At 69.0% G+C, this 57,671-nt stretch carries 46 protein-coding genes and 3 pseudogenes (1 of these 49 running past the window's edge); 27 read left to right on the top strand and 22 right to left on the bottom strand.

Going from position 1 to position 57,671, the window contains the following annotated elements; all coding sequences use genetic code 11:
* The 3 genes and pseudogenes from ACTWQR_RS37355 to ACTWQR_RS37345 all read right to left on the bottom strand — a co-directional run.
* Nucleotides 1-333, bottom strand: the 5' portion of a protein-coding gene (locus ACTWQR_RS37355; protein ID WP_443231677.1) for a hypothetical protein. 255 nt of this gene lie to the left of the window's left edge; the window shows 333 of its 588 coding nt (coding positions 1-333); its start codon is at nt 331-333; its stop codon lies beyond the left edge, outside the window.
* 109 nt (nt 334-442) lie between these two features.
* Nucleotides 443-911 (bottom strand): annotated as a pseudogene (locus ACTWQR_RS37350) (DNA polymerase III subunit alpha); the annotation flags it as partial.
* A gap of 34 nt (nt 912-945) precedes the next feature.
* A complete protein-coding gene (locus ACTWQR_RS37345) occupies nt 946-1,368 on the bottom strand; it encodes a winged helix-turn-helix transcriptional regulator (RefSeq protein ID WP_443231676.1) in 423 nt (140 codons plus the stop codon).
* Between the two features lie 87 nt (nt 1,369-1,455).
* Between ACTWQR_RS37345 and ACTWQR_RS37340 the strand changes: the two genes are divergently transcribed.
* Both ACTWQR_RS37340 and ACTWQR_RS37335 read left to right on the top strand, forming a co-directional pair.
* A complete protein-coding gene (locus tag ACTWQR_RS37340) occupies nt 1,456-2,271 on the top strand; it encodes an NAD(P)H-binding protein (protein WP_443231675.1) in 816 nt (271 codons plus the stop codon).
* A gap of 70 nt (nt 2,272-2,341) precedes the next feature.
* On the top strand, nt 2,342-2,641 hold the full coding sequence (locus tag ACTWQR_RS37335) for a zinc-binding dehydrogenase (RefSeq protein ID WP_443231674.1): 300 nt from the start codon (nt 2,342-2,344) through the stop codon (nt 2,639-2,641).
* A 921-nt stretch (nt 2,642-3,562) separates the two neighbouring features.
* On the opposite strand, the gene ACTWQR_RS37330 is transcribed toward ACTWQR_RS37335, so the two are convergent.
* Entirely contained in the window at nt 3,563-3,889 is a 327-nt protein-coding gene (locus tag ACTWQR_RS37330) for a hypothetical protein (RefSeq protein WP_443231673.1), read from the bottom strand.
* 176 nt (nt 3,890-4,065) lie between these two features.
* Here ACTWQR_RS37330 and ACTWQR_RS37325 point away from each other — a divergent pair, with 176 nt between their 5' ends.
* Entirely contained in the window at nt 4,066-4,767 is a 702-nt protein-coding gene (locus tag ACTWQR_RS37325) for a helix-turn-helix domain-containing protein (protein ID WP_443231672.1), read from the top strand.
* 106 nt (nt 4,768-4,873) lie between these two features.
* Here the strand turns inward: ACTWQR_RS37325 and ACTWQR_RS37320 are convergent, their stop codons facing one another.
* A complete protein-coding gene (locus ACTWQR_RS37320) occupies nt 4,874-5,179 on the bottom strand; it encodes a hypothetical protein (RefSeq protein ID WP_443231671.1) in 306 nt (101 codons plus the stop codon).
* Between the two features lie 400 nt (nt 5,180-5,579).
* Here ACTWQR_RS37320 and ACTWQR_RS37315 point away from each other — a divergent pair, with 400 nt between their 5' ends.
* Nucleotides 5,580-6,218 (top strand): hypothetical protein, encoded by a 639-nt coding sequence (locus tag ACTWQR_RS37315; protein ID WP_443231670.1) that lies wholly within the window; start codon nt 5,580-5,582, stop codon nt 6,216-6,218.
* A gap of 130 nt (nt 6,219-6,348) precedes the next feature.
* On the opposite strand, the pseudogene ACTWQR_RS37310 reads toward ACTWQR_RS37315, so the two are convergent.
* Nucleotides 6,349-6,778 (bottom strand): annotated as a pseudogene (locus tag ACTWQR_RS37310) (RNA-guided endonuclease TnpB family protein); the annotation flags it as partial.
* 107 nt (nt 6,779-6,885) lie between these two features.
* On the opposite strand from ACTWQR_RS37310, the gene ACTWQR_RS37305 reads away from it, so the two are divergent.
* A complete protein-coding gene (locus ACTWQR_RS37305; protein WP_443231669.1) occupies nt 6,886-8,271 on the top strand; it encodes a VanZ family protein in 1,386 nt (461 codons plus the stop codon).
* A 306-nt stretch (nt 8,272-8,577) separates the two neighbouring features.
* Here ACTWQR_RS37305 and ACTWQR_RS37300 read toward each other — a convergent pair whose 3' ends face one another.
* A complete protein-coding gene (locus ACTWQR_RS37300) occupies nt 8,578-9,210 on the bottom strand; it encodes a DUF2461 family protein (RefSeq protein WP_443231668.1) in 633 nt (210 codons plus the stop codon).
* Nucleotides 9,211-9,464: 254 nt separating this feature from the next.
* Here ACTWQR_RS37300 and ACTWQR_RS37295 point away from each other — a divergent pair, with 254 nt between their 5' ends.
* From ACTWQR_RS37295 to ACTWQR_RS37285, 3 genes are all read left to right on the top strand, one after another.
* The gene (locus ACTWQR_RS37295; protein ID WP_443231667.1) at nt 9,465-9,695 is read left to right on the top strand and encodes a hypothetical protein; all 231 of its coding nucleotides are present in this window, start codon (nt 9,465-9,467) and stop codon (nt 9,693-9,695) included.
* 115 nt (nt 9,696-9,810) lie between these two features.
* The gene (locus tag ACTWQR_RS37290; protein WP_443231693.1) at nt 9,811-10,668 is read left to right on the top strand and encodes an AAA family ATPase; all 858 of its coding nucleotides are present in this window, start codon (nt 9,811-9,813) and stop codon (nt 10,666-10,668) included.
* Nucleotides 10,665-12,026, top strand: coding sequence for a vWA domain-containing protein (locus ACTWQR_RS37285; RefSeq protein ID WP_443231666.1), 1,362 nt, complete (start codon nt 10,665-10,667; stop codon nt 12,024-12,026). Before ACTWQR_RS37290 ends, ACTWQR_RS37285 begins: the two co-directional genes overlap by 4 nt.
* Nucleotides 12,027-12,517: 491 nt before the next feature.
* On the opposite strand, the gene ACTWQR_RS37280 is transcribed toward ACTWQR_RS37285, so the two are convergent.
* From ACTWQR_RS37280 to ACTWQR_RS37255, 6 genes are all read right to left on the bottom strand, one after another.
* On the bottom strand, nt 12,518-13,207 hold the full coding sequence (locus ACTWQR_RS37280; protein WP_443231665.1) for a TetR/AcrR family transcriptional regulator: 690 nt from the start codon (nt 13,205-13,207) through the stop codon (nt 12,518-12,520).
* A 286-nt stretch (nt 13,208-13,493) separates the two neighbouring features.
* A complete protein-coding gene (locus ACTWQR_RS37275) occupies nt 13,494-14,462 on the bottom strand; it encodes an NADPH:quinone oxidoreductase family protein (RefSeq protein WP_443231664.1) in 969 nt (322 codons plus the stop codon).
* Nucleotides 14,463-14,623: 161 nt separating this feature from the next.
* Complete coding sequence (locus ACTWQR_RS37270; protein WP_443231663.1) at nt 14,624-15,382, bottom strand: SDR family oxidoreductase; 759 nt, start codon at nt 15,380-15,382, stop codon at nt 14,624-14,626.
* Nucleotides 15,379-16,167: an enoyl-CoA hydratase/isomerase family protein gene (locus ACTWQR_RS37265; RefSeq protein ID WP_443231662.1), complete on the bottom strand. Its 789-nt coding sequence runs from the start codon at nt 16,165-16,167 to the stop codon at nt 15,379-15,381. The genes ACTWQR_RS37270 and ACTWQR_RS37265 overlap by 4 nt, the downstream gene beginning before the upstream one ends.
* A complete protein-coding gene (locus ACTWQR_RS37260) occupies nt 16,164-17,807 on the bottom strand; it encodes an AMP-binding protein (RefSeq protein ID WP_443231661.1) in 1,644 nt (547 codons plus the stop codon). Before ACTWQR_RS37260 ends, ACTWQR_RS37265 begins: the two co-directional genes overlap by 4 nt.
* Complete coding sequence (locus ACTWQR_RS37255) at nt 17,804-19,549, bottom strand: CocE/NonD family hydrolase (protein WP_443231660.1); 1,746 nt, start codon at nt 19,547-19,549, stop codon at nt 17,804-17,806. The genes ACTWQR_RS37260 and ACTWQR_RS37255 overlap by 4 nt, the downstream gene beginning before the upstream one ends.
* A 786-nt stretch (nt 19,550-20,335) precedes the next feature.
* Between ACTWQR_RS37255 and ACTWQR_RS37250 the strand changes: the two genes are divergently transcribed.
* Nucleotides 20,336-21,613 (top strand): prolyl oligopeptidase family serine peptidase, encoded by a 1,278-nt coding sequence (locus ACTWQR_RS37250; protein ID WP_443231659.1) that lies wholly within the window; start codon nt 20,336-20,338, stop codon nt 21,611-21,613.
* Between the two features lie 387 nt (nt 21,614-22,000).
* Here ACTWQR_RS37250 and ACTWQR_RS37245 read toward each other — a convergent pair whose 3' ends face one another.
* The 3 genes from ACTWQR_RS37245 to ACTWQR_RS37235 all read right to left on the bottom strand — a co-directional run bounded on the left by ACTWQR_RS37245 (nt 22,001) and on the right by ACTWQR_RS37235 (nt 24,300).
* Entirely contained in the window at nt 22,001-22,723 is a 723-nt protein-coding gene (locus tag ACTWQR_RS37245) for an SDR family NAD(P)-dependent oxidoreductase (RefSeq protein WP_443231658.1), read from the bottom strand.
* A gap of 445 nt (nt 22,724-23,168) precedes the next feature.
* On the bottom strand, nt 23,169-23,435 hold the full coding sequence (locus tag ACTWQR_RS37240; RefSeq protein ID WP_443231657.1) for a hypothetical protein: 267 nt from the start codon (nt 23,433-23,435) through the stop codon (nt 23,169-23,171).
* Nucleotides 23,436-23,715: 280 nt separating this feature from the next.
* Nucleotides 23,716-24,300: a TetR/AcrR family transcriptional regulator gene (locus ACTWQR_RS37235; protein WP_443231656.1), complete on the bottom strand. Its 585-nt coding sequence runs from the start codon at nt 24,298-24,300 to the stop codon at nt 23,716-23,718.
* Nucleotides 24,301-24,379: 79 nt separating this feature from the next.
* Between ACTWQR_RS37235 and ACTWQR_RS37230 the strand changes: the two genes are divergently transcribed.
* Entirely contained in the window at nt 24,380-25,354 is a 975-nt protein-coding gene (locus tag ACTWQR_RS37230; RefSeq protein ID WP_443231655.1) for an SDR family NAD(P)-dependent oxidoreductase, read from the top strand.
* A gap of 147 nt (nt 25,355-25,501) precedes the next feature.
* Here the strand turns inward: ACTWQR_RS37230 and ACTWQR_RS37225 are convergent, their stop codons facing one another.
* The gene (locus tag ACTWQR_RS37225; RefSeq protein WP_443231654.1) at nt 25,502-25,936 is read right to left on the bottom strand and encodes a hypothetical protein; all 435 of its coding nucleotides are present in this window, start codon (nt 25,934-25,936) and stop codon (nt 25,502-25,504) included.
* 23 nt (nt 25,937-25,959) lie between these two features.
* On the bottom strand, nt 25,960-26,511 hold the full coding sequence (locus tag ACTWQR_RS37220; RefSeq protein WP_443231653.1) for a DUF2231 domain-containing protein: 552 nt from the start codon (nt 26,509-26,511) through the stop codon (nt 25,960-25,962).
* A gap of 116 nt (nt 26,512-26,627) precedes the next feature.
* Between ACTWQR_RS37220 and ACTWQR_RS37215 the strand changes: the two genes are divergently transcribed.
* Nucleotides 26,628-27,377, top strand: coding sequence for a helix-turn-helix transcriptional regulator (locus ACTWQR_RS37215; RefSeq protein ID WP_443231652.1), 750 nt, complete (start codon nt 26,628-26,630; stop codon nt 27,375-27,377).
* Nucleotides 27,378-27,830: 453 nt separating this feature from the next.
* Here ACTWQR_RS37215 and ACTWQR_RS37210 read toward each other — a convergent pair whose 3' ends face one another.
* Nucleotides 27,831-29,096 carry a PucR family transcriptional regulator gene (locus ACTWQR_RS37210; protein WP_443231651.1) on the bottom strand — a complete coding sequence of 422 codons (1,266 nt, stop codon included), beginning with the start codon at nt 29,094-29,096 and terminating at the stop codon, nt 27,831-27,833.
* Between the two features lie 111 nt (nt 29,097-29,207).
* Entirely contained in the window at nt 29,208-29,405 is a 198-nt protein-coding gene (locus ACTWQR_RS37205; RefSeq protein ID WP_443231694.1) for a hypothetical protein, read from the bottom strand.
* On the opposite strand from ACTWQR_RS37205, the gene ACTWQR_RS37200 reads away from it, so the two are divergent.
* The 4 genes and pseudogenes from ACTWQR_RS37200 to ACTWQR_RS37185 all read left to right on the top strand — a co-directional run.
* Nucleotides 29,325-30,710 carry a class I adenylate-forming enzyme family protein gene (locus tag ACTWQR_RS37200; RefSeq protein ID WP_443231692.1) on the top strand — a complete coding sequence of 462 codons (1,386 nt, stop codon included), beginning with the start codon at nt 29,325-29,327 and terminating at the stop codon, nt 30,708-30,710. The genes ACTWQR_RS37205 and ACTWQR_RS37200 overlap by 81 nt on opposite strands.
* Before the next feature lie 127 nt (nt 30,711-30,837).
* Nucleotides 30,838-32,604: a DUF3556 domain-containing protein gene (locus tag ACTWQR_RS37195; RefSeq protein ID WP_443231650.1), complete on the top strand. Its 1,767-nt coding sequence runs from the start codon at nt 30,838-30,840 to the stop codon at nt 32,602-32,604.
* Nucleotides 32,601-34,022, top strand: a complete 1,422-nt coding sequence (locus ACTWQR_RS37190) for a phytoene desaturase family protein (RefSeq protein ID WP_443231649.1) — start codon at nt 32,601-32,603, stop codon at nt 34,020-34,022. The genes ACTWQR_RS37195 and ACTWQR_RS37190 overlap by 4 nt, the downstream gene beginning before the upstream one ends.
* A gap of 18 nt (nt 34,023-34,040) precedes the next feature.
* Nucleotides 34,041-34,251, top strand: a pseudogene (locus ACTWQR_RS37185) (transposase); the annotation flags it as partial.
* 8 nt (nt 34,252-34,259) lie between these two features.
* Here the strand turns inward: ACTWQR_RS37185 and ACTWQR_RS37180 are convergent.
* Nucleotides 34,260-35,972, bottom strand: a complete 1,713-nt coding sequence (locus ACTWQR_RS37180) for a sigma-54-dependent Fis family transcriptional regulator (protein WP_443231648.1) — start codon at nt 35,970-35,972, stop codon at nt 34,260-34,262.
* 341 nt (nt 35,973-36,313) lie between these two features.
* Here ACTWQR_RS37180 and ACTWQR_RS37175 point away from each other — a divergent pair, with 341 nt between their 5' ends.
* The 12 genes from ACTWQR_RS37175 (at nt 36,314) to ACTWQR_RS37120 (ending at nt 53,504) form a co-directional block, all read left to right on the top strand.
* A complete protein-coding gene (locus ACTWQR_RS37175) occupies nt 36,314-38,242 on the top strand; it encodes a hydantoinase/oxoprolinase family protein (RefSeq protein ID WP_443231647.1) in 1,929 nt (642 codons plus the stop codon).
* 45 nt (nt 38,243-38,287) lie between these two features.
* Nucleotides 38,288-38,704: an acetone carboxylase subunit gamma gene (locus ACTWQR_RS37170; protein ID WP_443231646.1), complete on the top strand. Its 417-nt coding sequence runs from the start codon at nt 38,288-38,290 to the stop codon at nt 38,702-38,704.
* Nucleotides 38,705-38,731: 27 nt separating this feature from the next.
* Nucleotides 38,732-40,858 (top strand): hydantoinase/oxoprolinase family protein, encoded by a 2,127-nt coding sequence (locus ACTWQR_RS37165; RefSeq protein WP_443231645.1) that lies wholly within the window; start codon nt 38,732-38,734, stop codon nt 40,856-40,858.
* A 28-nt stretch (nt 40,859-40,886) separates the two neighbouring features.
* Complete coding sequence (locus ACTWQR_RS37160; protein ID WP_443231644.1) at nt 40,887-43,190, top strand: hydantoinase B/oxoprolinase family protein; 2,304 nt, start codon at nt 40,887-40,889, stop codon at nt 43,188-43,190.
* A gap of 161 nt (nt 43,191-43,351) precedes the next feature.
* A complete protein-coding gene (locus ACTWQR_RS37155) occupies nt 43,352-44,158 on the top strand; it encodes a hypothetical protein (RefSeq protein WP_443231643.1) in 807 nt (268 codons plus the stop codon).
* Nucleotides 44,159-44,196: 38 nt separating this feature from the next.
* Nucleotides 44,197-44,976 (top strand): CoA transferase subunit A, encoded by a 780-nt coding sequence (locus tag ACTWQR_RS37150; protein WP_443231642.1) that lies wholly within the window; start codon nt 44,197-44,199, stop codon nt 44,974-44,976.
* Nucleotides 44,977-44,978: 2 nt separating this feature from the next.
* Nucleotides 44,979-45,617, top strand: a complete 639-nt coding sequence (locus ACTWQR_RS37145) for a 3-oxoacid CoA-transferase subunit B (RefSeq protein WP_443231641.1) — start codon at nt 44,979-44,981, stop codon at nt 45,615-45,617.
* A 1,267-nt stretch (nt 45,618-46,884) separates the two neighbouring features.
* Nucleotides 46,885-47,601, top strand: coding sequence for a hypothetical protein (locus ACTWQR_RS37140; protein ID WP_443231640.1), 717 nt, complete (start codon nt 46,885-46,887; stop codon nt 47,599-47,601).
* Complete coding sequence (locus tag ACTWQR_RS37135; protein WP_443231639.1) at nt 47,598-48,995, top strand: hypothetical protein; 1,398 nt, start codon at nt 47,598-47,600, stop codon at nt 48,993-48,995. Before ACTWQR_RS37140 ends, ACTWQR_RS37135 begins: the two co-directional genes overlap by 4 nt.
* Nucleotides 48,992-50,446 carry a radical SAM protein gene (locus ACTWQR_RS37130; RefSeq protein ID WP_443231638.1) on the top strand — a complete coding sequence of 485 codons (1,455 nt, stop codon included), beginning with the start codon at nt 48,992-48,994 and terminating at the stop codon, nt 50,444-50,446. The genes ACTWQR_RS37135 and ACTWQR_RS37130 overlap by 4 nt, the downstream gene beginning before the upstream one ends.
* Before the next feature lie 110 nt (nt 50,447-50,556).
* Nucleotides 50,557-52,491: a ferritin-like domain-containing protein gene (locus ACTWQR_RS37125; protein WP_443231637.1), complete on the top strand. Its 1,935-nt coding sequence runs from the start codon at nt 50,557-50,559 to the stop codon at nt 52,489-52,491.
* On the top strand, nt 52,488-53,504 hold the full coding sequence (locus ACTWQR_RS37120; protein WP_443231636.1) for a hypothetical protein: 1,017 nt from the start codon (nt 52,488-52,490) through the stop codon (nt 53,502-53,504). Before ACTWQR_RS37125 ends, ACTWQR_RS37120 begins: the two co-directional genes overlap by 4 nt.
* 629 nt (nt 53,505-54,133) lie before the next feature.
* Here the strand turns inward: ACTWQR_RS37120 and ACTWQR_RS37115 are convergent.
* Entirely contained in the window at nt 54,134-56,407 is a 2,274-nt protein-coding gene (locus ACTWQR_RS37115; RefSeq protein ID WP_443231635.1) for an N-acetylmuramoyl-L-alanine amidase, read from the bottom strand.
* Nucleotides 56,408-57,671: the final 1,264 nt, after the last annotated feature.

The following is a 57,671-nucleotide window of genomic DNA, read 5'->3' as shown; positions in this document are numbered from 1 at the left end:
CGCGGACGGGGCGGAGGCGAAGCGGGCCGGGGCGCTGGGCGGCACCGAAGTGCTGTGGACCGGCGCGGCCGATGCCGTCGAGCTGCGGGTCACGGCCGCGGACGGCACCACGGCCACCGCCCTGCCCGAGGGCATCGCCCTCAAGCTGATCGACCCGGGTACGACGGCGACGGAGGCACCTGCCGCCGAGCCGGCCGCGTACGCCGTGGAGGACACCACGCCCGCGGCCACCTCGACGGACACGGCCGCTCCGGCGGACAGCACCTCGCCGGACGAGAGCGCGGCGCCCGCCGGGTCGGACCCTGCCCCCGAGACCGCCTCGCCGACCCCCACAGACCCGTCCGGACAGGACAGGACAGGCGGGCGGCAGCCAACGGTGCCGCCTGTCCCGAGTCGAGGACACACCCGCGCGCGGGTGTTGGCGTGTCTCGTGAGACACATATCAGCCTGGAGAACCCTGGCTGGTGTAGCCGAGCGCGCGGAGGTCGGCCGATCGAGTCCCGGCGGGTTCGATCTGCGTACGGGTGAAGCCGGGCTCCTGCCGTCCCGTTCGCGAGGGGCGCTGGGGCGTTTGGGCGGGAGTCGGCTGAGGTGCTCTGGCCCAGGGTGCGCAGGGCGGCTTCCGGCCCGTGGTCGCGGCGAGCGGCTCCGCGTTCGTCGAGATCCCAGACCATCGAGCCGACTACCGTGCGGCGCGGACCGCGGCGTTGCACGATGCCGCGGACCAGGAGCGGGCCGGCGTGAAAGACGGTGTGGGCGCACTGGCCGTGGGAATCCCCGAAAAAGGCGACGTCGACCAGGCCGGAGCCGTCTTCGAGGCTGAGGAAGATCACGCGTCGGCCCGATGGCAGGGGCGGGGTCTGGGTGGAGGCCCGAACGCCGGTGACGAGAACCTGTTGCCCCGCGTGCATTGTTGCCGGTCAGAGGTTGTTGACGTCCGCTGGTTCACCGGATCTCGTTGTCGGGGTGGTCGCCGTCGTAGGCCTGGCGGGCGTGAGCGATGGCGTCTCGATGCTCCAGCGACCAGTCGGCGAGTGCCTTGACGAGATGGGTGAGGCTCGCGCCGGTCTCGGTGAGGCGGTAGTCGACCTGAGCGGGCACGGTCGGATACACGGTCCGAAGCACCAAGCCGTCACGCTCCAGCCGACGCACCGTGAGAGTCAGCATTCGCTGCGAGATCCCATCGATAGCGCGCTGGAGTTGGCGGAAACGCCGCGGCCCGTTGGCGAGCTCGACGATGACCAGAACGGACCACTTGTCTCCAACCCGGTCGAGAACGTCCCGGATCCCGCAGTCGGGGTGCTCCGGCTGCCCGCACGGCTCGAGCTCGGCGGTTCCAGCGGTTACATCGGTGTGCGTCACTGACACGAAACTGCCTCCTTGTGTGCCGGTCGCGGCCGGTTCAGGATCTCACCGTAGTTACTGAAGAGAACCACGGTAGGAGACAGAAACACAATGATCATGGTGACCGGCGCCAACGGACAGCTGGCTTCCCTCACGCTTCAGGCGTTGACTGAGCGCAAGGTGCCCGCCTTGGGTGGCAGCCGAACGCCAGCCGATGGGCAGCGCCACCTCGACTTCGACGACCTCACGAGCCTGGACCTCACCGGTGTTTCGACCTTGGTCCTCGTCTCTGCGGGGTATGCCGAGGACGACCGGGTCTTCACTCGTCACCGGGCTGTTCTCGACGCTGCGCTCCGCGACGGCGTCGCACACGTGGTCTACACCAGCCTGACCGGCGCTGGGGATCACCTCGGGTTCGCGCTCGCGCACAGGGCCACCGAGCAGATGATCGGGGCCAGCGGTCTCGGGTGGACGATCCTGCGTAACGGGCTGTATGCCGAGCTGTTCGGCGCACTGCTGACCTGGACGTCGGACGGCCTGGAGTCAGCGTTCGGCGACGGCGCCCTCGCCGCGGTGGCGCGGGCGGACCTAGCCGCTGCCGCAGCCGTCGTTGCCAGCAACCCGGCCGCACACGCCGGCAAGACCTACGACCTGGTCGGCGAGCCGATCACCGCCACCGACATCGCCGAACGTCTCGCCGTCACTCACCGGGCGTTCGGGCTCGGCGAGTACCGCGCCCGGCTACTCGCCGATGACACCTTGCTGCCGTTCCAGCCGCCGATGCTCGCCTCGATCGCCACGAGCGTCCGACACGGGTTCCTCAGCAACACCGGCCCCGACCTCGTGCGGCTGCTCGGTCGACCGCTCACCGACCCTCTCACCGTCGCCACGGATACCGCCGCCACGATGCGCCCCGGCGCGCGCTGACGCGGATGGTTCACCGCAACGCGCCACTGTCCGTCGGGGGTCACCGGCGTCTGGTCGAGCGCCGCAATCCATGGCGCAGGCGATCGACCTGGTGGCAAAGGGCGGCACGATCATCGTCGTCGGCGTTGGAGCCGCCGGGCCCACCCCCGTCCGCCTCGACCTGGTCCAGGACCGGGAGATCCGCATCGAGGGCACCCTGATGTACACCCGTGAGGACTACCGCACCGCCCTGTCCCTGATCGCCTCTGGCGCCGTCGACACCGCCGAGATCGTCACCGCCACCTACCCGCTGGAGGACGCCGCCAAGGCCTTCGCCGCGTCAGTCGACCCCGAGCAGGTCAAGGTGCTGGTCACGGTGGACGGTCCGTGACACGCCGCTCCGGCGTGTACGGCGTACGTCGCAGCCGTCGCCGCACCGCTGACCCGAGGTCCGGGGCCCTGACCGGCCCCGGCTCCCGTCGGCCCGTGTGGGAAACTGCGAGACCGGCTGCCCGCCACGTCCGGACCCGGATCACCCCCCGGGCAAGTTCCCCGACGCCCCGTCACTTCACTTTGCACAACCGTCTATTGCTGTCCACATCTCAGCAAACCCGGCCTCTACTACGGCAGTTACGGCCGGGCGCCGCGATCGAGTATCCGCCCGAATGCGGTTCTGCTCCGCGGTTGCAGAGAGGGCGCCGTCAGCGCCCGCCGCGCTGCTCCGCGCACATGATTCGGCTGAGGTGAGAGGAGTATCCGGTGCTGGACGACCTGCTGGTGATCAGTGTTCGAAGCCTGGAGCACAGACCGAGTCCACGTGGGGGCGTTGGGGTCGAGTCAGGCGCCACGGGGACCTCGACGCAGACAGTTTGACCGCATTGGCAGCTCCATGACGGATACGGTGGCGGATCCGCTTCCATCCCTTCATCCGTAACGTCGGGGATGTAGGCCATGACAGTGCCCACCAGGGCGTGACGCCCTGTCGTCCATTAGCCGCCGTCATACATGACGGTCCGCCAGATTCCTCCGGCGGGCCGTTTCGGCTCTTCCGGCTACTTGCGGGAACGCCGAACCCACGAAAACGTCCCCCCACACACCAAAGATGGAGATACGGCATGACCGCAGTGGCGACGAAGGACAGAGCAACGAGGAAGGGGATGAGCCGCGTGACAGCGATGTCAGTCTTCCGCGCCGCCACGCTCGCAGGACTGGCCACACCGGCGCAGGATTTTACGCACAGGGAATCTGCTCTAATACGTGACGGTGCCGGGCACGCCGCAGCGGTCGGCCTCGATCAGGGTGCCGACCTACATCACGTGCATGCAGCCGACCGCCTTCGACACTGAACGGCCTGCTCCAGCGTGGGTGCCTGGGCGGAGAGCGCGGCGGTACCTTCATGGAGGTACCGGTAGCAGGTCGGGCCGGACAGGCTGTTGTCCCGCGCGAGCTGACGCACCCGGGTGCTGTCGAGGAACCAGCGGATGACCAGCACGGCCTGGCGGAAACAGCCCGGCGCCCAGGTACCGACACAGGTCCCGCGCCGGTCGCGCTCGGCCTTCGTGAACGATGAGAGGTACGCGACGGTGTCCCGGCTCATGTCGAGCCCGGAGTGCATGTGGCACTGGACGGCACGTGACACCTCCTGGGGTGGACGTGATCTTCGCAGACCAGCCCCTCCCAGGGGCTTCACCTGTTTCCGGCCTCGGACCGGCACCCCGCGACCCGTCTGACAACCCATCACCTGCCCCTGGGTCACCTCGCGTTGCTGCCAACAGCGCGATCCTGTCCACACCCCGCCGACGGCTGGGCGAGGAGATGAACGTGCTCAGCGCGGCGCCGTCCTGGCTGCGTCCGCTCGCGGATGGCGAGCCCGCGGCGCTGGAGAACCTCGGGCAGGCGCTCCGCGGATACTTCCACGCGGCCCTGACGCCGTACTGGTCCGCGGTGCGAGCGCAGATCGAGGCCGACCGTGCGGTGCGGGGGCGGGAAATGCTGCGCGGCGGCGCCGACGCACTGCTGTCGACCCTGGGCCCGTCGCTGCGCTGGCGGCCGCCCCATCTGGAGGCGGAGTACCCACTCGACCGCGAGCTGCGTCTCGACGGGAGGGGGCTGCTCCTGGTGCCCTCCGTCTTCTGCTGGCGGGCCCCGATCACACTGACCGACCCGGGCCTGCCGCCCGTGCTGGTCTATCCAGTCGCCCGCACGCACCACTGGTGGTCACCTCAGGAGGCGGATGCTGGTCCCCGGACGCTCGGAAAGCTCCTCGGTCACGGGCGCGCCGCCGTCCTGCAGGCACTGGAGGACGGCTGCACGACGAGCGAGGTGGCCCGGCGCGCGGGTGTGACCCCTGCGACGGCCAGCGAGCACATCAGGATCCTGCGGGAGGCAGGACTGACCGCTTCGGTCCGCGACCGGAACACCATGTTGCACGTTCTCACTCCGCTGGGATTCAGCCTGCTTACGGCGAACCGGACCGGGCAGCGCCAGGCGGCGATCACTGGCGCTGTGCCCGTATAGCTGCGCCGGGTCGGTCGGGCCGCGGGTGCGAGGAGGCGTCCGTTCAGAGGTTGACCGTCTCGCTGGTGAGCGCCCTGCGCCACACACCGGAACCGGCCCCTGGACGTCAAAGATCGCCCTGCCGTCGAGCGCCCCTCGCCCGTGAGGGCGATGGTGTCCCCACGACCACGACGGCGAAGTCGTCGGCCTCTGCTGCAGCAACGGCCTCCCGAAGCTGTGCCTGGTCGACCGGGGCGGTGGTGAACACGGGCGCCGGCGGTTGGCCGTCGGGCCCGATGGACCACTCGGGATGGTAGGCGGGGCTTGCGATGTCGGCTCCGCGGGCGTGCGTGATGGTCCAGTCGGCGTGTGCGACGGCGCGCAGGCCATCGAGCGCAGCCTCCACCGACTCGCGTGGATGGCCTTCGGGCATCCACGGGAGGCGGCCGAGGCGCCCACCCAGTCGCCGAGCGTGGCTTCGGGGCTGTCGGCGTTGGGGCCGATGACCGCGATCGTCCGCGCTGTTCCTTCGCTCACGGCGCGGCCGGTTCGGTCCGAGGTCAGCCCGCCCTCAAGCGGCGGAGTGCTGTCGTTGCGCAGCAGCACCAGTGATCGGCGGGCGGTCTTGAGGTTGAGGTCGGCGTGTGCGCGGCAGTCGATCCCCTTCGCTTGCCGCTCGGGATCGGGAGCGCGGGGGCAGAGAGCGCGGGGTCCCCGAAGAGCCCGAGCTCGAACTTCAGCCGCAGAACGCGAGGTCCCGCATGGTCGATCTGTTTCTCGTCGACCAGGCCGCGGTACTTCTTGGAGCGTTGGCACTGCTAAAACAGTGACCGATGGGTACGAGGGAGCGCGACCGTAAGGTGCACCGGCCGCTACGGCAGGCCGGCCTCGAGGTGATCCCGAACGCCGTGCCGGACGGAACGATGCCGTTCGTCCATGGATACGGTGCCGAGGACGTGGTCGGTTTCTTCTCCCACCGGTACAACACCCCACGGCTCGTCGAGCGACTCAATGCGGACTGGTACGACCTCGCCGTCTCCACGGGCCTTCTCGACGAGCGGCGCGAGTTCCTCGTCCAGCTTCCACAGGGCACCCGGACGCACCGGGCCGCCCTGCGGCACCTGCACAGCGACAGCAACGCCACGCCGGCGGTCTGGACCCGGGTCCGGCTCCTGGAGCGCTGGGACATCATGGGCCGGGGCGCGGCATCGGCGTTCCTCGGCGTCCACGCGGGCCACCCGGGCTTCGCCATGATGGCTCTCGACGGCAGCGTGTACGTCCATGCCTCGACGGGCGAGATCAGCGTCGATGTGCTCGCGGTGCGCCACCCGGGCCGCTCGGAGAACATCCTGCGGCACCTGCAGTGGATCACGCTGCACGACAGTCCCAACGTCAACCGCGAGTTCAAGGAGCGGATCGCCGTCTGGCTCGCAGGCCGCGCAAGGAGCGCTGTGAGCCCTTCAGACCGCTGACGACGCGGCCCAGGCGCGGCGGAAGGACGAGGCCGGCGAGGTTGTGGTTGCCGCGACTGACCGCAACTGTCGCGACTGGCCGCAACGCGTCTTCTACGGCAGGGAGCGGGTGAGCCACACCAGTTCGCCGCTGTCTTCGGTCGAGACGTGGTATCGCCGACTGCCCGCCCAGGGTTCTCCGTTGAGGTCTTACACCAGCTCCACAGACAGACACCGCCAGCCCGGCGGCCAGAAGGTTCAGCGGCGTTCACGTCCCGGTCATGGGCCGTGCCACAGCTGACGCACGTCCAGGTGCGGGCGCCCAGCGGCATCGCCTCAGCGAGGTAGCCGCAGGCGGAACACAGCTTGGACGAGGGGAAGAAGCGGTCCACCGCGATTACTTCCCGCCCGTACCAGCCGGCCTTGTACTCCAGCATGCTCCGGAACTGGGCCCACGCGGCATCCGAGATGGCGCGGGCCAGGCTCCGGTTTTTGACCATGTTGCGTACGGTCAGGCCGCTGCATCGCTCCCTTTGCAGGGCTGTCGACACTGAGCTTCGACGCCGGGCGACAACGAGCGCACGACCCAAGATCAACTCCGTCACGAAGACCTCCGAGTCCGCCGGGCGCGCGAAACAGCGAGGCTACTCTACATAGAGTGTATACACAGTGTGTATAGTGGCGCCTCATGACGGACGTATATCTGCTGCCGATCAGCACGGCCGCCCTGATCTTCCCGGGATTCGCCCTCCTGATGTTCGTGCCGACAGCGGTCGTCATCTACCGGCGGCACGGCGTCATGACTCGCTGGCGCGTGCTCTCGCTCTACGGGGGCGTGTATTACGCACTCACCGCCTTATGCCTGACGGTCGTGCCGCTTCCGTCCCCGTCGGTGGACGTCTGCGCCAAGTACCCGTCCTTCGCCGACCCTCAGTTCATGCCCGGCAGCGCCTTCGCGGACATCTGGAAGGAGGCGCACCACCGAGTCACCTTCAACGCTCTGGTGCTCGACAACTCGGCCGTCTGGCAGACCGTGTTCAACCTCATCCTGCTGCTCCCGCTCGGGGTCTTCGTACGCATCCACTTCCGCCGGGGGCTGATGGCGGCCACCGCGGCTGGATTCGCCGGGTCACTCCTCTTCGAACTCACCCAGTACACGGGTCTGTGGGGTCTGTACGCGTGCCCGTACCGCCTCTTCGCCGTGGACGATCTCATCGTCAACACCGCGGGAGCGGCGCTCGGCTGGGCGGCGGCCGGGCCCCTGGCCCGCGTTCTGCCGGACCTGAACACCTTGGACGACCGCGTGCTCGATCTCCACAAGGTCCCCTTCGGGCGGCGCCTGGTGGCCCTGCTGCTGGACATGACGGGTGCCTCTCTGCTGACCGGAGCCATCGCCAGTCTCGTCTTCCTCGGCTTGGGCGCCGACGCCGTGCTGTGGGTCCCGCCCGTTGTCTGGGTGCTGTGGTTCGTGATGGTGCCGCGGTGGAGCGGCGCGACTCCGGGCAAGCACGTCCTGTTGATGAAGCTCGTCACGAGGAGCGGCGACAGGCCGGGGCACGGTGCGCTCGCGCTGCGCGCCGCGGCGCTCGGTCTACCCTTCGCTGTCGTGTGGCTCATCGCGGGAGCGACTCTGCCGAACGCCGGGGCCGATCCCTCCGCCCTGATCGAGATCGCGGGCGGGGTCGGCTATCGGGACGTGGCCTACGCGATGGCAGACGACCCGGTCGGCGGGCTCGCGATGTTCCTCGCCCCAGTCGCCTGCCTGGCCCTCATCGTCTGGTGTGTACGGGCAGTCCGCAGGCACCCCCAGGGACTCGGTCTGCACGAGACCCTCTTCGGAGTGCGGAACAAGGCCCTGCCGCATACCACGGCCCGGCGAGGCGGAGGGCCGGACGGACCGGTCGAAATGGAAGAACCGTCACCCTCGGCCCCGCCCGAACAAGGTCGACTTCCGCATGCCACGGCAGTCCCTGCCGGCACGAGCGGGGAGTCGAAGAGCTGCCCTGGCTCGCCGACACCGAACTCGACGTCGCCAAGTGGGACAGCCGCGCTCCGCGTGGATGAGCGTCACTGAGGCCTGACCCGTCGGCCGACAGGATCCGGGCCGGGAAGTCCCGCTTCGTCGTGCAACGTGTCAACGTTCGACGGCTCGGGCGGTGCCGGAACGCGCAGGCACTCACGGCGGGCGGCGACACAGGTCCCCCCACTGCACGGCCGAGACCCTGCCACAGGGCACTGGTGCGCCGTCGGCGAGGTGCCTGCTGAGCAGGTCCTTTTCCCACGGCCCCAGCCCGGTACACCTCCCGCCGGGGCGGCCAACACTGGCCAATTGAGCTAGGAGCGGTGTGCTTCCTCCATGCCGCGCGGCGCCTTCGTGATGTCAGGCGGCGCGCTTCACGTGGCGGACCAGCCACATCAGCAAGGCGTCCAGGTCGGCGGCGGCCGAGAGGACCCGGTCGACCGCCTCGGGGGTGTGCAGCCACTCCTCAAGGCCGAGGGGACGGGCGGCGATCAGCGAACGGTGGCGCAGCAGTTTCGTACGGGAGTGGTCCGTCGGATAGCCGCGCGGGGGGCGTTTCATCATGTCCCCGGAGATGTCGTAGCCCTTCTTCCGCAGGTCCTCGATGATGGCGGGCAGTTCTCGGCCGCTCCGCTCGGAGGCCACGGCTTTGCGGAACATGTCCACCTGGCCGGGATCGGGGTACCACCAAGCGCCCTGGATCCGCAGGCCGTCCAGGTCGAACCGGAGACCGATCTCGATCTTGCGGCCGAGCCGGATCACCGCGCCCTGGTGCTGCCACCACCAGGAGTCGGTGCGGTAGTGCCAGACGGAAAAGTCCTCGTACCGGGGGTCGGTGTCCGCGACCTCGTTCAGCAGGGCGATCATCGGCTGCCGGACCAGGCGTTCGCGGTCCGCGCGGTAGCGCTCGCGGGTCGCGTGGGTCGGTTCGCCCTGGAGCTGCCACAACACGTCGATGGCCTGCTCCGGCCAGCCGGTGAACTGTCCGCGCATGCGCGCAGGATAGCTCCCCCATGATGCGCCGGGAGAGTGAGACGGGCAGGGAGACGTCGCCCGGACAGGGTGGGAGGTGTTGCGGCGGGGCTCGCAGGCCCGGTCGATGTGCCGTGCGCCGTGGGCGAGTTCGTCGAGGAACACGGAGAGCTGGAGCCGGGTGGGAACGGGCGTGCAGCAGCGCGGACCACGTTGGCGTCGGGCGCGCAGGGCGGCTCGAACAGTGCCTGGGCGTAGTAGCGCAGAATCTCCAGGTGGGCCTCCCGGACCTCGTCGCTGTCCACATCGGCGCGGGTGACACAGACCATGGCGGCTTCCAGCGGGCCGACGGCCTCGGCGCGGGCGCCGAGGAGTTCCGCGGTGACGGCGAGGGAATTGCGGTCGGAGACGTCCCACAGCAGGCGTGCCGCCGTCCGTTCGTGGGTGTCGGCCGCGGCGGCCCGGTGCGCAGCCGTACAACGAGGTCACGGGCCATGAGTGAGTAGGTGAGCCGGCCAGTCCACCGGTGTCGCGTGGGCGTCATCACACGTGACAGAGGTGGTGAACAAGCGCTTAGATAGTGAGATCGACCTCGCCCGTGCCGAGCTGGAGGCCCCGTTGCTGTTCACATCCGTCGACGATGTCTCGGCACGCCTCGCCGAAACCGGGTATCTGGCGTCGCCCGCGGTGGCCACGACCGTGTTCCTCGCCGACCGGCTCGGCAAGCCGCTTCTGGTAGAGGGGCCGGCCGGGGTCGGCAAGACGGAACTCGCCAAGGCCGTCGCGCTGGTCGCCGGGGCGCAGCTGGTCCGGTTGCAGTGCTATGAAGGCGTCGACGAGTCCCGGGCGTTGTACGAGTGGAACCATGCCAAGCAGCTGCTCCGTATCAGCGCCGGCCGCGACGAGAGCTGGGACGAGGCGCGCACCGACATCTTCAGCGAGGAGTTTCTGCTGCCGCGGCCGCTGCTGACGGCCATCCGCGGCGACGACCCGAAGGTGCTGTTGATCGACGAGACCGACAAGGCCGACGTCGAGGTGGAAGGACTGCTGCTCGAAGTGCTCAGCGACTTCCAGGTCACCGTCCCGGAGCTGGGCACGATCACGGCGACCAGCCGCCCCTTCGTGGTGCTCACGTCGAACGCGAGCCGCGAGCTGTCCGAGGCACTGCGGCGCCGCTGCCTCTTCCTCCATATCGGCTTCCCGGACGAGGAGTTGGAGCGGCGCATCGTACGGCTGAAGGTGCCGGGCCTCGGCGAGGCACTCACGGAGTCCGTGGTCCGGGTGGTCGGCGCGCTGCGCGAGATGGATCTGCGGAAGGTGCCGTCGGTCGCCGAGACCATCGACTGGGCGCACACGCTGCTCGCGCTCGGCGCCGACTCTCTCGACGAGACCGTCGTACGCGACAGCCTCGGCGTCATCCTCAAGCATCAGGAGGACGTCCTCAAGGCGGCCGCCAAGCTCGATCTGGACGCCATGTGAACGCCCCGCCCGGCGTGGCAGAGCGGCTGACGGGTCTCGTCGGAGCGCTGCGCTCGCACGGCGTGCGGATCGGCACCGGAGAAACCGTCGACGCCGCACAGGCGTTGGAGGCGCTCGGCCTCGCGGACCGGGAACGGCTGCGCGAAGGGCTGGCCGCCACGCTGCTGCACAGTACGGGACAGCGGTGGGTCTTCGATCCGGTCTTCGACGTGTACTTTCCGCGCCGCGTCGGGGCGCCGGAAACCGAAACGCCCGCCGACCGGGAGGACTTGCGGGACCGGCTCGCGGCCGCCCTCGCCGCCAACGACCAAGCACTGCTGGGCCAGTTGGCGGTCGAAGCGGTGAACGGCTTCGGCGGATACGGTTCCTCACCGGGGTCGGACGGCTGGTCGTCGCACCAGACGCTCGACCGGCTGCGCCCGCAGACGCTGATGGCCCGTGTGCGCGACAGCGTCAGGGCGCAGGCCGGCGGGGCCGGGTTTGCCGACCGGTTGTTGGAGGACGAGATCCGGCGGCGCATCGCGGCCTTCCGCGCGCAGGTCGCCACTGAGGCGCGACGCCGGGTCGCCGAGCGGCGCGGCCCAGACGAGATCGCGCGGCGGGCGGTGGCCCCGACCGCCGACCGGGTCGAATTCCTGTTCGCCGGACGGGACCAACTCGCCGAGCTGCGCCGGGTGGTTCAGCCACTCGCGCGCAAGCTGGCCACCCGGCTCGCCGCGCGCCGCCGCCGCGCCTCCCGCGGCACCATCGACCTGCGGCGCACCCTGCGCGGGTCCCTGTCGACAGGCGGGGTGCCGATGCGGCCCGTCCTTCGCCGACGCCGCCCCATCAGGCCCGAACTGGTGCTGCTGTGCGACGTGTCGGGATCCGTCTCGGGCTTCTCCGACTTCACGATGCTGCTGGTGCAGGCCTTGCACGACCAGTTCAGCAAGGTGCGGGCGTTCGCCTTCGTCAACCGGATCGACGAGGTCACCGGGCTGCTCGCGCAGGGTGCGGCCGACCCGGGGGGACTGGGTGCCCGGATCCGGTCGGAGGCGAAGGTGACCGGCTGGCACGGCAGCAGCGACTACGGCATGGCCTTCGGCGAGTTCACCGAAGGCCATGTCGGCGCGGTCGGCCCGCGCACGACCGTCTTCGTCCTCGGCGACGGCCGTACGAACATGAGCGACCCGAACCTGCCGGCCGTGCGGCAGCTCTCCGAACGGGCCCGCCGGGTCTACTGGTTGAACCCCGAGCAGCGGTCCCAGTGGGGCACGGGCGACTCCGCCGCACCTGCCTACGCCGAACTCGTCGAGATGCACGAGTGCCGCAACGCCCGACAGCTCAGCGAGCTGATCGCGCGCCTGCTACCGGTCTGACCGACTGGGAACCGCCCCTGACGCGGGCCGGTGAAGTGTCAACTCCTCGCCACGGACGCGGTCAACCGCCACGTGGTCGAGGCTCCGGTTTCGTAAGCGAGAGCGGGCTCTGGCCCACTTCTTCGATGCTGTTGGTGATCGTTGAAGCACATGCACTGACACGTCTGTCACCGCGGCGGGCTCGGGGCGACAGGTTGGCACCGTGATCGCCCTCTGCTATCAGAGTTGACGGTGCATCAGGTCAATACGGGTGGCCCGGGCCGCGGTCGGCCGTTCAGGTCGTGGGCCGCTCCGTCGATCCAGGCGGAGCGCACTTTCTCCGGGCAGGCTCTGGGAGTCGTACTCGCCGAGACGCGCCTGCCCGAAGCGGCCCAGGCACCTGCTGGCAGCCCAGGTAGCCGCAGGTGTACCCGGATCCCGAGCTGTCGGACCCGTTGACCATGGATCACTTGATCAGGAACTCCCGCGTTGTCGTCCCTTTCCGGCGGGTCTCACCTGGGTGCCGAGACGTGACCCCGGGGTGTGCGGACGACTGTGGCACCAGGCTCGGATGTGTGGTACCCCGAGCTGAGGCCGTCCAGCAGGAGGTCCCCGAGCTCGGAGAACGCGTCGCCGGCGGTCAGGCCGGTCCTCTCCAGGAGGATCCCCGACTGGACGGCATCGATGGTGACCGCTACGACCTGGGCGGCGAAGTGTCCGTTGAGCGCGCGGAAAACTCCGGTCTGGACGCCCTCCTCGATCAGTTCGTGGACCCGGCGTGCCGCTGCGGCAGAGTTCTTGCGGTAGATCTGTGCGGTCGGTTCGTAGCCGACCATGTCGTCGTAGAAGGCGTGGGAATGCCGGCGCATGGCCGTGCCGACGCCGGTGAGGTAGACGCGGATCCGCTGTCTGGGGTCGGGCTCGGCCTGGACTGCCTGTTCGATCTCGGCTGTCGCATCCCGGAAGAAGGCGCGGGTGACCGCCAGTACCAGTTGTTCCTTGGTGGAGGCGAGGCTGTACAGCGTCGCCTTGGAGCACCCCAGTCGCTGGGCGAGCTCATCCATGGTCACTGCGGTGAAGCCTTCGGACAGGATGATCGCTTCGGCCTGGCGCGACAGTTCGTCCCGCCGGTGTGTGTCGACGACCCGTCTGCGTGCCGTTCGGCGTGGGCGTCGGTCGCGCGAGTCAGGTTGGGCCGTCACCGCAGCAGTCTCCCATGAGCGTCTCCGCCTGTAGCGGCGGCTGGTCGCCCGCGCCGGAAGGGCGGCCCGGGCGGCGAAAGCAAGGAGCTATCAGCGTACCGGCTGACGTACCCAGGCTTGGCGAAGCGACAAGTCCGGGGAAGAGCTCATGACCGAGGTCCCCCGCGCCACGCCGAGGTCCCCCGCGCCACGCCCGGGGGCCCCGCCCGACAGTGCCGGGGCAGCCGCGTTCTTTGTTCACCGGCCGCCCTGGTGCTCGCGCATGCTTGATGACTCCGAGGCGTCATCAGGCACTGACTCGCAGCAGTGTCCGGCCGAGGGTTTTTCGCTCGTCCAGGTGCCGCAGCGCGGCCGACGCCTGTTCCAGGGGGAAGACGGACGAGATGGGCGGGTCCAGCCTGCCGGATTTCAGCAGCGGCCAGAGTTCGCGCCACTGGGCGCGGGCGGCTTCCGGATCCTGACGCCAGTACTCGGCCACCCCGGCTCCGAGCACCGAGGTGTTGGTCAGCAGCAGGCGATTCACTTTGAGCGTGGGGATGCCCCGGCCCGCGAATCCCAGCACGAGGAGGCGCCCCGCGCCGTGCCGCAGCGCACGAAGCGAGTCCAGGAAGCGATCCCCGCCGACGGGATCGACCACAAGATCAACGCCTTGGCCGTCGGTGAGCGTCCTGACGGCGTCGAGAAACCCGTCGGCCCTCACCACCTCCTGTGCTCCTACGGTCCTGGCCAGTTCGGCCTTCTCGTCGGTGGACACGACGGCGATGACGCGTGCGCCGTAGGACGCTGCCATTTGACAGGCCGCGCTGCCCACTCCGCCTGCGGCTCCGTGGACGAGGACGACCTCGCCCGGTCGGAGAGCGCCCCGGCGGATGAGCGCGAAATGTGCGGTCAGGTAGTTCAGGGGCAGGGCGGCCCCACGGCGGGTGTCGACGTTGCACGGGAGAGGAAAGACCATCGACGCCTCGACAGCGACCGTCTGGGCGAAGCCACCGGTGACCGGGAGGGCTGCCACGCGGTCACCGGAGCGGAATCCGGAACCGTCGGTACGGACCGTTCCGGACACCTCCCAGCCGGGGACGAACGGCAGTTCGGGGCGTGTCTGGTATTCCCCGCGAGTCTGCAGGATGTCCGGGAAAACCACGCCCGCCCATTCGACGTCGATGAGGACCTGGCCCTCTTGGGCCTCCGGCTCCGGAAGCTCTCGTACGACCAGGGCATCAGGGCCCTCGAACGCGGTGACAAGCACACCCTGCATCAGTACCTCCCGGTCCCAAGGACCACCGCGAGACCACTATGTGATGGCACGACTGCGAAGCGGATCGGCCGTGTCACTGTTCTCGACGATCGCCTCGCACGATCGCCTCGCACGAAGGCCGATGCAGCGGCGGATCTCCTGCTCGTCCGCCGGGTTGGCGGTTACCGGATGGAGGATCCGATGGAGATGCCGCCGTCCACGTCGAGGACGATGCCGGTGATGTAGCCGGCGGCTTCGCCGGCGAGGAAGGCCGCGGCTTCGGCGATGTCCTCGGGCGTGCCGGTGCGGCGCATCGGGACCTTGTTCGTGAGTTTGTCGCGTGCGGGGCCGTTCATGGAGGCGAGCATGGGTGTGTCGATGAGGCCGGGGGCGATGGCGTTGGCGGTGATGCCGTGGCGGGCGCCTTCAAGCGCGAGGGTGCGGGTCATACCGACGATGCCGGCCTTGGCGGCCACGTAGTTGGTCTGGCCGAAGTTCCCGCGCCAGGACATGGAGGAGAAGCTGATGATGCGTCCGTAGCCCTGGGTTCTCATGGGGCGGAACGCGGCGCGGGCGCAGTGGAAGCCGCCGGTGAGGCTGACGTCGATGACCGCGTGCCAGTCGTCGTCGGTGATGTCCTCGACGCGGTTGTCGCGGATGATGCCGGCGTTGTTGACCAGCACGTCGAGGCGGCCGAGATCGACGGTGATGCCGGTGATCCAGTCATCGACCTGTGCGGAGTCGGTCACGTCCACCACGTCGGCGCGGAGTTTCGCGTCGTGGGCGTCGGCGATTGTCCCGGTGGCATCGGTGAGGGCCTGTTGGTTGACGTCGGCCAGCGCGACGGTGGCGCCCTCCGCGGCGAACCGGGTCGCCATCGCGAGGCCGAGGCCTTGTGCGGCGCCGGTGATGGCGACGACGCGTCCGTGGTAGCGATTCACTTGGTGTCTGCCTTCGGGGTCCGGGGAGCGAGGAAGGCGCGCAGGGCGTCGGCCACCGAGCTCGCCGACCAGTTGTCGGCGAATGTGGCCAGTTCCTCGCGCAGGGCGTGTTCGGGGGCGACGCCGTCGATCCGGTGCAGCAGCGTCTTGAGCCGTTGTTGGGCGGGGCTGTCGCGGTCGGCCAGTTGCCGGCAGATGCGGGTGGCGGTGGCGTCGAGGTCTGCCTCGGGCACGATCGCGTGGATCCAGCCGGTGTGCGCGAAAGAGGTCGCGGGCAGCAGTTCGCCGGTGAGCAGGAGCCAGCGCGACAGTCCGCGTCCGACCGCACCGGGAAGCCGGACGCTGGAGCCGCCGGCCGGTACCAGCCGCCGCTTCAGGTGACCGTCGCCGATGAGCGTGGTGTCGGCGGCGACGACGACATCGCAGGCCAGCGCGAGTTCCAGGCCTCCGGCGACGGCGTGACCGTGCAGCACGGCGACCCAGGGTTTCGAGCTGGCCGCGATACGGCTGAAGCATGCCGATACGTCGGTCAGGAAGTCGACCGGGTTGTCGCCCCTGTCGTGCAGCTCCAGGAACTGGTGGAAGTCCCCGCCGGCACAGAAGCTCGGCCCCCTGCCCGCCACGGCGATGACCGCTGTGCCGGGGTCGGCCTCGGCACTGGTGATCTGCTTGTCCAGGGCTTCTATGAGGGTGACGTCGAGGGCGTTGCGCCGCTTGGGGCGGTTGAGCAGCAGCCACCGGACGGTGCCGCGTTGCTCGACGAGCAGAGGTTCAGTGCCGGTCAACGTGGCTCCGGGGTGGCGAGTTCGGTGCGGCGGCGACTGCGCAGCAGGTAGCGCTGGGTCTTGCCGCTGGGCGTCTTGGGCAGGGCGTCGATGAAGTGGATCGTGCGCGGGTAGGCGTGGGCGGCGTAGCGGGTCTTGACCAGCAGCTGGAGTTCGGTGGCCAGTTCCGGCGAGGCGTCGCCACCGTCGCGGAGGACGACGTACGCCTCGATGACCTCGCCGCGGACGTCGTCGGGTGCGCCGATGACGCTGCACTCGGCGACAGCGGGGTGCTGGGCGAGGACGCTCTCGATCTCGAACGGCCCGATCCGGTAGCCGGCCATGATGATGACGTCGTCGTCGCGGGAGGAGAAGAAGAAGTCGCCGTCGGCGTCGACGCGCCCGGCGTCGCCGGTGAGGTACCAGTGGCCGTCGGCGGTGAACTTGCCGTGGCTCTGGCCCGGGATCTGGTAGTCGCGGAAGGTCATCAGCGGGCTCGCCGCGACGTCGATCGCGACCCGGCCGAGCACGCCTGGTTCGGCGGGCTCGTCCTTCTCGTCGGCCAGGACGGTCAGGCTCCAGCCGGGCAGCGGCCGGCCCATTGATCCGGCCTTTAGGGGACGTGCGAGTTCGGGATGGTGGTGGTTGGCCAGGGGCATGCCGACCTCGGTCTGGCCGAAGTGATCGTGCACGGCCAGGCCGAGCGCGGAGCCGGCCCATTCGTTGACCTCGGGAGTCAGTGGCTCCCCCGCGCTGGACGCCCTTTCCAGGCGCAGCCCCCGCGGCACCGGCACCGACGAGGAGCGCAGTCCCCGGTACACGGTCGGGGCGGCGGCGAAGTCGGTGACCTGGTGGTCGACGAGGGTGCGCCAGGTCGTCTCGGCGGAGAACCCGCCGGACAGCAGCAGGCTGGGGATGCCGGCGGCCATCGGAGCGACGATGGCGGAGTACAGCCCGTAGGCCCAGCCGGGGTCGGCGGCGCACCAGTAGCTGCTGTCCTCGGTGACGGCGAGGCCGTACTCCAGGTAGACCTGCCATCCGGCGATGTAGGAGACGGGGTGGATGACCCCCTTGGGCTTGCCGGTGGTGCCGGAGGTGAACATGTGCACCAGCGGTCCGTCCCCGCTCGTGGTGACGGCGGGCACCGGCTCCGGCGACGCGGCCGCGACGAGGTCGGCCAGCAGGGTGTCACCGCGGGAGGCGGCGGTTCCGGTGACGACGACGCGGCGCTGGGCGTCGTCCGGCATGTCGGGACCCGGGTCGAGTTTGTGGCGCTGGTCCGGGTCGACGACCACCACGTGCGCACCTGAGCCTTCCAGGCGCAGGGCGATGGCCTGGGCCGCGAACGCGGTGAACAGCGGGACGTAGACCGCACCGAGCCGCCAGATGGCGAGGATGACGGTGACCAGGTCGGTGCTCTTGCCCATCAGGGTCGCCACCCTGTCACCCGGACCGACGCCAAGCCCCTGCAGCGCCCTGGCGTAGCGGTGTGAGTCTGCGGCGAGCTCTCCGAAGGACAGCGTGGAAGGCTCACCGGCGCCGTCGACGACGGTGAACGCGACGCGGTCGGCCGCGTGCTGGTCGCACAGCAGCCAGGCCACGTTCGCGGAAGGAGCCGCGAAGGTCGCGGTCAGTTCGGCGACCCGGACGGCGGCGCTCATCGCTGGTCCTTGCGGTCGATGATCGGCAGGACCAGACGGCTGGGGTGGCTCGGCCCGTGATGGATGTGGTTGACCGCGGGAATCATCTGCTCCTCGCCCTCACGGGCGATGACGCCTCCGGTGTTGGTGTTGCGGTCGTAGCGCGGGAAGTTGCTGCTGGAGACGTCCACGCGGATACGGTGACCGGGAAGGAACACGTTGGACGTGGCGGTCATATCGATGGTGATCTCGTAGACCGCGCCGGGCTCCATCAGTTCTTCTGTGGAGAGGCTGCCCCGGTAGCGGGCACGCAGGATCCCGTCGCACAGGTTGATCGCTCTGCCGTCGGGGAAGACGTCGACGAGCTTGGCGGTGAAGTCGGTGTCCACCGCCGACGAGGAGACGAACAGGGTCAGGCTGACCGGACCGGTGGCCTCGACAGGCTCCTCGAGCACGGGGCCGGCGAAGCACAGGACGTCCTCGCGACCGGCGACGGTCCGCTGGTCGACCGGGCCGCAGAACCCCGGTGTCGTCGGCATGGACGCCCCGCCGGCCGTGGGAACCGGGCGGCGCGGGTCGTAGAGGTAGGTGTCGCGCTCCACCGTGGTCGGCGGCTCGGTCGTCAACACGCCGTCGCCGCCCGCTGTGTTGGCGTGACCTGCGCTTGTCAGGTGGAAGTCGGTCCACTGCGTGTCGGGCAGCGGCCACTCCTGCTCGTCGCGCCACTGGTCGATGCCCATGACGAAGATCTTCACGGGCGCCTCGTCGTCGAGAGCGGTGGTGTCGCCGCGGAGCCAGCGGTCGAAGAACTTCACATGCAGGCCGGTCAGGCCCATCATCTGGGCACTGGCCAGCGGGCCGAAGGAGCGGTCGGGATAGACGCCACTCGCGGACATGTGATCCCACGGACCGATGATCAGCCGCTGCCCCTCGCGCGCCTGCGCACTGCCCGCCTGCCGGCGGGCGGTGGTGTAGGTGCGGACGGTCTGGCCGATGTAGAGGTCGTACCAGCCGCCGATGTTGAGCGCCGGGGCCGTGACGTTCTTGAGCTCGGGCGTGAGCTCCATGGCGTCCCAGTACTCGTCGTGGGAAGGGTGGGCCATCCAGTCGTCCCACCACTTGCCGTACGCCGCCAGAACCGGAACCTCGGCCGTCGGCAGCACATCGTTGAGAGGCTCGGGAAACAGCGCCGCCTGACCGAGCTGCTGCAGCTGGGACAGGGTGTCCTCGCCGGCCGCCAGGGAACGCTGCGCGTCGGCCGCGTACATGATGGCGTTCCACATCGTGACCAGGCTCAGTGACAGCGCACCGCCCGCGGAGAACCAGGGCGCCTCGTAGTTGTCGATCGAGGTGAAGGCCGGCGCGATCGCTTTGAGGGCGGGGACACCGGTTACGGCGGTTTCCCACTGGACCATCCCCAGGTAGGACGGCCCGTACATGCCCACCGTGCCATCCGACCACGGCTGGTCGGCGATCCAGGCGACGGTGTCCTCGCCGTCGGCCCGGTCGGCCATATGAGGAACGAACTCGCCTTCCGAGCGGTGGGTGCCCCGGCAGTCCTGCACCACCAGCGCGTATCCGGCCTCTACCAGAGCCAGGAGGTCGGGGATGGCTGACTGGCCGAAGCCCATCACGTCCTTGCCGTACGGCAGGCGTACGAGCAGCGTCGGAGCTTCTCCCGCGGCCGGATGCCACACGTTGGCGGCCAGGGCCACGCCGTCACGCACCGGAATCCGGACATCTATGTCATACACGTGCTGCATCGGCGCTCCTCATTGAGCTGGCGACGGCGACTCGGATGGTGGGTACGTTATGGAGAACAGAAGTACCCTGTCAATTACCGCGAGAGAGGCTGTTCCCACACCGTGATCGACCTGCACGAGTTCCGTTCCTGCGCCTGGCGCCGGCGACAGATCGCCCAGCGAACGAGAACCACCCCCTGATGACGCACCTCGACCTCGACGTGGCCAGTCGACTCCGCCGCCGCAGTCGCAGAGGCGATCGACCGGTTCGAGCGCATCGACGTCCTGGGCGCTGTCGAAGAGAAACGCCTCGCGCAGGCCCAGAGGCGTGACTACGCAGTGGCCGCAGCTCTGCTGCAGTGAGCTCGTTCAGGCCGTCGAGCGGTAATCAGGCGGTCGAGGCGGGGATAGAGGCATGTTCCCGACGTATGTGATGGCGCCACAAGGCGGTGAAGTCGCCGTCGCTGGACCTGGAGCACGTGGAGGGCTTCCGCGACCGGTACACCGATCCCCACAACGCGGCCCCATTGTCCGCGTTCCGCCCTGCCGCCTCATCCTCTTGCCGCCAACGCAAATACGTGAACTACCCGGCCCAAGGCCCGCCGTCACCGTCTGGAGCACGGCGAAGCAGTACTTGTCCGCTACGCCTCGACGCCGGGAACGTGCCAGCGGTGCTCGCCTGCGTCTTGCTCACGAGACTGCCCATCCTGATCCTGTACATGACGGGCCACTGTCAACTGGCGGCGCTCACCGCCGGATTCGGCACATAGACCGCGACGAAGCCTCCCCACCACTCGAGGAGTCCGCATGGCAACACCGATCAGCCGTCGCACCATTCTGGCCGCCGGCACGGGCGCCGCCGCCGGGCTATCCCTGCCCGGCGTCGCCGCGTATGCCGACGACCAGGCAACCACCAGCGTGAGATTCACCCTCAACGCCCAGGTGCTCGACGATGGCGAACAGGTCACCTCGATCAGCCTCAACACCGCCCGGCTCGGCCCGATCGACCCGGCCAGTCTGACCACCGCCACCTTCACCGTGCACGCCAAAGCCACCAGCCCGATCCCCATCGCCGCCGACGACGTCATCTTCGGCGAGTACGACCTCGACCGCACGGTGACCGCCGTCCGGCTCGACCACCGCGGCAATATCGTCCTCGACCTGAGCTACGCCGAAGGCCAGACCGGCGGCAGCACACTCGGCTACATCGCGGGCAAGGGCCGCAACGTCATGCTCAACCTCGCCTACACCATCACTCAGCACGCCCCGATCGCCTTACGCGATCACCGATCGGTCACCATCAAGAACTTCGTGCAGGGCCGTCGGCTGTTGGACCCCGAGGTCGACGCGTTCAGCTCCCACGTCTCCGGCTCGGGAATGAAGTACCGGCTGTACTCACCTATCGGCTCCCACTCCTCCCGACGAGGCAGGCACCCCCTGATCGTCTGGCTGCACGGCGGAGGTGAGGGCGCCTCATTACCCGACAACTACTACGACAACGAGACCACGCTGCGAGCCAACCGCGGCGCCCTGGGCTTCGCCACCCCCCAGGCACAACGCATCTTCAACGGCGCCTACGTCCTTGCCCCGCAAAGCACCTCCGCCTGGATGCAGGACGGCCCCCGCTTCGCTCCACGCATCCACGAGATCATCGGCGAGGTCGCGAGCAGGAACCGCATCGACCACGACCGGATCTACGTCGCCGGCTGTAGCAACGGCGGCTACATGAGCATGAAGATGACCACCGTCTACCCCACCCTGTTCGCCGCTTCCGTGCCGATCTGCGGCGTTGTCACGTCCTTCCCACCCGGCGGCGCACCGCTGATCCCCGACGCCGAGCTGGCAAAGATCAGCACCCCCAGCTGGCTCGTCACCTCCCGCGACGACACCACCGTGGACCCGCAGGCCAACACCGCCCACGCGCACGACCTCATCCCCGGCTCACTGATGACGCTCTACGACCACGTCATCTGGAACGGCCACCAGTTCGCCGGCCACTGGTCGTGGATCTACGTCGCCCGCAACGACCCCAGCAACAACGGAACGCACATCTGGCAGTGGATGGCCGCCCAGCAACGGCGCTGAGAGGCAACCCGGCCCTTCGCCTGCAACGCGATCTTCAGCAGCAACGCGCGCATCCATTGACCCACGTAGCACTGCTCATTGCCGCTGGCCCGATACCGCAACCGGGTGGCGTCGGAGGCCCACTTGACGGCCTCAGCTCGGACGTGGAATGCGGACGGTTTGGCCGCACGTCGCTGCGGCCAAACCGTGCTGGATCATCACGATCCAATGATCAGGGTGTCCACGCTCAAGGGGATACGCCCGTGCCCACAAGTGCTCAGCACTGCATACCGCGTGCTCCGCATGGGCACACGTCGCTGCCGCCTTGAGGCCCCGCCCGCGCAAGCCGCCTGACTGGATGTCACCGCGTCGTGGCACGGCGCGTTCCCCGCAGGCGGAGCGGGAGCGTCAGCGTTCCCACATGCCTCCGTCGACCCGCAGGTCGACCGCATTGACGGCCGCGTTCTCCATGAGGAATATGGCGGCGTCCACCACCTCGGCCGACGTGGACAGCCGGTTGGTCAGCGTACGGCTGCGGGCGAACTCCTGGATGTCCGGCTTGTCCTGCCAGAACGGCGAGTCGTCGATCAGCCACGTATGAATGGAATTGACCCGGATCGGCGCCAGCTCGACGGCGAGTGTCCGCATCAAGCCCACCACACCGGCGTTGATCGTGGTCACCGTCGTGGAACCCTCGTAGGGACGGTCCTTTGCCATACCGCCGAACAGCAGCACGGCGCTGTCCGGAGACAGGCGCGACCGCAACTCGTGCACCACCGTGGGGTAGCCGACCAGCTTCAGCGTGGTCAGGCGGATGGCCTTGTCGATGTCGTAGTCCGCAATATTGTTCATGTCGCGCTCGACCGCTACGAGCGCGAGACGGTCGACCTCGCCGACGTCGGCGAGGGCGGCGGCGATGTCGTGCGGGCGGCTGAGGTCCAGCGCCAGGCCGCGCACCTCGGGATAGGGCCCGCCCTCTGCGACGGCGGACTCCGCCACCTCTCTCGCGACGTCCCGGGAACGTTCCCCATCCCGGCCGGTGATCACCACCGAGTCGCCACGCGCGGCGTAGTGAACGGCCAAGTGCCGTCCGATGCCGGACGTACCACCGATGATCAACGTGTTGTCCATCTCGTTCCTTCTCTGTTCATCGGGGGACCCCGTCGTGCTGTCGGGTGGACTATCTCTACGGACCTTTACGGACCTCTACGGACCTCTACGGACTCTACGGACAGGTGATCGCGCGAGCCCGGGGCCGGCTGCATCCCCGGCCGACTCGCCGGGCGGTCTGGTCGGACCACGACGGTCCTCGCGACTCATCAGCAACGGCACCGGTATCCGCCTGGCCGTTGGGGCATCCAAACGGCCAGGCCGGCCCGGCCACGGCTGCGCGGCTCCTGCCGGGCGACCGGTGGCATCACTGATCTTCGCCCGCCCCCACCTCAGGCTCGTTCAGCTGCTCGCCGCCGACCTGAGCAGTCCTTGGGAGAAAGTGGCCCACCGCCGAACAAGCAGAACCACGGCGAACTGGTCAGACGTCGGGTTGACTACTTGTTTCCCAGCTACCAACTACCGGTTATCTCACATCAGTTGCCAGAACCCGAAGGTGTCGACGGCCACCCAGTTGCATGACGTCCAGCCCCGGAGGCCGGGCCACGTTGCTCGGCGAACCGCACCAGCTCCCGCCGACGCCGACGTCACGCTGGTGGACGGTGGTGGCCAACCCCTTCTCGGCCACTTCATAGACCTCATTGACCAGGGACGTCACCGTCGACATGAGACCGAAGTCATCGGCATGGTCCGGGGACAGTGCTCCGATGTGCAGACTGATGTCGCCGCTCACGGCTGCGCCTTTCGTTGGGACCCTCGGTGGTGAGGAACTGACGTAGGCAAGTGTGTGCCGACAGCCCACTTGTCGAGCGACCATTCATTGCTCTTCCGGTGCTCACTTCTGTCCGGCTGGTTTTGAACGGCCCACGACTGGGCAACCGTTCGGCCGGGCCGGCGTCGAGTGGCGACGGTGGGTCTGGGAGCTGGGCCAGACGCTCGTATCCGCTCGGTTGTCGAGTCCGGTGCGGGCGTCAGGTTACGAAGAGGGAGAGGGCGGCATCCGCTGAGGCCGCTCACCGCTCGGCGAGCGCGTCGAAGGCGGCTGCCACTTCGGGGACGAGAGCCCTGGCGTTGGAGCCGGCCAACCGGGAGCCGGCGTGGTAGCAGGCAAGGCCGAGTTGGGCGGCCAGAACAGCTGTAGGGCCGGGGGCACCACGGGAGACCAGACCCTCCTCGATCACCTTGGTGTAGCGGTGAAGTTTTCGGGTGTTGCGGTCGAACAATTCGGGATAGTGCTCGAGCAGTTGCCCATGCGCGACGTAGCGAGCCGGATCCCCGACGCCTTCGGCGCAGAGCGCGAGGACCAGGGTGCGGACCTGTTCCAGGGCCGTGGGCAGTGACGTCGCAGCACCTTCAGGAATCGCCGCCAGCCGCGCTGTCAGCTCTTCCAGCAGGTGCTGTTCGTCCGCGAAGACGACTTCCTGCTTGTCCCCGAAGTAGCGGAAGAAGGTGGTCCGTCCCACGTCGGCCCGCTCCGCGATCTCGGTCACGGTGACCTCGGCAAAGCCACGCTCCGTGAACAGCGCGAAGGCCGCCGCCACGATCCTGTCCCGAGCTTGCTGCTGCTTGCGTAGACGCAGCGGCAGGCGGTCGGTCATGCCACCCAGTGTAGCGACACCGGATCAACCTCCATATGGTACTGAGTACCTATTGAAATCGAGTACCAAAAGGTGATCCATGGCCTCCTCCCTGCATTCCCCCACCCGCACCGTGGTTATGACCGGCGCCAGTCGGGGCATCGGCCGGGTCGCCGCCCAGCACCTGTTGCGCGGGCGGCCAGACCTTCATCTGGTCATCCTTGTGCGGGGCACCGACGGAGAGCGGCTTGCGGCCGAGTTGTCCGATGACAGCGGAAATCCCCATATCACCTCGTTACGCTGCGACCTCGCGGCTTTCGCGGACATCCGCGAATCCGCACAGTCCATCCGCGCGGCACTGGACCACGGCGACCTGCCGCCGCTTCGAGGTTTCCTCGGCAACGCCGGCGTGGTGTTGCCGTCGGCCAGGCGGGCCACCGCCGACGACTTCGAGATGACGTTCGGCGTCAACGTGCTCGCCAACTACCTTCTGCTCCGCCTGCTGTTCGACCGGTTTACCTCGCCGGCACGACTCGTGATCACCACCAGCGAGGGGCATTTCGGCGATTTCGCTCATACTTGGGGCACTACCCCACCGCCGCGCTGGGAAGATGTCGAACGGCTCGCTTCCCCCGCCACCGGACGCGGGTCAGGCTCCACCTCGGCAGGCGCCCGCGCCTACGCCACGAGCAAGCTCGGCGTGATCTACCTGGTCCATGCGCTCGCACGCCGGCTACCGCCCGGCATCGACGTCTACTCCTACACCCCCGGACCGGTCACTGACACCGGTCTCCTGCGGCACGCCGGCCCAACGGTCCGCACCCTGGTCGACATCATGCTGCGGCTTCGCCGAGCCACCGGCAGCGCCACGGGTCCGGACGCCGCGGGCGAGCTACTCGCCGCAGCCGTCGAAGGCGTCCGGCCGAGTCCAACCGGTGCGTACCTCGATCGCGGCAAGGACGTTCCATCGTCCGCCGAGTCATACGACGTGACCCGGGAAGAAGCGCTGTGGCACGACGCCGCGCGCCTGTGCGGCCTGCCGGCCGAGCCGGAGCCGACAATGACTCGACCATGATGGTGAATCGTTCGGCTGCGGCACGAAACCGGTAGTAACGCCAGGTCGGATTTCGCCGGTCCGTTCTATCAGGCGGCGTGGTGACGTTCGCTGATCAGGCTGCCCAGTTACCGATGCCTGGTCGTCGGCAAGGTGAAATTCGCCGAGTCAGCTGCCGCCCACCCCGAGCGCCGCGAGGAGCACCAGAACGAGCGTGGTCGCTCCAAGGAGGCCGTGGGCGAGAACCACGGGCAGGGGCAGGTGCCGTTCGGCGGGCGTTGCCTCGTCCCCAGCGGTGGTGGTCGGGGCGGTGGCGCGGTACACGGGGATCCAGCGGGCGAACAGGGTGAAACCGAGCAGGGCGACGGCGACAAGCACCCCGAAGGCCGTCCACGCCAACGCGTCGCCGTCCGCGGCCAGGTAGACGATCCAGAGGATCAGTCCGGCCGCGGCGAGGAGGAAATGGCCGAAGACGAGCGGCGCGGGGAAGTGTGTGGTTCGGCTCTGCTGCTGGCGCAGACCGCCGCGTCCGATCCAGCGGGCGAGGAGGACGAATCCGCCGAGGGCGGTGACCACCCACGCGACAAGAGCGGCAATGTCCATGGTGTCCTCCAGCGGTTCTGTTTTCAGGCGTGCGGGCCGGGCGGCCGGTCGGAGTGGGTGCGGAAGCCGTCGGCCTGGACGTCTTCGGCAGCCACACGGACGCCGTAGCGGTAGGCGAGTTTGCCGCCGAGGTAGCCAGAGACGCCGAGGACCGCGAGGGCAGCGGCGGAGAGCACCAGTTGCCCGTATCCGACGCCCTGCTCCTCCGGGTAGTCGCCGACCTGCCTCCACGCGAAACCGGCCGCGTAGGCGGCGGTGACGCCGAGGTTCAGCGCCATGTGCACCAGGCCCGTGCGGAAGGCCGGAGTGCCGGTGGGGATGGCGAACAGGTCAAGGAAACCGACGCTGGCCGCGGCCAGCGCGCCGAGCACACCGATGGCGATCAGCCAGGCTGATCCGTGAGCCAGGAAGCCCGGCCGGTCGACGATCCGGGAGGCGATGTCGAAGACCAGGCTGCCCACCCAGGCCCCGATCGGCACAGTGACCAGGATCGGATGAAACGGATGCCCGTAAGGGCCCGCCAGCGCGGCGCTGACCGGCTGCTTCGCCTGACGCAGATCATTGTTCACCGTCATGGGTACCACCTCGCCATGAGGTATTTCACCAACAAGTCTTGGCCTTATTCCGGCGGCCGTCAAACAGAGGAGGCCGGCCTGCCCACAGCGCCACTCGCCGGGGTTACGGTGAGCGCGTGACGTCCGAACCGAACGCAGCCGCGTCGGCACGGCCGGGGCCCGGCGCCGACGCGCTCGCCGCGCTCGCCGTCCTCGGCGACGAGTCGAGGCGCAGGCTGCTCGCATTCGTACGGCGTGCCCGGCGGCCGGTGACCCGCGAGGAGGCGTCAGCGGCGGTCGGGATCTCGCGCAAGCTCGCGGCCTTTCACCTGGACAAGCTCGTGGAGGCGGGGCTGCTGCAGGCCCGGCACGGCGGCCACGGGCCGCGCCGCGTGGGCCGCGCGCCGAAGGTGTACGAGCCCAGCCCGCACCCCCTCTCGGTGAGCCTTCCGCCACGCCGCCACGACCTGCTGGCCTCACTGCTGGCCGAGGCACTGACGGCACAACTGCCGCAGGAGAGTGCGCAGGAGGCGGCACTGCGTGTCGCCCGCACCCGGGGCGAGGCACTGGGCGCCGGGGCCTGCGCCGTCGACGTCACCGCGTTCCTCGAGTCACTCGGTTTCGAACCCGCATCCGAAGGGGCCGATCGCATCGTTCTGCACAACTGCCCCTTCCATCCCGTCGCCGCGCAGGCACCGCGCCTGGTCTGTGGCATGAACCACGCCTTCCTGCGCGGCTACCTGACCGCCACCAAGACCCAGGAAACCACCGCCGTGCTGACCCCTCGCGCAGGCGTCTGCTGCGTCGAGCTGCGCACCGGTCCCACACCCGAGGGCGACGGAACGGAGACAGCCGACGCCACTTGCACCCGCGACGCACCCGCATAGCCACGACCGCAAGCAGCTCGCCGCAATCCCGCGCACCAGCCGAGCGCGTCCACCGCACTCCCCTGGACAGTCGACAGGCCACGCCGGGTTCCCGTCCGGATGGGGTGGCCCGCCGAGGGCAGCGACGACCCCCGGGCGCCCCACCAGGTCACGTGTCCCCCTGCTCTGACGTTCCGCGGACTGAACGGCTTCGCGACATAGTCGTCGGCACCGATCTCAAGGCCAGGGATCCGGTCGGTATCCTCACCGCGCGCAGAGAGGATGATGATGGCTGCCCGTTCTTACGGGCACGGACAGGGCACGGATCCTTGTCTTGCCACCCAGCGGCAGTTTGGCTCCTTCCCCGGCAAGCGCCGTCTCTTCCCAAGCCGAGGGCGCGAGTTCGGTTCTCGTCCACCGCTCCATGACGAAGGCCCAGGTCATAAACCCGGGCCTTTGTGCTGTCCTCGGTGATCAGTTGTCGCGTGCCGTCTGTGTGCCTGCTCCTCCGAGTCCGAGCTGCGCACAGGCCAGCAGGGCCACCTCGATGTTCAGGCGGTTCTCGGTGAGGGGGTGGCCGAGGATCTCCTCAGCCTTGCGTACGCGGTAGTGGACGGTGTTTTTGTGGACGTGCATGCGCGCGGCGGCGTCGGTGAAACTGCCCTGGGCGTCCAGGAATACCTGCACGGTCTCGCGCAGGCGGAGCGTGGCGTCGTCGTCGCGCATGAGGCCGCCGAGGACGCGTGCGGCCCACGCCCTGACGTCGGCGAGGTGATCGACGAGGAGGCCGGCGAGCGCGACCTGAGAGTGGAGGACGAGCGCGCGGTGCGGGTCGGCCGCGGTGACGGCGACCGTGCGGGCGCGCTGAGCGTCCCGGAAGGTCTGCCGGAAGCCGTCGAGTCCGGGGGACGGGTCGTCGCCGACGGCGATCCGGAGTGCCGGGTGCTTGCCCAGTTCATGTTCCAGCAGGGGGCGGTTGAGGGTCGGTTTCGCGGTGGATGAGATCCAGACCCAGTACGTTCGCTCATCCGCCGAGATCGTCAGTGGAGTCTGGCCGGTGGCCGCGGACAACATGGCTGCGCCGGCGCGCAGTCGGGCCGCGTCAGGGTCGGGTGAACCGGGCTGCGTCCAGATGATCGCGGCGAGGTGCCATCCGCGCAGGGACGTCGACAGCATCGTCTCAGCCGACGCGAGGTCGAGCCCTTCGGTGTCGAGTACGGCGCGGACCTGGGCGGCGCGTGCCGCGTCGGAACGTGCGTCCCACCGGCTGCGCTCGTCCTCGTAGATGTCGATAATGCCCTCGATGATCTGGTCGATGTACCTGTTCGTCAGTCGCGCGATCTGGCTTGTCGTGGCCAGGGCAGCGTCGGTGGGCAGGTCGAGACGGCCGAGGGTGGTCATGGCCCGCTGGACGACCATGTGCTCGCCGAGGCGGTATGCGCGCAGCAGTGCCTCCAGTGACAGGCCGTGCTGGGCGAAGCGGCGGGCGTACTCCGCCGCGGCCGGTGGGACGGTGATGTCGTCGATGGAGATGTTCAGCGCAAGCATGTCGACAATCGCCGCCAGGTTCGACGCGGTGCTGGCGACCATCAGTCGTCGCACGGCGTCGTCGTGACGGAACTCGGGGATGACGTCGACGAACATCGAGGTCATCTCGGTGGTGAGGTTCTCGAGATCGGCCTGGGTGCGCCTGGCGACGTCCCGCACGATCACGTCGACGTTGACATGGGCGGCGCTCATGGCCGGACCGTACCCGAGACGTCCGCCTCCCGCTTTGTGACGGCGGCACAAAGAGGTGGGTCCGGGCTGGGACGCGAGCCCATGGCCGGACGGGTTTCCCCTGCCTACCTTTCAGTTATTGCGTTTGCCTAATATTTTCGTCCGGCGCGACTCAATGGTGAGGAAATCGTGCAGCACATCGCCGAATTGCCGGATTTCCGGGCCGGCCAGAATCCCACCGGACCGTGTATCGCGGATGATCGCGAGCAGCTGGACAATGACGCTTTTTTGCAGCGTGTCCGGTCTGCGGCCGGTGTTCTCCGTGTTCACGGAGTAGGTGTCGGCGATGTGGTCGCGGTCGCGTTGGCGAACCGTTTGGATCTCGTCGTCATCATGTTCGCGGCATGGCGGCTGGGCGCCGCGGTCACGCCGGTGAATCCCGGGCTGACCGAAGCCGAGGCCCGCCATCAGATCGAGGATTCCGGGGCCAAGGTGGTGATCACCGAAGGCCGCGGCATGGGAACCCTGGACGTGGCCGCGTTCGCCGGCGCGGCTGACCGGTCCCCGGAGGCCGTCTCCCCCGCCTCCGACGCCCTCGCCCTGATCATCTACACGAGCGGGACCACCGGCCGCCCGAAGGGCGTCATGCTCGACCACTCCAACATCGCCGCGATGTGCCGGATGATCGTCGACGGCATCGGCCTGGACGAGACCGATCACAGCCTGCTGGTTCTGCCGTTGTTCCACGTCAACGGGATCGTGGTGAGCGTCCTGTCGCCCCTGCTGGCCGGTGGGCGGGCGACGATCGCGGGGCGCTTCCGGGCGTCGGCCTTCTTCGCCTCGGTCGAGGCAGCGCGGCCGACGTACTTCTCGGCGGTCCCGGCGATCTACGCCATGCTCATCTCGCTGCCGGACGACGTGCGCCCGGACACCTCATCGCTGCGCCGGGCCATCTGCGGGGCCGCGCCGATGCCCGCCGAGCTGATCGTCCGGTTCGAGAACCGGTTCGGGGTGCCGGTCGTCGAGGGCTACGGGCTGTCCGAGGGCACCTGCGCGTCGACACTGAACCCGCCCGCCGGGCCGCGCAAGCCGGGGACGGTCGGGCTCCCGCTGCCGGGGCAGACGGTCGCCGTGATGGACGCCGAGGGCCACCTCCTCGACGCCGGATCGGTGGGCGAAGTGGTGGTCCGTGGCCCGAACGTCATGCGCGGCTATCTCGGGCTGCCGGACGAGACGGCCAGGACCGTCGTCGACGGCTGGCTGCACACCGGCGACGTCGGGCGCTTCGACACGGACGGCCATCTCGTACTGGTCGACCGGATCAAGGACATGATCATCCGAGGCGGGGAGAACATCTACCCCAAGGAGATCGAGAACGTTCTGCACACCCACCCTGCGGTGCTCGAAGCGGCGGTGGTCGGCGCACCCGAACCGGTGCTCGGTGAGGTGCCGGTCGCGTACGTCACGCTGCTGCCGGGTGCCGCCGCCACGGCCGAGGAGCTCGTCGAGCACTGCCGGGGCTCGCTGGCCCGCGTCAAGGTACCGGTGTCGGTCCAGGTCACCGAGTCGCTACCGAAGAATCCGGTGGGGAAGATCGACAAACCCCGCCTGCGCTCATTCACGGTGAGCTCGTAAAGCACAATCACCCCGCATCACACCCACCTCACCACCCCACACCACACCACACCACCCGGACATTGTCCATGCGCATTTCCGGTGTGGATCAGCACGCCCGAAAATCGGTACGAGAAAGGCGAGAACAATGGGGTTCAAAACAGGTGACTTCCCGCCGGTCGATCCGGAAACTTTCCTGGACAAGCCTCTTCAGGAACGCATGAAAACGTTGGCCCTGCACTGGGTGGAGTACGGTTTCGGCTCGCCGAAGATGATTCCGACGACGTACGTGGTCAAGGTCCTCTTCCTGTACGTCCTCGCCGGTACGGCCCTGGTGACCTGGACCTCGGACGCCGGACCGTTTTGGGACGTCGCCCACTGGTGGGACCAGCCGGACGTCTACCAGAAGCTCCTGCTCTGGACGGTCTTCCTGGAGGCGCTGGGCGTGGCCGGCTCCTGGGGCCCGATCGCGGGCAAGTTCAAGCCGATGACCGGCGGCATCCTGTTCTGGGCCCGGCCCGGCACCATCCGGCTGCGTCCCTGGAAGCGGCTGCCGTTCACCGACGGCGACCGCCGTACGGTGGTCGATGTCGTCCTCTACCTGGCGTTCCTGGCGGCCCTGCTGACAGCGGTCGCGGTGCCCACCGACGGACTGGTGCGCCCGGCCCTGCTGATCGCGCCGATCGCGCTGTACGTCGCGTGCGGCCTGCGGGACAAGACGCTCTTCCTGGCCGCCCGGGGCGAGCAGTACCTGCCCGCGCTGGTGTTCTTCGCCGTCCTGCCCCTCACCGACATGATCGTCGCGGCGAAGCTGCTGATCTGCGTGGTGTGGATCGGCGCCGGGGTGTCGAAGTTCGGGCTTCACTTCACCAACGTCGTGTCGCCGATGGTCTCCAACAGCCCCTGTGTCCCGTCGAGGCGGATCAAGCGGCTCCACTACCGCGACTTTCCCCATGACATCCGCCCGTCGAAGGCCGCGACCGTCATCGCGCACGTCGGTGGCACCACCGTCGAGATCATCACCCCGCTGGTGCTGCTCTTCTCCACGAACCACTGGCTGACCGTCGCCGGCGTGGCGTTGATGGTCGTCTTCCACCTCTTCATCGTCTCGACGTTCCCGCTGGCGGTGCCGCTGGAGTGGAACATCCTGTTCGCGTACCTGTCGGTCTTCCTGTTCCTCGGCTTCCCGGCCCAGGACGGCTACGGCGTCGGCGACATGTCCTCGCCGTGGCTGACCATCGGGATCGCCGCCGCGCTTCTGTTCTTCCCCGTGCTGGGCAATCTGCGCCCGGACCTGGTGTCGTTCCTGCCCTCGATGCGCCAGTACGCGGGCAACTGGGCCTCCGCACTGTGGGTCTTCGCGCCGGACGCGGAGCAGAAGCTGAACTCCCTGCCGCACCGCCCGACCACCAACCAGGTCGACCAGCTCCAGGCGATGGGCTACCCGCAGGCGGTCGCCGAGATCACCATGCAGCAGACGATCGCCTGGCGGTCGATGCACAGCCAGGGCCGCGGCCTGTTCTCCGTCCTCATGAAGAACCTTCCCGACCTCGACCAACGGACCGTGCGCGAGGCCGAGTTCGCGTGCAACTCGCTGATCGGGTTCAACTTCGGCGACGGCCACCTGCACAACATCGACCTCGTCAACGCCGTGCAGTCCCAGGTCGGGTTCGCCCCGGGCGAGTGGATCGTCGTATGGGTGGAGTCGCAGGCCATCCACCGCAAGGTGCAGCACTACCAGGTGATCGACGCCGCGCTCGGGGTCATCGAGCGCGGTACGTGGAAGGTCGCAGACGCGGTCAAGGAGCAGCCGTGGCTGCCGAACGGCCCGATCCCGCTCGACGTGACCTGGACCCGCGGGCAGTCGTCGCCGGTGGTGGGGCAGCAGGGCACGGTGGAAAGCTTGGCGACATGAGTACGGCAATCGTGGTCGGCGCCGGCCCCAACGGGCTGGCCGCCGCCATCGCACTGGCCCGGGAGGGCGTACAGGTCACCGTCCTCGAGGCGGCCGACGAGATCGGAGGCGGCACCCGCTCCGGTGAGGCGATCCTTCCCGGGCTGCTGCACGACCACTGCTCGGCCGTCCACCCGATGACTGTCGGTTCACCGTTCCTGCGCGAGCTCGGCCTGGACCGCTACGGGCTGCGGTGGGCGCTGCCGGAGATCGACTGCGTACATCCGCTGGACAGCGGCACGGCAGGGGTGCTGCACCGCTCGGTCACCGAGACCGCGGCGGGTCTCGGCGGCGACGGCCGACGCTGGCGGTGGCTGTTCGACGGCCCGTCGGCGGCATACGACACCTTCGACGCCGACATCCTCGGCCCGCTGCTCCGCATCCCACGGCACCCCATCCGACTCGCCCGCTTCGGCGTCCCCGCGCTGGCCCCCGCGTCGCTGCTGGGCAAGGCGTTCACAACCGAGGAGGCGCGGGCACTGTGGGGCGGCGTGGCGGCACACGCCTTCCACCCTCTCGACCGGCCACTGAGCGCCGCTATCGGACTCGGCATCCTCACCGCGGGGCACCGGCACGGCTGGGCCGTGGCCGTCGGAGGATCACGCCGTATCACCGACGCCATGGCCGCACTGCTGACCGACCTCGGCGGGAAGATCGAGACGGGCGTGCGGGTGCGGTCGGCCTCCGAACTGCCGCCCACGGGCGTGACTCTCTGGGATGTGGCGCCCACCGCACTGGCCGACATCCTGGGTGACCAGCTGCCGCCCCGGGTCGCCCGTGCCTACCGGCGGTTCCGGTACGGGCCAGGGGCGTTCAAGGTCGACTTCGCGGTCGAGGGCGGCGTGCCCTGGACCGCCGAAGCGGCGCGGCGGGCCGGCACGGTGCACGTCGGCGGCACGTACCCCGAGATCGCGGCCACGGAGCGGGACATCCACGCCGGACGGATGCCCGATCGGCCGTTCGTCCTGGTCGGCCAGCAGTATCTGGCCGATCCCCTGCGATCGGCCGGAGACGTGCACCCGGTGTGGACCTACGCCCACGTACCGGCCGGCTGGTCCGGCGACGCCACAGGAGCGATCACCGCCCAGATCGAGCGGTTCGCCCCGGGATTCCGGGACCGGATCGTCGGCACCGCGGTGCGCACCACCCCCGGATTCGCCACGTACAACCCGAACTACGTCGGCGGCAACATCATGACCGGCGCCAAGGACATCCCCCAGCTGCTGTTCGGCCCGCGGCCCACCCTGCACCCGTACGACACCGGTCTGCCCGGCCACTACCTGTGCTCCGCGGCCACCCCGCCCGGCCCCGGCGCGCACGGCATGTGCGGAGCCCACGCCGCCGCACGAGCTCTGCGCCACCTCCAAGGGCAGACCTGAGGCCCTTGACGCCGAGGTGTGGAGATCGCCTGCACCCCGGCCAACAGCTCCTGGCTCAACCGTATTGAGGCCAAATTCACCGCCCTGCGCTTCGTCGCACTCGACGGCACCGACCACGCCAGCCACAAAGAGCAGGGCAGCATGATCCGCCGCTACATCCACCTGGCGCAACAAGCATGCCGCCGACGAACGCCTCCGCGAAGTCGTCAACAGGGCGAAGGTTGTCTGATGCGGCACTTAGATCGTCGTGACACCGAAGCTCTTGAGCTTGCGGTACAGCGACGAGCGCGCTATCCCGAGTGCTGCCGCGGCCTGGACGCGGTTGCCGTTGGCGTCGTGGAGTGCCTTGATGATGGCGTCGCGCTCGATGGCCTCCATGCCGGTGAGCTGGCGCCTGGCCGCGTTGTGGCAGTATCCGGGCAGGTCCTGGGGCTGGATCTCTCCGACGGGCCGTCTGACCAGCGCCGCGGACAAGGCGTCCTCGAGCTGGGTGATGTTGTGGGGCCAGGAGTAGTGGCAGATCACGCGCAGCGCCGCAGGGCTGACCCGGGTGTCCCGTTTCGCGGAGATCTTGTTGAGTACCTGGACGACCACCGCGGGGATGTCCTCAGTGCGGTGGCGCAGCGGTGGCACCGTCGCGGCCTGCTGGAAGTGCGCCAGGAGGTCGTGGAACGGCAGGTCGGAGTCGATGTTGGCATCGGACAGCGTGGCGGCGACATAGACAGGCCGGTCGCTGTCGGCCAGGGCGAGCAGGAACGTGTTGAGCCGTTCGACTCCCTCGGTCGACAGCTGGTCTATCTTCCGGAAGATGTACAGCGTCGGAAGGGCTGTCGCCTCCAGGGCGACCTCCGCGTCGGTGTAGCTCGAGTGCGAGATGTCCACCGCGTCGATGAGCACGCTGCGGCCACCGGGATTGACCCGGTGATAGATCTCGGCGACGAGTGAGAACTTGCCGGTACCGGTCTCTCCCATGACCAGGAGCGCCTCATGGCGGGACAGGGCCGACGCGATGTCCCTGCAGGCGCGTTTCCACAGGGGCGACCGGCCGCTGCCGCTCAGAGTGGAGGGCGTGAGAAGCTGCGACAGGTTCAGGCCCGCTCCGGTGTCCATGGCCGGAGGGGGGACCGCCTCTTCGGCGGCCGGGGGGCTCGGCCTGTCGGGACTGCCCTCCGCCACCAGAGCGACCTCGACGACGACGCCCACCGCGTCGTGCCCCGCGGTGATACGGGTGCCGCGGACGCGGACGACCTTCCCGGTGCTCAGCTCCAACTGGTCCACGGCGCGGTCCCGGCGGCTCATGAGGTGGCGCGCGTGGTCCTGGACGGTCTGCTGTTCCGCCGGTGTGAGCAGAACGTGGGCGAAGGCGTTGGCCATCGTCACCGTTCCGCCGAGTGCGATGACAGCGTCCCGCGAGCGTGCGTCGACGCGGACGAACGTCTCGAAGAGGGCCTGCTGCCTGTGGCTGCGGTCGAGCAGCAGATTGCGTTCGATCTCGTGGGCGGCGGCCCTGACCAGCGAGTGCATCAGCGGATTCGAGTGCTCGGTCAGGCAGCTGATGTCGAGGACGCCTTCGATACGGCCGCTGAGCGGATCCCGTACGGGGGCCCCGGAGCACGCGAACGGCTGCAGGCACTCATGGAAGTGTTCGGGTCCGACGATGTGGATCGGCTGGCCGGACTCGAATACCGTGCCGACGCCGTTCGTCCCGATCCCGCCCTCGGCGTAGCCGAAGCCGGGGGCGAAGGAGACGTTGTCGAGCATCAGTCCGATCGTCCGGGCGGTGTCGACGCGGGTCAGTACCCGGGCCTTCCCGTCGCTCAGGGCGATGCTGAGCGGTATCTCCGCGGTCTCCTCGCTCAGCCGGTCGATGATCGGCTGTGAGCAGCGGACCAGTCGGCTGGACATGTCCAGGTCGTCGTGGAAGGCCGCCTGAGAGGTGCTGGCATCCACGCCGGCAATGCGTGAGCGCCGCCACGACGCGGCCACGGCGTCGTTGACCCTGCCTTCCACGGCCGATCCGGATGTGAGAAACCCAGTGCGAGCGGCAGCGATCGCGACTCGCCGGTCGGCAGCCTCCATCTGGCACCACTTCCATGTGGGGATCCTTCGATCTTCTCGACCCGAACCCTCCCAGGGAAGGGCCCTGACCAGAACGGCGACTCTCGCAAGTGTCCGAATGTGGGACACGCCGCCGCCTGCAACAAGGCGCACATTTGTCGCCAGTTCTCCTGGGAGCCGCCCGCCGGAGACCTGCGTCACCGACATCCCTCGCAGCCGTAAGGGAATCCTTCATGCAACGTCTGATCAACATCGACAACGGTGGGACGCTCACCGACATCTGCGTCTGGGACGGTCAGGACTTCACGTACACCAAGACGCTGACCACCCCGTACGACCTGTCCAAATGCCTCTTCGACGGCATCACCAAGGCGTCGGAGGCCGTCTACGGTGCCGCCGACATCGAGGCCCTGCTGCACAGCACACGGCACATCCGGTACTCGACCACCCAGGGCACCAACGCCCTGGTGGAGCGTAAGGGTCCCCGCATCGGCCTCATCACCGACGACCCGACGGTCGTCGCGGAGCTGCGGTCGACCGAGAGCGAGGCCAGTCTCTTCGACGACCTCATCGGCAACCGGGTCGCCACCATCGATCCACGCGCTGACGAGGAGTCCCTCAGCTTCGACCTCGTGCAGCGGGTCAACAAGCTGACCACCGACGGTGCGGCGCGCATCGTCGTCGCGGTCGGTGACTCCGGCGGCTCGGACGAGCGGCGGCTGCGCGGCATCCTGCTGCGCAGATTTCCCCGGCACCTGCTGGGCTCGGTGCCGATCCTCTACTCCTGGGAGTTCACCGCCGACCGGGTGCGCTCGCGCCGAATCTGGTCAGGAGTGATCAACGCATTCCTGCACCCGACGATGGAACGCTTCCTCTACAACGCCGAGGACCGGCTCCGGTCGCACCGCGTGAAGAACCCACTGCTCATCTACCGCAACGACGGCGCCTCCTCCCGGGTGGCCAAGTCAGTCGCGCTCAAGACGTACTCCTCGGGTCCACGCGGCGGCCTTGAGGGCACCCGCGCCCTGGCCAGGGCGTACGGCCTCGGGCACGTCCTGATGATCGACGTCGGGGGGACGACCACGGATGTCGGGTCCGTCAAGGACCACCAGATCGCAGTCGAGCGGCGCGGCTCGGTCAAGGGCGTACCGATCTCGTTCCCCATGAGCGACGTCCACTCCAGCGGTGTCGGCGGCAGCTCGGTCATCACCGTCCGGGACGGCCGCATCACGGTCGGGCCGGAGAGCGTCGGCGCGGCGCCCGGCCCGGCCTGCTTCGGGTTCGGTGGCAAGAGCGCCACCATCACCGACGTCAACCTGCTGCTCGGCGTGCTGGACCCCACGACCTACCTGGACGGCGACTTCAGCCTCGACGCGGAGCGTTCGAAGGCGGTCATCACCGCCACCGTCGCCGAGCCGCTGGGCGTCAGCCTCGAAGAGGCACTCCTGCGGATGGAGGCGGCGTACTTCGCCACGGTGGCGAACGCGTTCGCCGACAGCATCGAGGACGCCGCGGACACGACCATCGCGGCCTTCGGCGGCGCCGGCCCGATGAGCGCCTGCGGCGCCGCCCGGCTCAGCGGCGTCAAGACCGTGCTCGTCCCGAAACTCGCGGCGGTCTTCTCCGCCTTCGGCATCAGCTTCTCCGACATCGGGCAGAACTACGAGGCCGGCCTACCGGAGCCCTCGGCCGCGGCGGCCTCGGCGGTACACGACTCGCTCCTTGAGCGTGCCGAGCGCGACATGTTCCAGGAAGGACACGAGCTGGCCTCGTGCGTCCTTCAGTGGAGCGCCGTCGTGGAGGAGCAGGACGGCACGCTGGTCTCCGAGATCCCGTACGCGTACGGCGACGCTCCGGCCGTCGGCTCCGGCCTGCACGGCTCGCTCAGGCTCACGGTCACCGCCGCGCTCCCCCACGTCGAACTCGCCGGCAACGAGACGCTCGCGCCCCGGCCGGCCGTGGCATCGGGCGTGAGGCGGGTGCGTTCGAGCCCGGACCAGGTGGAGGACGTGCCCGTCTACTCGCTCGTCGATCAGCAGCCCGGCGCCACCGCCATGGGGCCGGCCCTCGTCGAGGGCCCCTTCTTCACCGCCCGGGTCCTGGAGGGCTGGCAGCTCCACGTCACCGCCGGGTGCGACCTGCTGCTCACCGACACCCGCTGACCCCGCGTCCTCCAGCCTCCTCCAGCTCACGAAAGGCGGATCACCATGCGCGTACCCATGACCGAGTACCTGCTCATCGACCTGGACACCGAACGGTGGCTTTGCCGGGTCTGCGACCACGACCTCGGCGACGCCCGCGGCAACTACAAGGAGGGAACGCTGGTCTACGACCGCGACCCCCGCGAGATCCACCAGCCGATCATCGACCCGCAGCGGTACGAGTTCACGTTCTCCCCCGACCCGACGTACTGCCGCATCCTCGAGTTCTACTGCCCCGGCTGCGCCACCCAGATGGAGACCGAGTACGTGCCGCCGGGCCACCCGCCGACCGTCGACATGCTCTGGGACATCGACGCGCTGCGCGCCCAGTGGCAGAAGCGCGGCACCGACCCGATGACGGCCGTCGCGTACGGCCCCGGCGACGACGTCCAGCGGCACACCCACGCCGCCGATGCCCACTGACCGCTCGTCCGGAAAGGAGACCGTCACATGAAGCGCATCTCCGTCGACATCGGCGGCACGTTCACCGACTGCTTCTTCGTCTGGGACGAGAGGTACGTCGAGGCCAAGGCACTGACCACCCATCACAACCTGGCACTCGGTTTCAACGAGGCCCTGGACCTCGCCTGTTCACGGGCCGGCCTGGACCGCGACCAGGTGCTCTCCGAGGTCGACTCCGTCCGCTACGCGACCACGCTCGGCACCAACGCGCTCATCGAACGCAAGGGCCCCAAGGTCGGCGCCATCGTGACGCACGGCTTCGAGGACACCATCCCCCTGTCCCGGGGCCGCGGCTACGGCGAGGGTCTTGACCCTTCGATGCAGCAGAACCTGGCGGCGGCCGAGCGCCCGGAGCCGCTCGTTCCCCGGCAGCTCATCCGCTCGGTCAAGGAGCGGGTCAACTCCGCGGGCGAGGTCGTCGTCCCTCTCCATGAGAAGGATGTGCGCAGTATGGTGCGCGAACTCGTGGACGCCGGGGCCGAGGCGGTGGTCGTCTCGCTCACCAACGCCACCGAGAACCCCGACCACGAGCTGCGGATCCAGGAGATCATCCTGGAGGAGTACCCGCCGCACGAACTCGGCGCCATCCCCGTCCTGTTGGGGCATCAGGTGTCCGGCCGCAAGGGCGAGTACGTACGCGCGACGTCCACCATCGTGGACGGTTTCCTGCACGGGATCATGTTCCACGCCTTGAGCCAGCTCGCGAACAATCTGCGGGAGTCCGGCTACGACAAGCCGATGCTGGTCATCCACAACTCCGGTGGCATGGCGCAGATGAACTCCACCGACGCCCTGCAGACCATCCACTCCGGTCCCATCGCCGGCGTCGGCGCGGCCGAGCACCTGTCCCGTGAGACCGGGATCGGCCATGTCATCTCCACCGACATGGGCGGCACGTCCTTCGACATCGGCCTGGTCCCCGAGGGCGGTGTCAAGCACTACGACTTCCAGCCGACGATCGACCGCTGGCTGGTGTCGGTGCCGATGATCCACCTGCTGACCCTGGGAGCCGGCGGCGGCTCCATCGCCTCGTACGACCGGATCCACAAGGGCGTCAAACTCGGTCCCGAGTCGGCGGGGTCCGAGCCCGGCCCGGCGTGTTACGACCGTGGCGGTCTGCGGGCCACCGTCACCGACGCCGACCTGCTCCTCGGGTATCTCGACCCGGACAACTACGCCAACGGTTTCATCAAGCTCAATCCCAGGCGGTCCGTCTTCGCGATCGAGGAGACGCTCTGCGACGAGCTCGACATGGACGTCATCCAGGCGGCCAAGGAGATCAAGCGCGGGGTCGACGAGCAGATGGCCATCGGCATCGCCAAGGAGCTGCGGGTACGGGGCTATCTCCCCGAGGACTTCACGATGCTCGCCTACGGCGGCAACGGTCCGCTGCACGCCTGCGGCATCGCCGACCAGGCCGGTATCAGGAAGATCCTCGCGCCGCCCTTCGCCTCGGTGTTCTCCGCCCTGGGCGCCGGCAACATGAAGCAGCTCCACATCCACGAGCGCGGCGCCCACGTGGTGATGTACAACGCCACGACGCGGGCGCTCTACGACCGGTACGACGAGTTCAACACCATCGTCGAGCAGCTGGAGGCGAAAGGCCGGGAGGACCTGGTGCGCCAGGGCTTCGACCCGGCGGACGTGCGCCACCGGCTTGAGATGGACATGCGCTACGGCAACCAACTCGTCACGACCGCCGTGGTGTTCGACATCGCCCGGATCCATGGAGTCGGCGACGTACTCAACATGATCCGGACCTTCTCCGACATCTACGGGCAGCGCTACGGCAAGGGCTCCGAGGCACCCGAGGCCGGCATCCGGGTCCAGACCATCCGCGTCGCCTCGTACGTCGACGGCGACGTCGTGAAGTTCGACTCACTCGAGTACGCGGGCGAGCGCACGGTGCCGACCCCGCTGAGCCACCGCCAGGTCCATTTCACCGGCGCCGACGAACCGGTCAGCACGCCGATCCACGACGCCGCCACGCTGACCCACCAGCACCTGATCCCCGGCCCGGCCATCGTCACCACCGAGAACACCACCTACCTCGTCGAGCCCGGTTGGCGCCTGGAACCCACACCGCAAGGTGCCGTGTGGTTCCTGCGCGACTGAGCCCCCACAGACTTCAAGGAGCAGCGAAATGACCGCCATTCACGAGTCTCCGGTGTCCGGGCTGACGGCCCAGGAGCAGAGTTGGGTCGACCAGTTCATGGACGAGACAACCCTCTTCCTGGGCCCCGACCGGGAGATCATGCGCTCCCACCACATCGCGCCCCGCTCGGTCCTGGAGGAGGAGTACATAGCCAAGGGCGTCGACCCGCTGCAGATCGACCGCATCCGCAAGCGGCTCGCCGGCGCCCTCGACGAGGGCTACGAGATGTGCGAGGCCATGGGCGCGGCACCCGGTGCGAAGTGGGGCGATCTCACCACCGCCGTCTACACGGCCGCCGGTGACGTCACCTACCTGTCCTGCCACGGGGTGATCGCCTTCTCGGCGATCCTGCACCATCCGATCCGGTACATCATGAAGTACTGGAAGGACGAACCGACGGTGGGCATCCACCCCGGCGACGGTTTCATCCACAACGACGCCCGCTACGGCAACGTGCACAACACCGACCAGTCGATGATCATGCCGGTCATCCGCGACGGCGAGATCATCGCCTGGGTCGCCGCCACCATTCACGAGGGCGAGAACGGTGCCTGCGAGCCCGGGGGCATGCCCTCCGGCTCGGAGACCCCGTTCGACGACGGTCTGCGCATGAGCCCCTTCAAGATCGTCGAGCGGGGTGAGCTACGCCGGGACCTGCTGACCTTCCTGCAGCACTCCGTCCGCGACCCCAAGCTGCAACTGGCCGACCTGAAGGTCAAGATCGGCGCCGTACAGCGCATCATGGAGCGCATCGACCTCCTGATCGACGAGGTCGGCGTCGAGACCTTCGTGGCCGCCCTGCGCGTCACCGTCGAGGACGTCGAGGAGGAAGTGCGCCGCAGGATCAGCGAACTGCCGGACGGCACGGTCAGCTTCAACCAGTTCATGGACTCCACCCTCAAGGAGAACATCCTCATCAAGCTCGCCTGCAAGGTGACCGTCAAGGGCGACAAGATGACGGTCGACCTTCGCGGAACCGGGCCGGAGATCCTCAACCGTGCCATCAACTCCCCCCTGTGCTCGGTGAAATCGATGTTCATGCAGGCCATCCTGGCCTTCTGGTGGCCCGATCTGCCCCGCTGCACCTCAGCCATGAGCCCGATCGAGATCATCTCCGACGAGCACACCTGGGCGGACGCCGGCTACGACGCGCCGATGGGGCAGTCACTGCAGGCGTCCTTCCGCGGATTCTCGGCCCTGCAGTCGTCCTGGGCGAAGCTGCAGTTCGCCAACCCGGAGAAGTTCTCCAACGTCATCGCTCCCTGGTTCAACCAGATCAACACCTTCCTGTGGGGCGGTGTCACCCAGCACGGCGACCAGGTCGGCAACCTCTGCGCGGACCTGAACGGGATGCCGGGCGGAGCCAAGCCTTTCCTGGACGGTGAGGACGCCGTCTCCCCGCTGTTCTGCGCCATGGCCGACACCGCCGAGCAGGAGGTCATGGAGGAGGAGGTGCCCTTCATGCAACTCGTCTCCAAGCGCCTGGTCCGCGACAACATGGGCTTCGGCAAGCACACCGGCGGCATGGGCTACGAGATGATCGTCGCCAGCGAGGGCACGCCCCTGTGGGGATTCATGACAGTGACCTCAGGTGCCAAGTTCTCCTCCGTGTACGGCATGTTCGGCGGATACGGCTGCGGCACCTACCCGCTGGCCCGCGTCAAGGGCATCAACGTCTACGACGTCCTGCGCGAGGACCCCAGCCGCTTCGACCTGTCCATCGAGAAGGTCATGAACGAACAGCCCTTCGAGGGCGGCCAGTACATGACCGACCACATGGGGCTGCAGTTCGACGTCGCCAAGGACGGCGAGCTCTACATGATGAGCCAGGGCGCCGGCGGCGGCTACGGCGACGTCCTGGAACGCGACCCGCTCGCCGTGGTCAAGGACGTCGAACTGAACCGGATCAGCGAAAAGGTCGCCCGGGACATCTTCGCCGTGGCCTTCGACCCGGACACGTTCATCCTGGACGCCGAGGGCACGAAGGAACTGCGCGCCCAGGCCCGCCAGGACCGGCTCCGGCGCGGCAAGCCCTACGCCGAGTTCATCGAGGAGTTCGTCACCCCCGAGCCCGCCGAGGACCTGCTGTACTACGGCTCCTGGGGCGACGACACCGAGGAGCTGACCGCCACGGTGTTCGGTATCGACGGACCTCAGCGGGTCACCGCCCCGATCGCCGAGATGCCGATCGTCATGCTTCCGGACCGCCGCGACCTGAAGGTCGCACAGCTGGAAGCCCGGGTGCGCGAGTTGGAGGACAAGCACGGCGAAGACGTGCATCGCAAGTCCTGAGTCATCCGCGACGGCCGTCCGCCCGATCGGCACCACCGGTGGAGGAGCCAGTGCTCCGCCGGTGGTGAACCCGGCCGGCCTCGGGTTCCGCGGCCCGTACTTCTCGCAGCCCGTACTTCTCCGAACCCCGTTCCTCAAACTCCTCGACGCCAGGATCCCTCATGGCCACGGACTTCACCTCGATCGTCTCCGCACCGCCCTCGGGCCGCCGGACCGCGCTCGTCATCGACCACCACCGGTACACACAAGCCGTCATCCTCCAGGGCCGGCCGGTCCCGTGGACGGACCCGACCGCCTACGCGCAGTACGCACGGCAGGCCCAGGGCCTGCTCCGTCCGGACGCCACCCTGCTCGACCTGGGCGCCTTCTACGACCAGGTCCTCGCCGTCGAGGACGCGCTCAGGTCGTCCCTGTCCGCCCGGACCCGTACCGGATACGCACTCAAGACCCTTCTGGCCGACGCCAGGGTCGCCGGCCGGGCCGTCGAGCTGGCCGGTGTCGTGGCGCAGACCTCCGGGGCGCCACTGATCCTGCAGATCCCCTCCCCCATGTGCTGGCTGGCACGAACCCATGCGCTCAGTGGCGCCGGCTCCGTGACCGACCTCACTGCCGACCACGCGGAGAACGCCGCCATGTACGTCGCGGACTGGCTACGGCGGCTGTCGGCCCTTCCGGTGACGTTGTTGCTTCTCGACGATCGCGGCCCCGGTACACAGCAGTTGCCGCTTGTCGAGGACTCGGCGTACAAGCCCGTCTCCAACCTCACCGACCACTACCGGTGGACGCTCGGCCGACGGACCCAGGACGGCGTCGGCCTCCTCGGTTCGACCGTCACCGGGACCCTGATCCCGCACACCTACTGGCTCACCGACGACGCGCACGAGCCCTCGGGTGACTTCCTCGTCGCCGACATCCCGGCGGACGCCGTGCCCGAGACCGTTCTCTCCCAACTCGCCAAGCTCGCCTGAAGGCTCGTACGAGAGCTCGTCTGAAAGGGGAACAGACCGTGGACAAGGTGGTCTCCACCGCCACCCAGGCCGTCGCCGGAATCGGCGACGGAGCAACCATCGCCTCGGGCGGCTTCGGCATCTGCGGGATTCCCGCCGTACTCATCGACGCGATCGCGGACGCGGGCGTCACGGGCCTGGAGATCTACTCCAACAACTGCGGGACCGACGGCATCGGCCTGGGAAAACTCCTGGAACGCAAGCAGATCCGGCGCATAGTTGCTTCCTACGTCGGCGAGAACAAGGAGTTCGCGCGCCAGTACCTGAGCGGTGAACTCGAGGTCGAACTCACCCCCCAGGGCACGCTGGCCGAGCGCCTGCGCGCCGCGGGGGTCGGCATTCCCGCCTTCTACACCAGGACCGGCACGGGAACCCAGGTCGCGACCGGCGGGCTGCCCTGGCGGTACGCGCAGGACGGCTCGGTGGCCGTCGCCTCCCCGCCGAAACCGGTGTCCGAATTCGAGGGTAGATCGTTCCTGCTCGAACGGGCGCTGGCCGCCGACTTCGCCCTCGTACGGGCCTGGAAGGGCGACCGCCACGGCAACCTCGTGTTCCGCATGGCCGCCCGCAACTTCAACCCCGTCTGCGCCATGGCCGGAAGGATCGCCATTGCAGAGGTCGAGCACCTGGTCGAACCCGGCGACCTCGACCCCGACTCCATCCACCTCCCCGGGATCTACATCGACCGGATCCTGCCCCTGACGGCCGCTCAGACCGCGGACAAGGGAATCGAACGACTGACCACCCGCCCCCGCCCGTCCGAGCTCCCCGGAGAGTGACGATGCCACTGACCAGGGAACAGATGGCAGCCCGCGCGGCGAGGGAGCTGCGCGACGGCGACTACGTCAACCTCGGGATCGGCCTGCCGACACTGATCCCGAACCACATCCCCGCCGGGGTCGAACTGGTCCTGCAGTCCGAGAACGGCATCCTCGGCACAGGTCCGTATCCGTGCGCCGGCGACCAGGACCCGGACCTGATCAACGCGGGCAAGGAGACCGTGACCGTCCGGGCGGGCGCCAGCTTCTTCGACTCGGGCACGAGCTTCGGCATGATCCGCTCCGGCAGGATCGACGCGGCGATCCTCGGAGCCATGCAGGTCTCGGCAGAGGGGGACATCGCCAACTGGGCGATCCCCGGCAAAATGATCAAGGGTATGGGCGGTGCGATGGACCTGGTCCATGGCGCCCGCAAAGTCATCGTCCTGATGGAACACCTCGCCAGGGACGGCGGCTTCAAGGTCGTCGACCGCTGCTCCCTGCCGCTGACCGGCCAACGGGTCGTCCACCGGATCATCACCGACCTGGCCGTCCTCGACGTCACCGACCACGGGCTACGACTGGTGGAGTGCGCCCCCGGGGTCACCGAGTCCGAGGTACGAGCGGCGACTGAACCGGATCTGATCACAAGCCCGGGGTGACCACCGCGCTCCTGCTCGACCGTGCCGCAAACTGGCCAGGCCGCAAGTAGGGGTCAAACCTGCGGGTCAAGGGCACTGTGATCCGCCCTGACGGCAAATCCCAGGTCCTTGTCCTGCTCCGCAGGGGTTTCGTTTCCTTTCCCGGCCAAAGCCGGGGTTAGCCACCAAAGGAATCCGCTGAGGCCGGTCACCAGGGTCCATAGCGTTCGCACTCGCGCAGCCGGAAGGGGCGGGATTTATCTCCGGAACATCCGCTGACAACTTCTGTGCCGCCTACTGGCACAGCCGCCTTGCCGAGCCGCCGTTCCGCCGTCTGCCTGCTGCACTCGGCCTCACACGCGTGCCGCTCGAGGTCCGACAGCGCCTCTGCTTCCGCAGCAGGTCGCCCAGGAGCGGTTGATCGACGAGCCTCTCGTCGACTACCTCACCTCCACCAAGGGCCGAAGGCAGCACAAGTCCGGCGCCGACGGCGTGGCCAGGGCATGCGGTCACTGTGAGGGGCGGGTGTCGGTATCCCTAACTGCCCAGGGACACCAAGGCGTATGGCGCTCGGTCGAATCGGACGACCACTGCCTGCCACCACGCCGGCGTCTACCGGCCCCGAGGTACGCCAACCCGTCCAGCCCGTTCACCACGGACACATCCCATGCGATGCCGGACATGCAGCGCGACATCGCACGCAGGGCAATCCGTCAATGCGTTGACCGGGAGACGCAGTAGTGAGACGCGCGGGACCCGTCGGGCGGGCGTCCGTCGATTCAAGCGGGTTCCCCTCCTCATCAAGGCGTAGAAGCGAGCCGCTCGACACCGGACCGGATCTCCCATCACTGAGGGCGCTTGTGGCGTGTGCCGACGCGGCATCGACGCATGCCGGAGCTCGTCGAATGGTGCTTGCCCCTACCGCGGGAAACGAATAAGGGCGAGCCGGAGACCGGTAAGCGATCACCCCGATATGGTGAGTGATCATTCCGTTCCGGAAGATTCTTCGCATACCGCTATCAACGCGGACAGGTCTGTGGAAAGGTGCCGCCATGTCCTTCTCTGCCCCTGGATTGGCTGACGAACTGCCCCCGGACCTGCTGGATCGCTGGAACGAAGAGATCCGCACCCGGTTCGAAGAGCTCGAACAGACGCTGCCCAGCAGGTTCTTCAGACTGGAGCCGCCGACCCGGCTGCTCAGCGGTTGCCGGTCACGTGGTTCGCAAACCCCACCGAGCCGGAGTTCTGCCTCGACTCCGCCTCGGCGCACCAACTCTCCGATTGGGGCGTGCGCGGACGGCGTGAGCTGCACAACGAGTACTGCGAGTACGCGGTGGTGACCGCCCCGGACAGCCAGGGCCGGCTTCGTCCCAAGCGCGTACAGATCACCCCCGGACTCCCCGAGTACCACCTGACGCTGGCCACCCACGCTCCTGTGCGGCTGCGCGAGATCATCACCGGGATTCTCGGCAACGAGCCCCGCTGGGAGGAGTTGTACGGACCGGGCGCGACGGACCCGGAACAACTCACCCCGGCGCAGCGCCGGGTACGGTTCGCCCGGCCGCTCACCGGCCACGGCGGCGACCGGGAGCTGGCGGCGGCTGTCCCCGCCGCACCGGTCGGGTCGCTGAACTCGGCGCAGGCCCTGTTCATGGCGCATCCCATCAACGGACTCGACGACCTGATCTTCATCGTGCTGTTCGGAGCCCGCCCGTCCGCCCGGCGCAGCACGACGGGCAGGCTGGAGCCCCGCGGGCCGGGAACAGATCTTCCGCCAGGGCGGGCAGGAGGCGCTGGCCTGCCGGCACGCGGACCCGGCCGCCGCGCCGGCCGCAGCGGGCGCGGCGTTCCAGGGGCGCAACGACTGACCGCCTCCTTGGGTACCGGCCGCCGACACCGTACGCCCACGACACGCCCGAGCTCCGCTTCTCCCCGGCCCCGGAGGCCTCCGTTTCTGACGGCACCGGGGACTTCCGTTTCTCACGGCTCTTGGAGACTTCCGTGATCGAACAGCTCTGGCTTCATCCGCCACTCGCCTTCGCCCGCCTCGGCCCCTCTCCCGTGCCGTGTGACAACTATCGCTGGGGCCCCAGCGATCTCTCGCCACGCGGTACTGGCCAGACCACCGTGGTACCAGACACCACCGTCGACGTCGCCGCCGACGGCACCCTCACCGAACGGCTGCCGGAGAGCGTGCAGTTCAAGGACGCCAGCGGTTTCCGCCCGGTCTGCCCCTTCTTCGAACTGCACGGCAGCTGGACCGCCGACGGACAAAGCCACAGCGGTCCGGTCACCACCCAGGTGCTGGCCGACCACGGCATCGGTCTCGCCGACGTGCGCTGGCGGGTGGCGGTCGCCAACCTCAAGCCGCACCACTACACCGGGACGCCGGGCGACCGCGTCGAGGCCACGGTCGAACTCGCCGGGCACGAGCACGAGCGGCGGGAGCTGACCGGACGCTCCCCCGAGGGCGCCGACCGTCCGCTCGTACCGCCCGGCCGGCAGGTGCCACTCGGTACCGTCCAGGTACCCGTGCCGAACGCCGCGCTGCCCGGACTGAGGCTGCGTTTCACCCCGGCGGCCGGCGTCGTGTACGGCCCGGTCGACCTCGCCGAACGCAGCAGCGTGTTCACACTCCCCGCCGAGCGGCTCATCCTCAGCCCGGACGCGGACTGGTGCGGCTTCTCACTCACCGGGGATGATCCGCGCACCAACCCCGGCGGCCTGTTCGCCGGTGCCGAGGAGAACGAGAGCCTCGGCCTCCTCGACGACGTGTGCGACGGTCTGGTGACGGTCACTCTGCCCGGCGGCCCGACCGCCACGGCCAGGGTCGTCGTCGGTCCTCCCGACTTCGCACCCGATCGCAGGCCGTTCGTATCCCTTGCCGACGGTCTGACCGATCGCGTCCGGCGCGGTGACGTCCGCGACCCCGCGTACCTGGCCGACGCACAGCTGACCGCTCTGGAGGTCCGTGACCTGTTCGAGCGGATCCTGGAGACCATGGACGCCGTCAACGTGGACGTCCAGAACGAGCGGGCCGGGTTCGAGAACGCGGCCATCGCGCGCGCCGTGGGCGACTCCGTCGAGAGCGCCCGCCAGCAGGCCTTCCCGGTGCCCGAGCCGCTGCTCGGCCTCCTCCTCGGCCTCACCGAACGGGGCCGCAGGCGCCATCGCCGGTTCGTCGCCCTGGAGGCCCTGGAGGACCTCCTGCGGGAACAGCCCGAGCTGATCCGCCGGGTGATCCGGGAACCGGTCACCTCGGAGCGCTACTACGACCGGAAGATGCCCGTCGCCATGCGCGGCTCCGACCGCTATCCGCTGCACCTCACCCGCCGCCAGTACGACCTGTTGACCGCTTGGGCCCACTCGCTGCGGGCACAGACCCAGGAGGGCACATGACAGTTCTGCTCCAGATCGGCCGCCGCCCACCCGACCCCGACCCGGCACCGGAGCCGGACGCACCGCCCGGACTGGCCGCCGAGGCCAAGGTGTTCCGCAGTGCCCACGGGGCGCACCTGTTCCTCGCCGACGGCAGCCGCGTCTACGACCTGCCCGAGGAGACCGCCGACCGGCTGGAAAGCTGGACGGCCGGCCCGCGCACCACCGAGGAGGACACCGCGCTCGCCGCGCAACTCGGCCTGCCGTTGTGGGGCGGTGCGGACTTCCCGCCGCGCATCGACGGCACACCGGCCGAGGTACCGCCGCTGTCCGCGCTGTCGCTCAACGTGATGCAGGCCTGCAACCTCAGCTGCGGCCACTGCTACGCCGACGAGGGCCGGTTCGGTGGCTCGGCCCGCGCCATGCCGGGACACACGGCCTTCGCAGCCGTCGACCGGCTGCTCACCGAGGCCGCACCGGGCACGGACGTGGTGATCGGCTTCATGGGCGGGGAACCCATGCTGGCCCGCGCCCTGGTGCACGACGTGGTCGGATACGCGACGAAGGCCGCTTCGCGTACGGGGCACCGGGTGCGCTTCTCGCTCACGACAAACCTGACCAGGGTCCGGCCCGAAGACGCGAGGCTGTTCGCGGAGCACCCGTTCACCGTGGCGGTCAGCCTCGACGGCGACCGCGCCGGCCACGACGCGCTGCGCCGCGCTCCCGGCGGGACCAGCGCGTACGACGCGCTGCGCGCCGGACTGGACATACTGCGCCGGTACGGGCGCCCCCGCCACCTCTCGGCACGCGTGAGCGTCACCCCGCGCACCGCCCGGCTGCTGGACGTCCTGGAGCACGGCATCGCCCTCGGCTTCGACGAGGTGGGCTTCGCGGCGGTCGTCAGCGCGCCCGACCCGGCGTACGAGCTGGATGCGGGTACCTTCGCCGGGTTCCTGAACCGGATGGTGGAGTGCGGTGAAGTGGCGCTGCGGGAGCTGTCGGCAGGGCGGCCGTACCCCTTCGGCAATTTCCAGACCGCCATGCACCAGCTGCACCGGGGCAGCCACCGCCCGTACCCCTGTGGAGCCGGGGCCGGCTATCTGAGCGCGTCCGCCGAGGGCGGCCTCTATGCCTGTCACCGGCTGGTGGACGACCCGGCGTTCGCCATGGGCTCGGTGACCGCCGGGCCGGACCAGGCGGCACGCGAGCGTCATCTGGCGGCGAGTCACGTGGACCGTATGCAGCCCTGCCGGTCCTGCTGGGCCCGCTATCTGTGCGGCGGCGGCTGCTACCACGAGGTGAGCCGCCGGGGCCGGCCCGGCTGCGACTACATCCGCGGCTGGCTGGCCTTCTGCCTGCGCGCCTACGTCGAACTCGCGCAGGCCGCCCCCGCTTTCTTCACCGAGACCGGCGGGATCGACACCTCGCAAGCGGCCCGGCCGACGAGCGACCCGACGACCATCGCCCGGTGACCGCGAGCCGCACCGCACCGTGCCGCGCCCAACCTGGGTGACCGCGCACCGTGCCGCACCACCCGACTCATCCGTACCGCTGTGCCACCTCTGACGACGAAGGAGCCGTCATGTCCGATCCCGTTCCCGGTGCCGCCGGTCCGCCCGTCCCCGGCGGGAAGATCTTCCCGCGAAACCTCACCGCCCGGGCCGACCACGTGGTCCGTGGCAACTCGGCGGGCACCCGGCCGGAGAGCGGTGTCGACAACTGCTATCCGGGGCTGGAATTCGACCAGCGCAACCTGGACAGGGCCTTCTTCCCCGGGCTTGCCGTCGACTTCCACCGCCCGGACGGGGCACAGGTGCTGGCTGTCACCGGCGGGCCAGGCGCTGAGCGGGGCCTGAACGAAGCCGACCTGCCGCTGCACGTGTGGGCCATCTGCGGGCGCACCACCGTGGACGAGCCGGAGAACCGCGCCCGCACCTTCAGCTGCACCGGACTGAACGGCCTGGAGGTGTGGCGCCGCGTGCACGACCTGCTCCCCGGCCGGGTCGCCGTGCTGCTCGGTCCCGCGCCGGGCCGGCTCTCACCCGGCGCGGACATCGTCGGCGGCGACCTCAACGGGCTGCGGGTAACCGGCCGCAGCATCGTCCAGCGCGACCAGAACGGTGCCGTGGAGGCCGCGGTGCTCATCGCCGACCGGGCTCGCTACCTGGACGAGGACGGGGTGATCGAACCCGAGGTGTACCAGCCGGGCGATCTCACGCGCAGCCTCTGCGCTCCCTGGCAGTTCGATTTCCGGGACTGCGGCTGCTTCTACTGGGCCGCCTCGAAGCCGGACATCGCCACCAGCTCCGACGGCCAGTTCCGCGACCTCAACTTCCAACGGCGGGACCGCACCACGGTCCCGCCCGAGCTCGACGGCCCCACGGGCGCCGGACGCCGGGAACGGGAACTCGACTACGCGGAACTGATCACCGACTGGAACGTACTGCCCGTCGTGCTCAACGGCCGGGAGGACGACAGCCTGGGAGCTCCGCCGGTACCCGAGGTCAAGCCGCTGACACGTGAGGAAGTCGTCGCCGAGCTGGAGTACCTGGCGACGGTGGAGCACGCGCTGTGCGTCGAATACCTCTTCGCGCACTACTCGCTGAACGCCCCGATGCGGCTGCCGGACGACGCCTCCCCCCTGACCCGGCGGATCTTCGCCGCGGCCGAGGAGGTGTTCTCCGTGGCGGTGGACGAGATGCGGCACCTGCGGTGGGTCAACGAGGCGCTCGGCGCCCTCGGCCGTCCGCCCCGGCTGGGCCGCGCCACCCGGATCCACCGGGACCTGGACCACCTTTTCGAGCTGCGGCCACTCTCCCCCGAGCAGTTGGATTGGTTCATCGACGTCGAGCGCCCCAGCCAGCAGGCCGGCACGGGTGTGGACGGCATGTACGTACGCCTCCACCAGACGCTGACCGGCAATCCGGACGAGTTCCCGGAGCACGACCGGCTGGCACACCTGATCAAGCTCGTCATTGACGAGGGACAGGACCACTTCCGGCGGTTCACCGCGGTCAAGGGCCATCTGGAGGGGCTCAGTCCCGACCAGTATCTGCGGCCTATGGGCGACGGTTCCGACGATCCCCTGGCGGCGCAGTTGCTGGCGCTCAGCGACCAGAACTACGCCGTGCTGCTGGGCACTCTCGGCGCCACGTTCGCGCTGGGCGACCAGGCCGGCGGTGTCCTGATCGAGCAGTCCCGGCGCACCATGTTCAACCTGCATGAGGTCAACCACGTGTTGGCGGCCCGCGGCGTGGCCCCGAGCTTCACGCTGCCCGCCCCGCTCGTCGCCCCCGCAGCCGAAGGCGGCGAGCGGGCCGACGGGCAGGCCGCTGCCCGCGCCGCCGCGGAGGCGGCCACAAGCATCCGCACAGAGATCAGTTCACTCGGCGACCAAGCCGAACGCGCCATGATGCTCCGTCAGCAGGCCGACATGGACCTCCTGCTGGCCGCGCTCAACCCCAACGGAGCCGGTGCCGACCACGTCACCTCGCCTTCCGGGGGCGACCGGCCGTGACCACGCGTAGCCACGCCGCCGTCGTGGTGGTGCGGGGTGCCGGGCTGGCGGAGCTGACGTGTGCCTGGCTCCTTGCGGAAGGCGGTCACCGGGTCCGCGTGCCCGGTGACCGGCCCGTGCCGGGGCCGCGCCCCTTGGTTCTCAACGAGCTCACCGTGGACCTACTGCACGTCTTGTGGCGTTCCCAGGACATCCTGGACGGCCGGCGGCTGACGCACCGACAGGTCGCCTGGGGTGTCGGCAGCGGGCCGAGCCGCCTGCCGCAGGAGGCTGTCGTGGTGGACGGTGCGGACCTCGCCGGCCGTCTACTGGACCGGTTGACAGGGCACCACCCCGATGTCACCGACGACGGGCCGACGCCCGAGTGGACGGTGACCGCCGCGGCGTCGGATCAGCCGGGCACGTACTGGACGGCGGGCCGCCGGCATCTGCTCGCGGGTCAGGCCCCCCTCGCGCCGGGTGAGGACGAGCGCACCGCGCTGCTGGCCTGCACCGAGCTGGCGTGGCTGCATCTCGTCCCGCAAGGCGGCGGCCGGGCGACGCTGCAGGCCATGGTCCCGGGGCCGGCCCGGGATCCGGCCCGGCTGCTGGCCCGGCTGCTGGCAGCGTCACCGTTGGCGGAGCGGCTCCGGCATCCACCGTCCTCGGCCGTGGCCGTGCCGGCGGCCCCCCGCGTCCATCTCTCACCGGCCGCGCCAGGACGCCTCGTCGTGGGCGCGGGCGCACTCCGCCACGACCCTCTCAGCGGTTCCGGCACCGCCCAGGCACTGCGGACGGCCGTCCTGGCAGCCGCCGTCGTCGACGCGGCCGCACGGGGCGGTCCTCCCGGTCCCCTCACCGCCCACTACACCGCCCGACTGCACGCCGCCTTCCGTGACCACGTGCACGCGTGCGCCCAGCTGCACGGCGCCGCTTTCCCGCATCCCGCCTGGCAGGACGAACTCGACACCGCCGGCATCCCGCCGCTTACCGGGGAGCGTCAGCGGACCTGGGCCGCGAGCGCTGGGATCTGACCCTGACCCGGCCGTTACGGGCTCGTGAGCTGCGCCACGCAGACTTGCGCCATGCCCCTGCTCCCCCGACGACGTGTCGCCGCTGTTGTCTGCCTCTGCGCGACCGCCTTGCTGTTCGCGGGCTGCTCGGGCGACGGTGGGGCGTCGGCGCCGTCGTCCCCTTCCGCCTCCAATGCCGCCCCCTTTCCCCTCCAAGCATGACGATGGCGCGGTCAACAGGGACGATGTCAACGGTGACGGGCACGCCGACGTGGTCGTCAACGGACCGTATCGGGAACCGAAGACAGGGGGCCGGCGCTACAACCGCTTCGCCGCCCTCGCCGCCCAAGGCGGGCCGGAACCTGGGAAGGCATTCCGCTTCGCGGAGCCCCACGCCACGGCGGGCCCCCCGATCAGCAGCGAGCCGACCGAGTACGACTGGTCGACTCACTTCGTTGTGGTGTCGGGTGGCCGAATTCCAGCCGTAGGCGGCGGCATGGCACTCCGGCTCCGCCCAGAGCGGGTTCTCGCCCTCGCGACCGCGGAGGGAGAGGTCCCCCAGTTCCGCGACGCAGTCGCCGTCCGTGACTCGAAGAAACAGGGCGGGCCGGTCCTCACGGTCCCGCCCGCCCTTTCTTCACACTGATTGCCTACTTGAGGTAGACGAGTCCGTCCGTCGTGACCGTCGGCCGACCACTGGTGCCGACGACCACGATCTTGACGGTGTGCTTGCCGCTGGACGCCCAGGTCTTGGTCCAGAGAGCGTCGCGGTATTTCGCCGTGGAGGACTTCAGGTCGACGGTCGTCACCCTCGTACCGTCCACGTAGATGTGCGCCTCGCCGGAGGTGGAGGCGCGGGAGACCGCCCAGGCGACCGAGCGACCGGTGAAGGTCCAGCTCAGCGAGGCGTTCTTGGTCTTGCTTGTGTACGACTTGCCGCCGAGGTAGCTGCTGGAGGACTTGGCCGTCCAGGTGCCGGACTTGGTGGCGGAGGTCTCCTGGAGGATGACCGGGGTGCCGGTGACCGAGGCGGGGGCGGTGTTGCCCGCGAGGTCGTACGCCGTCAGGGACCACTTCGTCGCGGTGGCGGACTTGGCGGTGTGGTCGGCGCTGGTGGCGGTCGGACCATAGGTCTTGGCCACCGGGGCGGTGAGCCGGACCTCTTTCAGCGACCTGCCGTCCGTGGCCTTCCACTTCACGGCCAGCGGTACGGCGGTGGTGGTGACCGTGCCGGTGCGCAGGGCCAGGTTCGGCTTGGTGGTGAAGGTGGGGGCGGTGGTCTCGGCGACAACGGTCGCGGGCGCGGTGGTGATGGTCTTCCCTGACTGGTGGACGGAGCGGACGGCCACCTTGTGGGTGCCCGCGGCCAGAGTCGCCTTGGCGGAGCCGGCGGTTCCCGTGACGGTGGCCGCGACCTTGCCGTCGACCAACAACTCGTACTTCGCGATCAGCGCGGCGGGCGTCGTGGCCGACCAGTTCACCGTGGCGTCGGCCCTGGTGTAGTACGTCGAACCCGAAACGCCCGTGCCGGTCACCGACTTGAGGGTGAGTCCGGCGGCCGGACCTGCTGCCCAGCTGCGGATCGTGCCGAGCCGGTCGTAGAGGGCGTCGCCAGGGCACTGGGTGTTGTAGCCGTCGCGGTGGCCGTGGATGGTCGGGAAGGTCAGCTGCGCACCTTTGGTCCAGGACTGGCGGAAGTAGTTGGTGCCGTCCGCGCCCGCGGTGAGGGTGGTGGTGCCGGTCGGGTCGACCCCGTACTGGCCGAGCTTCCACGCGGCGATCCGTGCGACCGACGTCATCGCCTGCTGCGAGGGGGCGACCGTCGTGTAGTTGCCGAGGACTGAAATGCCGGTGGTCTCGGAGTTGAAGCCGTACGCATGCGCTCCCATCACCGGCAGGTCGACGCCACCCTTGCGGCCCTCATAGATCGTGCCGCACTTGTCGACCAGGAAGTTGTAGCCGATGTCTTTCCACTTGAGCTGCTGCACGTGGTAGGCGTAGATGCCGCGTACGACGGCCGGGGCCTGGGCGCAGGTGTAGTCGTTGGACTCGGCGGTGTGGTGGACGACCACCGCCTTGATCTTCCCGCCGGGGAGATAGCCGGGCTCCTCCGGACTGATCGACTCGTCCGCACCCCAGCCCGCCCGTGAAGTGATCGGCGGCCTGGGTGCGGTGGACGGCGGAGCGGTCGGTACGTTCACCGACGGGGACGGCGAAGCCGATGGCGAGGCGGAATCCGAGGCGGACTCGGACGGAGTCGCGCTCGGCGTCACCGACTCCGAGTCCGACGGCGACTCGGACACGGACGGCTCGGAAGGCACCGGCTCGGAGACGGACGGCTCCGCCGAGCCCGTCACCGACTTCTCCGGGGCCGGCAAATCCGTGGCGGCGGACGGGCTCTCGCTCTCCTCGACCGCGTACGCCGCGGGCTCAAGCGCCGAGGCCTCGCCGCCCGGGTCGATCATGTCCAGCCTCAGCCCCTTCGGCAATCGCTCCGACGACTTCCCGTCCACCCGGACCTCGACCCCGTCGGACGGTCCCACCCATGCCGGTTCGGTGCCTCCGCGTGCCGCCCCGCTCTCGCCCTGCCCGCTGTCCCCGTCCAGGCCCAGCCAGTGCGACCACTTTCCGGACTCCGCGTCCCGGGCACGGACCTCGACCGCCGCGGTCACTCTGTCGGACGGATCCGCCCAGGTGACGCCGAGCATGCTGAACGGCTCGGTGTCCCGTTTGCGGAGTTGCGCGGAAGCGCCGTTTCCGGCCACCTCCAGTGCGGCCGTACGAGCCTCGCTCCTGATCGGCCCGGGCTTCCCGTCGCCCTCCTTCGCACTGTCCGCGGGGCCGCCGGTCACCCCCTGGACCGCCAGTACCCCGGAAACCCCCGCGGCGACCGCGGCCGCACCCCACCAACGACGAACTCTCATACCGGACCGCAATTCCCTTCCCGTGAACCCGAAAAGCACAAATACAGTGAACGAGGACTATCTTTCCCACTCCTCGTCCGTCATCTCCGAAAGCGTCCTGGGAACCACCTCGATGACCCACTCCTGACCCCCGTCGACCAGTCCATGGGACGTAAAGGTATCGAAAGGGGAACTGTGACTCATGACGCCGTGCGCCGCTTGAGCGGCACTTTTCATTTCCACCACGCAGTCGGACGCGCCGAGTTCCTCCAGCCGCCGAGTGACATAGGAAAACCATGCCTCCCGGCCCGACACGACGAAGTCCCAGCGACCCGTGAGGCTGATCCGCTCAGCCTCACGGGTATTTCGTACGCGCCCCCCAAGGCCTCTTCGTCTCCATCCTCTTCCTCGTCCTCGAAGATGCCGGAGAAGCGGCTGCCCCAGCCCGATGATTCGAAGGTCGCGCCCGAATAACGCACGGCTGCGGCCCGTACTCGCTCGAACACGTCAACAGCCCGATCGGGCGCGACATCCAGCCCGGAACGCGGCGCAGAACCTTCTGGCCGCCGGGCTGGCGGTGACCGTCTGTGGAGCGGGTATAGGACCTCAACGGAGTTCTCCGGGCGGGCAGTCGGCGACGAAACAGAAAACCCACGGCGCGAGCCGTAGGAATCCCCTCGTTCACGAAGGGGAGGAAGTCAATGTCTTGGCGACCCGGCCCAGAGCGTCGTACTCGGTCGTGGTGGCGATGGTCAGTCCGGTGGGATCCTGAACGGACTTCACCGGCATTCCCCTGGCCCAGTCGTACTCCGTCTGGACGGCGCATCGACGAAGCAGCGGCCTTTCCCTGGCCGGCGGTTGTGTTGTCCGCCGGCTCATCGCGGTACTCCGGCCGCCTCCGACGCCCACCCGGCTCGCGTCCGCTTCCCGGGGATCAGTCGGTCATAGGACGCGCAGCTTCCGGCAGCAGCTGTCCACAGGCCGCCTGGCCGGGGAAGGCCTCCCCGGTGCCCGCTGTCACCGTCGCAACGTTCCATACCCATACGCCGGGGAGTCCCTCACCCCTGCATCTCCAGGATCTTCGCCGCTTCCATGGCCTTCGCCCTGATTTCGAGGGCTCGGCACTCCTTGCCCCCGCCCCGAGAGGCGGGCACCTAATACTCCAGCCGTAGTTCGTGATCTTCATTCCTGAGTGGCTTGTCGTCGGTAGTGGCTGGCTTGGGATCGGGCCTGGTGGCGGCGTCGCCAGTTCGACCAACCGAGCCGGTGGGCTGTGTCGTGGACG

The sequence above is a fragment of the Streptomyces sp. 2A115 genome, from assembly GCF_052245575.1.
In the GTDB taxonomy this organism is placed as follows: Bacteria; Actinomycetota; Actinomycetes; order Streptomycetales; family Streptomycetaceae; genus Streptomyces.
The sequence above is the reverse complement of the archived record's forward strand: the minus strand, read 5'-3'. Positions and strand labels throughout refer to the sequence as shown.

Bases quoted from the DNA above. Each gene is read 5' to 3' on its own strand.
- ACTWQR_RS37195 (WP_443231650.1), top strand. From the start codon at position 30,838: ATGGGGTTCAAAACAGGTGACTTCCCGCCGGTCGATCCGGAAACTTTC.
- ACTWQR_RS37220 (WP_443231653.1), bottom strand. From the start codon at position 26,511: ATGACGGTGAACAATGATCTGCGTCAGGCGAAGCAGCCGGTCAGCGCC.
- ACTWQR_RS37340 (WP_443231675.1), top strand. From the start codon at position 1,456: ATGATCATGGTGACCGGCGCCAACGGACAGCTGGCTTCCCTCACGCTT.
- ACTWQR_RS37210 (WP_443231651.1), bottom strand. From the start codon at position 29,096: ATGAGCGCCGCCCATGTCAACGTCGACGTGATCGTGCGGGACGTCGCC.
- ACTWQR_RS37325 (WP_443231672.1), top strand. From the start codon at position 4,066: ATGAACGTGCTCAGCGCGGCGCCGTCCTGGCTGCGTCCGCTCGCGGAT.
- ACTWQR_RS37145 (WP_443231641.1), top strand. From the start codon at position 44,979: ATGCCACTGACCAGGGAACAGATGGCAGCCCGCGCGGCGAGGGAGCTG.
- ACTWQR_RS37230 (WP_443231655.1), top strand. From the start codon at position 24,380: ATGGCCTCCTCCCTGCATTCCCCCACCCGCACCGTGGTTATGACCGGC.
- ACTWQR_RS37190 (WP_443231649.1), top strand. From the start codon at position 32,601: ATGAGTACGGCAATCGTGGTCGGCGCCGGCCCCAACGGGCTGGCCGCC.
- ACTWQR_RS37320 (WP_443231671.1), bottom strand. From the start codon at position 5,179: ATGCCCGAAGGCCATCCACGCGAGTCGGTGGAGGCTGCGCTCGATGGC.
- ACTWQR_RS37335 (WP_443231674.1), top strand. From the start codon at position 2,342: ATGGCGCAGGCGATCGACCTGGTGGCAAAGGGCGGCACGATCATCGTC.
- ACTWQR_RS37315 (WP_443231670.1), top strand. From the start codon at position 5,580: ATGGGTACGAGGGAGCGCGACCGTAAGGTGCACCGGCCGCTACGGCAG.
- ACTWQR_RS37225 (WP_443231654.1), bottom strand. From the start codon at position 25,936: ATGGACATTGCCGCTCTTGTCGCGTGGGTGGTCACCGCCCTCGGCGGA.
- ACTWQR_RS37115 (WP_443231635.1), bottom strand. From the start codon at position 56,407: ATGAGAGTTCGTCGTTGGTGGGGTGCGGCCGCGGTCGCCGCGGGGGTT.
- ACTWQR_RS37235 (WP_443231656.1), bottom strand. From the start codon at position 24,300: ATGACCGACCGCCTGCCGCTGCGTCTACGCAAGCAGCAGCAAGCTCGG.
- ACTWQR_RS37305 (WP_443231669.1), top strand. From the start codon at position 6,886: ATGACGGACGTATATCTGCTGCCGATCAGCACGGCCGCCCTGATCTTC.
- ACTWQR_RS37130 (WP_443231638.1), top strand. From the start codon at position 48,992: ATGACAGTTCTGCTCCAGATCGGCCGCCGCCCACCCGACCCCGACCCG.
- ACTWQR_RS37245 (WP_443231658.1), bottom strand. From the start codon at position 22,723: ATGGACAACACGTTGATCATCGGTGGTACGTCCGGCATCGGACGGCAC.
- ACTWQR_RS37255 (WP_443231660.1), bottom strand. From the start codon at position 19,549: ATGCAGCACGTGTATGACATAGATGTCCGGATTCCGGTGCGTGACGGC.
- ACTWQR_RS37155 (WP_443231643.1), top strand. From the start codon at position 43,352: ATGGCCACGGACTTCACCTCGATCGTCTCCGCACCGCCCTCGGGCCGC.
- ACTWQR_RS37175 (WP_443231647.1), top strand. From the start codon at position 36,314: ATGCAACGTCTGATCAACATCGACAACGGTGGGACGCTCACCGACATC.
- ACTWQR_RS37250 (WP_443231659.1), top strand. From the start codon at position 20,336: ATGGCAACACCGATCAGCCGTCGCACCATTCTGGCCGCCGGCACGGGC.
- ACTWQR_RS37260 (WP_443231661.1), bottom strand. From the start codon at position 17,807: ATGAGCGCCGCCGTCCGGGTCGCCGAACTGACCGCGACCTTCGCGGCT.
- ACTWQR_RS37160 (WP_443231644.1), top strand. From the start codon at position 40,887: ATGACCGCCATTCACGAGTCTCCGGTGTCCGGGCTGACGGCCCAGGAG.
- ACTWQR_RS37125 (WP_443231637.1), top strand. From the start codon at position 50,557: ATGTCCGATCCCGTTCCCGGTGCCGCCGGTCCGCCCGTCCCCGGCGGG.
- ACTWQR_RS37300 (WP_443231668.1), bottom strand. From the start codon at position 9,210: ATGCGCGGACAGTTCACCGGCTGGCCGGAGCAGGCCATCGACGTGTTG.
- ACTWQR_RS37170 (WP_443231646.1), top strand. From the start codon at position 38,288: ATGCGCGTACCCATGACCGAGTACCTGCTCATCGACCTGGACACCGAA.
- ACTWQR_RS37165 (WP_443231645.1), top strand. From the start codon at position 38,732: ATGAAGCGCATCTCCGTCGACATCGGCGGCACGTTCACCGACTGCTTC.
- ACTWQR_RS37275 (WP_443231664.1), bottom strand. From the start codon at position 14,462: ATGCAGGGTGTGCTTGTCACCGCGTTCGAGGGCCCTGATGCCCTGGTC.